The sequence below is a fragment of the Ureibacillus sp. GCM10028918 genome, assembly GCF_042666115.1.
Lineage (GTDB): Bacteria > Bacillota > Bacilli > Bacillales_A > Planococcaceae > Ureibacillus.
Window position 1 is genome coordinate 230687 of record NZ_JBHTFK010000007.1, and the last position, 56827, is coordinate 287513.

The 56827-nt window shown below is 36.6% G+C and carries 67 protein-coding genes and 1 pseudogene (1 of these 68 only partly in view); 48 read left to right on the forward strand and 20 right to left on the reverse strand.

Annotation, left to right across the window (positions count from 1 at the left end):
* Window positions 1-8 carry the beginning of a spore germination protein gene (locus ACFQU5_RS10290; RefSeq protein WP_390287422.1) on the reverse strand. 1597 nt of this gene lie to the left of the window's left edge, so only the first 8 of its 1605 coding nucleotides appear in the window; its start codon is at window positions 6-8; the stop codon falls past the left edge of the window.
* Between the two features lie 519 nt (window positions 9-527).
* On the opposite strand from ACFQU5_RS10290, the gene ACFQU5_RS10295 reads away from it, so the two are divergent.
* Complete coding sequence (locus ACFQU5_RS10295) at window positions 528-1262, forward strand: SDR family NAD(P)-dependent oxidoreductase (RefSeq protein WP_390287424.1); 735 nt, start codon at window positions 528-530, stop codon at window positions 1260-1262.
* Window positions 1263-1418: 156 nt separating this feature from the next.
* Window positions 1419-2144: a metallophosphoesterase family protein gene (locus ACFQU5_RS10300; protein WP_390287426.1), complete on the forward strand. Its 726-nt coding sequence runs from the start codon at window positions 1419-1421 to the stop codon at window positions 2142-2144.
* A gap of 204 nt (window positions 2145-2348) precedes the next feature.
* Here the strand turns inward: ACFQU5_RS10300 and ACFQU5_RS10305 are convergent, their stop codons facing one another.
* On the reverse strand, window positions 2349-2735 hold the full coding sequence (locus ACFQU5_RS10305) for a DMT family transporter (RefSeq protein WP_390287428.1): 387 nt from the start codon (window positions 2733-2735) through the stop codon (window positions 2349-2351).
* A gap of 3 nt (window positions 2736-2738) precedes the next feature.
* Window positions 2739-3290 carry a TetR/AcrR family transcriptional regulator gene (locus tag ACFQU5_RS10310; protein ID WP_390287430.1) on the reverse strand — a complete coding sequence of 184 codons (552 nt, stop codon included), beginning with the start codon at window positions 3288-3290 and terminating at the stop codon, window positions 2739-2741.
* Between the two features lie 304 nt (window positions 3291-3594).
* On the opposite strand from ACFQU5_RS10310, the gene ACFQU5_RS10315 reads away from it, so the two are divergent.
* Window positions 3595-4179, forward strand: a complete 585-nt coding sequence (locus ACFQU5_RS10315) for a hypothetical protein (RefSeq protein ID WP_390287432.1) — start codon at window positions 3595-3597, stop codon at window positions 4177-4179.
* A gap of 176 nt (window positions 4180-4355) precedes the next feature.
* Complete coding sequence (locus ACFQU5_RS10320; protein WP_390287434.1) at window positions 4356-5159, forward strand: class I SAM-dependent methyltransferase; 804 nt, start codon at window positions 4356-4358, stop codon at window positions 5157-5159.
* 244 nt (window positions 5160-5403) lie between these two features.
* Here the strand turns inward: ACFQU5_RS10320 and ACFQU5_RS10325 are convergent, their stop codons facing one another.
* Window positions 5404-6045, reverse strand: coding sequence for a glycosyltransferase (locus ACFQU5_RS10325; RefSeq protein WP_390287436.1), 642 nt, complete (start codon window positions 6043-6045; stop codon window positions 5404-5406).
* 294 nt (window positions 6046-6339) lie between these two features.
* Here ACFQU5_RS10325 and ACFQU5_RS10330 point away from each other — a divergent pair, with 294 nt between their 5' ends.
* From ACFQU5_RS10330 to fosM, 11 genes and pseudogenes are all read left to right on the forward strand, one after another.
* Window positions 6340-7188 (forward strand): copper amine oxidase N-terminal domain-containing protein, encoded by an 849-nt coding sequence (locus ACFQU5_RS10330; RefSeq protein ID WP_390287438.1) that lies wholly within the window; start codon window positions 6340-6342, stop codon window positions 7186-7188.
* A 250-nt stretch (window positions 7189-7438) separates the two neighbouring features.
* Window positions 7439-7669: pseudogene (locus ACFQU5_RS10335) on the forward strand (carbon starvation CstA family protein); the annotation flags it as partial.
* Window positions 7651-7944 (forward strand): hypothetical protein, encoded by a 294-nt coding sequence (locus ACFQU5_RS10340; protein ID WP_390287440.1) that lies wholly within the window; start codon window positions 7651-7653, stop codon window positions 7942-7944. The pseudogene ACFQU5_RS10335 and the gene ACFQU5_RS10340, both read left to right, overlap by 19 nt.
* 213 nt (window positions 7945-8157) lie before the next feature.
* Window positions 8158-8631, forward strand: coding sequence for a DinB family protein (locus ACFQU5_RS10345; protein WP_390287442.1), 474 nt, complete (start codon window positions 8158-8160; stop codon window positions 8629-8631).
* A gap of 153 nt (window positions 8632-8784) precedes the next feature.
* The gene (locus tag ACFQU5_RS10350) at window positions 8785-9168 is read left to right on the forward strand and encodes a DUF5412 family protein (RefSeq protein ID WP_390287444.1); all 384 of its coding nucleotides are present in this window, start codon (window positions 8785-8787) and stop codon (window positions 9166-9168) included.
* Between the two features lie 125 nt (window positions 9169-9293).
* Window positions 9294-9839: an SF0329 family protein gene (locus ACFQU5_RS10355; protein ID WP_390287446.1), complete on the forward strand. Its 546-nt coding sequence runs from the start codon at window positions 9294-9296 to the stop codon at window positions 9837-9839.
* 455 nt (window positions 9840-10294) lie between these two features.
* Complete coding sequence (locus ACFQU5_RS10360; protein WP_390287448.1) at window positions 10295-11893, forward strand: ATP-binding protein; 1599 nt, start codon at window positions 10295-10297, stop codon at window positions 11891-11893.
* A gap of 25 nt (window positions 11894-11918) precedes the next feature.
* A complete protein-coding gene (locus tag ACFQU5_RS10365) occupies window positions 11919-12638 on the forward strand; it encodes a response regulator (RefSeq protein ID WP_390287450.1) in 720 nt (239 codons plus the stop codon).
* A 183-nt stretch (window positions 12639-12821) separates the two neighbouring features.
* Complete coding sequence (locus tag ACFQU5_RS10370; RefSeq protein WP_390287452.1) at window positions 12822-14111, forward strand: CitMHS family transporter; 1290 nt, start codon at window positions 12822-12824, stop codon at window positions 14109-14111.
* Window positions 14112-14288: 177 nt separating this feature from the next.
* A complete protein-coding gene (locus ACFQU5_RS10375; RefSeq protein WP_390287454.1) occupies window positions 14289-15392 on the forward strand; it encodes a 5-methyltetrahydropteroyltriglutamate--homocysteine S-methyltransferase in 1104 nt (367 codons plus the stop codon).
* A gap of 112 nt (window positions 15393-15504) precedes the next feature.
* Window positions 15505-15927 carry a FosM family fosfomycin resistance protein gene (gene fosM / locus ACFQU5_RS10380; protein WP_390287456.1) on the forward strand — a complete coding sequence of 141 codons (423 nt, stop codon included), beginning with the start codon at window positions 15505-15507 and terminating at the stop codon, window positions 15925-15927.
* A gap of 69 nt (window positions 15928-15996) precedes the next feature.
* Here fosM and ACFQU5_RS10385 read toward each other — a convergent pair whose 3' ends face one another.
* Window positions 15997-16890 carry a DUF1259 domain-containing protein gene (locus ACFQU5_RS10385; protein ID WP_486395190.1) on the reverse strand — a complete coding sequence of 298 codons (894 nt, stop codon included), beginning with the start codon at window positions 16888-16890 and terminating at the stop codon, window positions 15997-15999.
* A gap of 197 nt (window positions 16891-17087) precedes the next feature.
* Between ACFQU5_RS10385 and ACFQU5_RS10390 the strand changes: the two genes are divergently transcribed.
* A complete protein-coding gene (locus tag ACFQU5_RS10390) occupies window positions 17088-17708 on the forward strand; it encodes an NAD(P)-dependent oxidoreductase (protein ID WP_390287460.1) in 621 nt (206 codons plus the stop codon).
* 52 nt (window positions 17709-17760) lie between these two features.
* Window positions 17761-17934: a hypothetical protein gene (locus ACFQU5_RS10395; protein WP_390287462.1), complete on the forward strand. Its 174-nt coding sequence runs from the start codon at window positions 17761-17763 to the stop codon at window positions 17932-17934.
* A gap of 263 nt (window positions 17935-18197) precedes the next feature.
* Here ACFQU5_RS10395 and ACFQU5_RS10400 read toward each other — a convergent pair whose 3' ends face one another.
* The 5 genes from ACFQU5_RS10400 to ACFQU5_RS10420 all read right to left on the reverse strand — a co-directional run bounded on the left by ACFQU5_RS10400 (window position 18198) and on the right by ACFQU5_RS10420 (window position 22041).
* Window positions 18198-18491, reverse strand: coding sequence for a hypothetical protein (locus ACFQU5_RS10400; RefSeq protein ID WP_390287464.1), 294 nt, complete (start codon window positions 18489-18491; stop codon window positions 18198-18200).
* Entirely contained in the window at window positions 18473-19456 is a 984-nt protein-coding gene (locus ACFQU5_RS10405; protein WP_390287466.1) for an anti-sigma factor, read from the reverse strand. Before ACFQU5_RS10405 ends, ACFQU5_RS10400 begins: the two co-directional genes overlap by 19 nt.
* On the reverse strand, window positions 19456-19935 hold the full coding sequence (locus tag ACFQU5_RS10410) for a sigma-70 family RNA polymerase sigma factor (protein ID WP_390287468.1): 480 nt from the start codon (window positions 19933-19935) through the stop codon (window positions 19456-19458). The genes ACFQU5_RS10405 and ACFQU5_RS10410 overlap by 1 nt, the downstream gene beginning before the upstream one ends.
* A 776-nt stretch (window positions 19936-20711) precedes the next feature.
* A complete protein-coding gene (locus tag ACFQU5_RS10415; RefSeq protein WP_390287470.1) occupies window positions 20712-20882 on the reverse strand; it encodes a hypothetical protein in 171 nt (56 codons plus the stop codon).
* Between the two features lie 289 nt (window positions 20883-21171).
* The gene (locus ACFQU5_RS10420) at window positions 21172-22041 is read right to left on the reverse strand and encodes a helix-turn-helix domain-containing protein (RefSeq protein WP_390287472.1); all 870 of its coding nucleotides are present in this window, start codon (window positions 22039-22041) and stop codon (window positions 21172-21174) included.
* 97 nt (window positions 22042-22138) lie between these two features.
* Here ACFQU5_RS10420 and ACFQU5_RS10425 point away from each other — a divergent pair, with 97 nt between their 5' ends.
* Window positions 22139-22807, forward strand: a complete 669-nt coding sequence (locus tag ACFQU5_RS10425; protein ID WP_390287474.1) for a hypothetical protein — start codon at window positions 22139-22141, stop codon at window positions 22805-22807.
* 183 nt (window positions 22808-22990) lie between these two features.
* On the opposite strand, the gene ACFQU5_RS10430 is transcribed toward ACFQU5_RS10425, so the two are convergent.
* On the reverse strand, window positions 22991-23482 hold the full coding sequence (locus ACFQU5_RS10430) for a PaaI family thioesterase (protein WP_390287476.1): 492 nt from the start codon (window positions 23480-23482) through the stop codon (window positions 22991-22993).
* 163 nt (window positions 23483-23645) lie between these two features.
* The gene (locus tag ACFQU5_RS10435; RefSeq protein ID WP_390287478.1) at window positions 23646-24284 is read right to left on the reverse strand and encodes a sulfite exporter TauE/SafE family protein; all 639 of its coding nucleotides are present in this window, start codon (window positions 24282-24284) and stop codon (window positions 23646-23648) included.
* 341 nt (window positions 24285-24625) lie between these two features.
* Between ACFQU5_RS10435 and ACFQU5_RS10440 the strand changes: the two genes are divergently transcribed.
* Complete coding sequence (locus tag ACFQU5_RS10440) at window positions 24626-25609, forward strand: DUF3231 family protein (protein ID WP_390287480.1); 984 nt, start codon at window positions 24626-24628, stop codon at window positions 25607-25609.
* A 297-nt stretch (window positions 25610-25906) separates the two neighbouring features.
* Here ACFQU5_RS10440 and ACFQU5_RS10445 read toward each other — a convergent pair whose 3' ends face one another.
* Both ACFQU5_RS10445 and ACFQU5_RS10450 read right to left on the reverse strand, forming a co-directional pair.
* A complete protein-coding gene (locus ACFQU5_RS10445; RefSeq protein ID WP_390287482.1) occupies window positions 25907-26857 on the reverse strand; it encodes a cation diffusion facilitator family transporter in 951 nt (316 codons plus the stop codon).
* Between the two features lie 17 nt (window positions 26858-26874).
* On the reverse strand, window positions 26875-27210 hold the full coding sequence (locus ACFQU5_RS10450; RefSeq protein ID WP_390287484.1) for an ArsR/SmtB family transcription factor: 336 nt from the start codon (window positions 27208-27210) through the stop codon (window positions 26875-26877).
* Window positions 27211-27474: 264 nt separating this feature from the next.
* On the opposite strand from ACFQU5_RS10450, the gene ACFQU5_RS10455 reads away from it, so the two are divergent.
* The 11 genes from ACFQU5_RS10455 (at window position 27475) to ACFQU5_RS10505 (ending at window position 36765) form a co-directional block, all read left to right on the forward strand.
* The gene (locus ACFQU5_RS10455) at window positions 27475-27711 is read left to right on the forward strand and encodes an NAD(P)-binding domain-containing protein (RefSeq protein ID WP_390287486.1); all 237 of its coding nucleotides are present in this window, start codon (window positions 27475-27477) and stop codon (window positions 27709-27711) included.
* Between the two features lie 558 nt (window positions 27712-28269).
* Window positions 28270-28590: a zinc ribbon domain-containing protein gene (locus ACFQU5_RS10460; protein ID WP_390287488.1), complete on the forward strand. Its 321-nt coding sequence runs from the start codon at window positions 28270-28272 to the stop codon at window positions 28588-28590.
* 270 nt (window positions 28591-28860) lie between these two features.
* Window positions 28861-29265 (forward strand): YbaN family protein, encoded by a 405-nt coding sequence (locus ACFQU5_RS10465; RefSeq protein WP_390287490.1) that lies wholly within the window; start codon window positions 28861-28863, stop codon window positions 29263-29265.
* 485 nt (window positions 29266-29750) lie between these two features.
* Window positions 29751-30893 (forward strand): acyl-CoA dehydrogenase family protein, encoded by a 1143-nt coding sequence (locus tag ACFQU5_RS10470; RefSeq protein ID WP_390287492.1) that lies wholly within the window; start codon window positions 29751-29753, stop codon window positions 30891-30893.
* Window positions 30890-31942 carry an acyl-CoA dehydrogenase family protein gene (locus ACFQU5_RS10475; protein ID WP_390287494.1) on the forward strand — a complete coding sequence of 351 codons (1053 nt, stop codon included), beginning with the start codon at window positions 30890-30892 and terminating at the stop codon, window positions 31940-31942. Before ACFQU5_RS10470 ends, ACFQU5_RS10475 begins: the two co-directional genes overlap by 4 nt.
* 13 nt (window positions 31943-31955) lie before the next feature.
* Window positions 31956-32762, forward strand: coding sequence for an enoyl-CoA hydratase/isomerase family protein (locus ACFQU5_RS10480; protein WP_390287496.1), 807 nt, complete (start codon window positions 31956-31958; stop codon window positions 32760-32762).
* Between the two features lie 100 nt (window positions 32763-32862).
* Entirely contained in the window at window positions 32863-34002 is a 1140-nt protein-coding gene (locus ACFQU5_RS10485) for a CaiB/BaiF CoA transferase family protein (RefSeq protein ID WP_390287498.1), read from the forward strand.
* A 63-nt stretch (window positions 34003-34065) separates the two neighbouring features.
* Window positions 34066-34842 (forward strand): IclR family transcriptional regulator, encoded by a 777-nt coding sequence (locus tag ACFQU5_RS10490; RefSeq protein WP_390287500.1) that lies wholly within the window; start codon window positions 34066-34068, stop codon window positions 34840-34842.
* A 123-nt stretch (window positions 34843-34965) separates the two neighbouring features.
* A complete protein-coding gene (locus ACFQU5_RS10495) occupies window positions 34966-35397 on the forward strand; it encodes a hypothetical protein (RefSeq protein ID WP_390287502.1) in 432 nt (143 codons plus the stop codon).
* 338 nt (window positions 35398-35735) lie between these two features.
* Window positions 35736-36152 (forward strand): general stress protein, encoded by a 417-nt coding sequence (locus ACFQU5_RS10500; protein ID WP_390287504.1) that lies wholly within the window; start codon window positions 35736-35738, stop codon window positions 36150-36152.
* Between the two features lie 184 nt (window positions 36153-36336).
* On the forward strand, window positions 36337-36765 hold the full coding sequence (locus ACFQU5_RS10505; protein ID WP_390287506.1) for a general stress protein: 429 nt from the start codon (window positions 36337-36339) through the stop codon (window positions 36763-36765).
* 864 nt (window positions 36766-37629) lie between these two features.
* Here ACFQU5_RS10505 and ACFQU5_RS10510 read toward each other — a convergent pair.
* The gene (locus tag ACFQU5_RS10510) at window positions 37630-38904 is read right to left on the reverse strand and encodes a vWA domain-containing protein (RefSeq protein ID WP_390287508.1); all 1275 of its coding nucleotides are present in this window, start codon (window positions 38902-38904) and stop codon (window positions 37630-37632) included.
* Window positions 38905-39156: 252 nt separating this feature from the next.
* Between ACFQU5_RS10510 and ACFQU5_RS10515 the strand changes: the two genes are divergently transcribed.
* The 7 genes from ACFQU5_RS10515 to ACFQU5_RS10545 all read left to right on the forward strand — a co-directional run bounded on the left by ACFQU5_RS10515 (window position 39157) and on the right by ACFQU5_RS10545 (window position 43097).
* Complete coding sequence (locus tag ACFQU5_RS10515; RefSeq protein ID WP_390287510.1) at window positions 39157-39501, forward strand: DUF6176 family protein; 345 nt, start codon at window positions 39157-39159, stop codon at window positions 39499-39501.
* 81 nt (window positions 39502-39582) lie between these two features.
* Window positions 39583-40185: an AAA family ATPase gene (locus ACFQU5_RS10520; RefSeq protein WP_390287512.1), complete on the forward strand. Its 603-nt coding sequence runs from the start codon at window positions 39583-39585 to the stop codon at window positions 40183-40185.
* A 48-nt stretch (window positions 40186-40233) separates the two neighbouring features.
* Window positions 40234-41010 carry an SDR family oxidoreductase gene (locus ACFQU5_RS10525; protein ID WP_390287514.1) on the forward strand — a complete coding sequence of 259 codons (777 nt, stop codon included), beginning with the start codon at window positions 40234-40236 and terminating at the stop codon, window positions 41008-41010.
* Window positions 41011-41117: 107 nt separating this feature from the next.
* Window positions 41118-41873, forward strand: a complete 756-nt coding sequence (locus tag ACFQU5_RS10530) for a DUF4184 family protein (protein WP_390287516.1) — start codon at window positions 41118-41120, stop codon at window positions 41871-41873.
* 260 nt (window positions 41874-42133) lie between these two features.
* A complete protein-coding gene (locus tag ACFQU5_RS10535) occupies window positions 42134-42337 on the forward strand; it encodes a spore coat protein (RefSeq protein ID WP_390287518.1) in 204 nt (67 codons plus the stop codon).
* 22 nt (window positions 42338-42359) lie between these two features.
* Window positions 42360-42674, forward strand: coding sequence for a spore coat protein (locus ACFQU5_RS10540; protein WP_390287520.1), 315 nt, complete (start codon window positions 42360-42362; stop codon window positions 42672-42674).
* Between the two features lie 309 nt (window positions 42675-42983).
* Window positions 42984-43097, forward strand: coding sequence for a hypothetical protein (locus ACFQU5_RS10545; RefSeq protein WP_390287944.1), 114 nt, complete (start codon window positions 42984-42986; stop codon window positions 43095-43097).
* Here the strand turns inward: ACFQU5_RS10545 and ACFQU5_RS10550 are convergent.
* A complete protein-coding gene (locus ACFQU5_RS10550) occupies window positions 43058-43885 on the reverse strand; it encodes a MerR family transcriptional regulator (protein WP_390287522.1) in 828 nt (275 codons plus the stop codon). The genes ACFQU5_RS10545 and ACFQU5_RS10550 overlap by 40 nt on opposite strands.
* Before the next feature lie 120 nt (window positions 43886-44005).
* Between ACFQU5_RS10550 and norA the strand changes: the two genes are divergently transcribed.
* Window positions 44006-45205: a multidrug efflux MFS transporter NorA gene (gene norA, locus ACFQU5_RS10555; protein WP_390287524.1), complete on the forward strand. Its 1200-nt coding sequence runs from the start codon at window positions 44006-44008 to the stop codon at window positions 45203-45205.
* 212 nt (window positions 45206-45417) lie between these two features.
* Window positions 45418-46749, forward strand: a complete 1332-nt coding sequence (locus tag ACFQU5_RS10560; RefSeq protein WP_390287526.1) for a methyl-accepting chemotaxis protein — start codon at window positions 45418-45420, stop codon at window positions 46747-46749.
* Between the two features lie 98 nt (window positions 46750-46847).
* Here ACFQU5_RS10560 and ACFQU5_RS10565 read toward each other — a convergent pair whose 3' ends face one another.
* Window positions 46848-47000 carry a hypothetical protein gene (locus ACFQU5_RS10565; protein WP_390287528.1) on the reverse strand — a complete coding sequence of 51 codons (153 nt, stop codon included), beginning with the start codon at window positions 46998-47000 and terminating at the stop codon, window positions 46848-46850.
* A gap of 179 nt (window positions 47001-47179) precedes the next feature.
* On the opposite strand from ACFQU5_RS10565, the gene ACFQU5_RS10570 reads away from it, so the two are divergent.
* Entirely contained in the window at window positions 47180-47617 is a 438-nt protein-coding gene (locus tag ACFQU5_RS10570) for a hypothetical protein (protein ID WP_390287530.1), read from the forward strand.
* Between the two features lie 48 nt (window positions 47618-47665).
* Window positions 47666-48085, forward strand: coding sequence for a hypothetical protein (locus ACFQU5_RS10575; protein ID WP_390287532.1), 420 nt, complete (start codon window positions 47666-47668; stop codon window positions 48083-48085).
* 162 nt (window positions 48086-48247) lie between these two features.
* Here ACFQU5_RS10575 and ACFQU5_RS10580 read toward each other — a convergent pair whose 3' ends face one another.
* Both ACFQU5_RS10580 and ACFQU5_RS10585 read right to left on the reverse strand, forming a co-directional pair.
* Entirely contained in the window at window positions 48248-48886 is a 639-nt protein-coding gene (locus ACFQU5_RS10580; protein WP_390287534.1) for a YczE/YyaS/YitT family protein, read from the reverse strand.
* A gap of 11 nt (window positions 48887-48897) precedes the next feature.
* Entirely contained in the window at window positions 48898-49338 is a 441-nt protein-coding gene (locus tag ACFQU5_RS10585) for a GNAT family N-acetyltransferase (protein ID WP_390287536.1), read from the reverse strand.
* 122 nt (window positions 49339-49460) lie between these two features.
* Here ACFQU5_RS10585 and ACFQU5_RS10590 point away from each other — a divergent pair, with 122 nt between their 5' ends.
* The 4 genes from ACFQU5_RS10590 (at window position 49461) to ACFQU5_RS10605 (ending at window position 52601) form a co-directional block, all read left to right on the forward strand.
* Window positions 49461-49913, forward strand: a complete 453-nt coding sequence (locus ACFQU5_RS10590) for a MarR family winged helix-turn-helix transcriptional regulator (protein WP_390287538.1) — start codon at window positions 49461-49463, stop codon at window positions 49911-49913.
* 20 nt (window positions 49914-49933) lie between these two features.
* Entirely contained in the window at window positions 49934-50452 is a 519-nt protein-coding gene (paiA, locus tag ACFQU5_RS10595) for a spermidine/spermine N(1)-acetyltransferase (RefSeq protein ID WP_390287540.1), read from the forward strand.
* A 189-nt stretch (window positions 50453-50641) separates the two neighbouring features.
* The gene (locus ACFQU5_RS10600) at window positions 50642-51070 is read left to right on the forward strand and encodes a stage III sporulation protein AH (RefSeq protein ID WP_390287946.1); all 429 of its coding nucleotides are present in this window, start codon (window positions 50642-50644) and stop codon (window positions 51068-51070) included.
* Window positions 51071-51137: 67 nt separating this feature from the next.
* The gene (locus tag ACFQU5_RS10605; protein WP_390287542.1) at window positions 51138-52601 is read left to right on the forward strand and encodes a hypothetical protein; all 1464 of its coding nucleotides are present in this window, start codon (window positions 51138-51140) and stop codon (window positions 52599-52601) included.
* Between the two features lie 353 nt (window positions 52602-52954).
* On the opposite strand, the gene ACFQU5_RS10610 is transcribed toward ACFQU5_RS10605, so the two are convergent.
* Window positions 52955-53230, reverse strand: a complete 276-nt coding sequence (locus tag ACFQU5_RS10610) for a transporter (protein ID WP_390287544.1) — start codon at window positions 53228-53230, stop codon at window positions 52955-52957.
* Window positions 53231-53411: 181 nt separating this feature from the next.
* On the opposite strand from ACFQU5_RS10610, the gene ACFQU5_RS10615 reads away from it, so the two are divergent.
* The 3 genes from ACFQU5_RS10615 to ACFQU5_RS10625 all read left to right on the forward strand — a co-directional run bounded on the left by ACFQU5_RS10615 (window position 53412) and on the right by ACFQU5_RS10625 (window position 56719).
* The gene (locus tag ACFQU5_RS10615; protein WP_390287546.1) at window positions 53412-54368 is read left to right on the forward strand and encodes a GrpB family protein; all 957 of its coding nucleotides are present in this window, start codon (window positions 53412-53414) and stop codon (window positions 54366-54368) included.
* A 169-nt stretch (window positions 54369-54537) separates the two neighbouring features.
* Window positions 54538-55071 carry an RNA polymerase sigma factor gene (locus ACFQU5_RS10620; protein WP_390287548.1) on the forward strand — a complete coding sequence of 178 codons (534 nt, stop codon included), beginning with the start codon at window positions 54538-54540 and terminating at the stop codon, window positions 55069-55071.
* Window positions 55058-56719 (forward strand): DUF4179 domain-containing protein, encoded by a 1662-nt coding sequence (locus ACFQU5_RS10625; protein ID WP_390287550.1) that lies wholly within the window; start codon window positions 55058-55060, stop codon window positions 56717-56719. Before ACFQU5_RS10620 ends, ACFQU5_RS10625 begins: the two co-directional genes overlap by 14 nt.
* Window positions 56720-56827: the final 108 nt, after the last annotated feature.

A 56827-nucleotide genomic window follows, 5' to 3' on the forward strand; every position in this document is an offset into this window, starting at 1 on the left:
CCTACCATTAAGTAATATCACTTCTTCCGTCGCAATTTAATCGGTGGATTTTTAAAATTAATTAAATATTTTTTTTTTGATTAATAGGTGGTTAAGCAGTTTCGATTGTTTTAAGCAGGCTTAAATTCATTTGTTAGCCAAACTAGCATTCTTACATGTAATATCTATTTTTCGGGATCTTTTAGCATTTCCTTGGGTTAGTTGCTAATATTTATATTTTGTGTTTTAAAATGTGTTTTATTCTTATAAGTGGCTTTTTGTTCAGGATTTTGAGGGGCAAATACGCAAAGAGAAAATTAATTGAAGCATTCATTGTCTATCAATATTAATCAGAACTTGAAAATTATGGATTTTTTTATTGGAGTTCCGTATCATGGAATGAAAGAGGGTGGAAAATAGAGGTTTGGCATAAATATTCTGCACCTCCTGCTTTCATACCGGGTTGCGGGATGAATAGAAGGGCGGGGGAATGCTCAAAAAATATATAGTAACTAGAGAAATAAAGAAAATGAGAAAGGAGTATAGAAGTGCTTAAAAATAGAAAAGTCATAATAACAGGTGCAGCTTCTGGAATTGGCAAAGAAATTGTTAAACAATGTTTACATGAAGGGGCTTCGGTAATTGCATGTGATATTAATGAAAACGCCTTGAATGAGTTAAAACGGTCTATGGATGACCATCAAGTTTTGCATACATATCAGTTAGATGTCTGTAAGTATGAAGAAGTGGTCAAATTTTTTGGATATGTTGAAACAGCGCATTCGGATGTAGATAGTTTAGTTAATAATGCAGGGATTTATTTGGCGAAGAATATCCTGGATTATGAAGCAGAGGAAATTGATAGAGTCTTAGATATAAATGTTAAAGGATTTATTTATTTCTCACAAATGTTCGGGAAGAAGCTACTTCAGAGCCAACGTAAGGGAGTAATCGTGAATATGTCTTCTGTGTCGGGTATTGAAGGCAGTTCAGATGCAATATATGGGAGTTCAAAAGCTGCCATACTGGGTTTAACTAAAAGCAGTGCCATGAATTTTTCACCTTACATCAGAGTTAATGCTGTTGCTCCTACGATGGTTAACACTCCGATGATGAATGCAATACCAGATTGGAGAAAAGAGGAATACTTGAATCATCAACTCATCGATACACCTGTAATGCCTGAGGATGTTGCTGATACGGTTATCTTCTTACTATCTGATAAATCAAAGCATTACACAGGGGCGACTTTCGATATAAATAATGGGGGGTATTTAAGATAGTTTGAGTATTTTTTCAACGGCTAACATTAGCTGGATATTAACTCAATATTTAAGTTGTGATATAGCTCATTCAAAAAGCCAGTTAATAGTAGTTAATAGGTATTCATTTCTCAAAATAAAAAGAAATCCCAATCGATATAAGGAGGGCTATTATTCGTGAAGATTGCTGTGATTTCTGACATTCATGGAAACATAGATGCTTTACAAGCAGTACTATTAGATATTAGAAGTCGAGGAATAAAGGAAATCTATAATCTAGGTGATAGCCTCTATGGACCACTATTTCCTATAGAAACTTATAAATTATTAGTACATGACAACATTCGAAATATTAGAGGCAATTGCGATAGAATTTTATTAGATCTCAATACAGATAATCCAACAGTACAATATGTTCAAGATTTACTGGAAGGAGAGCATAAGGAATGGATTTCGAAGTTGCCCTTTTCTTTGGAAACGGAAGATTTCTATTTTTGTCACGGTACGCCCATTAGTGATGATGGGTATTTTTTAGAGGAAATGAGCCCGAATGGTTCTATGCTTAAGAAGACTGAAGATATTATGGAATTAGTTAAGGGAGTTTCGCAGAATATTATTTTTTGCGCACATACTCACATCCCTAGAGTTGTATATTTACCTAATCATAAAATTGTTATTAATCCCGGTAGTGTTGGACTGCCAGCTTATGAAGATGAACTTCCGATTTATCATAAAATGGAGTCTGGTTCTCCTTATGCAAATTATACAATTGTAACAAAGAAGGAAAATGAATGGTTCATAGAACAAATACTTATTCCTTATAATCGAGATGCAGCTATCAAACAAAGCGAAAAAAACGGTAGAATCGATTGGGTAAACGCACTGCAAACAGGTAGAATATAAAACGCTCTCGATACTCCACTAAGATTATTAAAATTCCTATTTATAAGTAAAAAAACTATCTTGATCAAGTGCATTCGTGTGCTTTCCTTTAAAAGGGGAGGCTTTTTTTAGTAATCTCATTCCTTCAAAAAACATTCTTCTAATTGAGAAAAATGTTATTCTTGAATTTTGCCCCCCATTGTAAAAACTTTGGTCAATCATCGTTTATTCGGTTTCGTTACTTAGTGCAGTTGAGGATTCACTTGTTTTCTCATTACTGCTTGCTTCGCCATGACCTGGTCCGTAAAGGTTTAATATCACAACGCCTATAAGAATTAATGAAATGCCTATAACACTGGCAATGTTAATTTTTTCTTTCCAAATTAGAACGGAAATAATTGTTGTGGCAACAAGGCCTATTCCCGACCAAAGGGCATAGGCTGTATTTAATGGAATTGACTTTATCGCCAAAGATAAAAAGAAAAATGAACCCACAAAAGCCATTACTAAACCAATGGTCGGGTAGAGCTTTGAAAACCCTTCGGATGCTTTGAGAAGGGAAGTTCCAATAAGTTCTCCTATTATTGCCAGTGCTAAATATAGATACGCCATAAGCTATTCTTCCTCCTTAATCATCCGATTTAATTCATGAATAACATCATGTTTAAGGGTTGCATCTAGTGGTGCCAAATCAAATATTTCCGAGAACCACAAACCATCAATCGCTAATCGTACAATCGTAATTTTGATAGGATCGATTCCATCATTCATGAATTTCTCAAGTAATATGCCATATTCATTCTTGTATTCCTCTAATAAACTCGGATTCGTATACATTGCCGCCATTAGGGCAGAAGTTAATTGCTTATCGTTATTTAAATCAAGAAGGGTAGCGTTAATATAGGCATTACTCCACTTTCCAATAGAATTGGTTTCACTTTTAACAAAAGTCTCGATGCTCTTAAAGTAATTAGAGCTCCACTCTTGAACCATTGCTTTAATTAACACTTCTTTGCTTGAGTAGTGATACAATAAACCTCCTTTACTAACGCCCGCTTTTTTGGCAACTGCTTCTAAAGTAAGGTTCGAAACGCCTTCTTCCTTAACAATGATGGAAGCAGCAGATAATAGTCTTCTTTTCTTTTCTTCAGGGTTAGAAACTGACATATAATTCCTCCGAAACTTAGCTATACAATAACTGTACCGTCTGGACGGTTTTATTGTCAATGGAGGAACTTTATCATTCGAAGAGTCTAGCTTTCTAATATTTACAGCTATTTAATTAAACAATAGTGGCAGTATTCTGTATAAAACCGAATGGGAAAGGTGAGAAGTTACTGCATTTGCGGAAGTGCTATATGACTTTTTAGGTACTTCATTATATATAATATAATAGAGAAAGTGAACGATTACACGTTTACGAACACTTAGTTAATTAAAAGATTAAATGTTGTAAAAGGAGAGTGAGTAAATGAAAAATCCATTAATAATGCGAACAGATACACCCTATACACTAAATTTTTTAATTTATTTGCAGAATATTTATCTTAATCAAAAACAAGGGGAAGAACCATTTAAATTCCCATATTTATCGGAATTGGTCATGTTCACTGAGAACTTTGAATTAAATTTCAAAGAATTATGGGAAGAGGTATCAATTAGAATATCTAAAGACGGCAGTAATGTTATGGATTTAATAATATTCAATGATGAAACTAATCTATTTTACGAGAAGCTATTCATCCCAAGTTCAGATAGCTTAAAAACGTATAAGGAAATTTACATAGGTTTCCGAGTGTGGTGGAGTAGTTATGCAGGAAGTTTTTCTGTGGAAAGGTCGATTGATGATCCAGGGCATAATATCTATATTGAATTAACTAATTCGTTAAAGACAAATCAAATAGAACCTAAGAAACAGTTGAAGATTAGCTTAATTTACGATGAATGCCTATTAGCCAATACAGAGTTCAATTCTTATTCTACAGTGCTTTCTATTATAGATATTCACACCAATCACAAAGATTTGGTTCCCAAATTACAGAGTTGTATAAGTTAAACTTATAGGAGCTTCAATTGAATAACAACTTTAATATTTGGGCGCGATTCTTGAAAAAGAATAGGCGCTCATTTTTCATTTAAGAGACAAAACTAATAGTTTTTTTTAGGTAAAAAAAGGTAATTGCGTGTTTACAATCGAATTAGATATAAATTTAGATTCAAGGGGAGGAAATTATGAATGAAATAATCAGCTATTATAATCAATTCGATGAATGGGGAAGACTCGATAGAGAACCAATTGAATATAAAGTGAATTGGCACTATATAAAAAAATATCTACCTCCATCTGGAAAAGTTTTAGATAATGGAGCAGGTCCAGGAAAATACTCGATGGAGCTAGCAAAAGAAGGCTACAATGTAACATTGGCTGATTTGACACCAAGATTGGTTGATATAGCAAAAAGCAAAGCAAGCGAACTTAACTTAGATAAACAATTTAAAGATTTCTTGGTAGCCGACGCAAGAGAGCTTAATATGTTAGAGGCTGAACAATTTGATGCCTCCCTAATGCTTGGTCCAATGTACCATCTACAAGATGAAATTGATCGGGGAAAAGCTGTTAATGAATTAAAAAGAGTAACAAAAAAGGGGGGATTAATATTTGTGGCGTTCATGCCAAGAGTAAGGCATATTTTTACATCGCTTTTAAACCCCGAGAATTGGCGGCCTAACGATAATATGGATGCAATTAATCTATTCTCCGAGACTGGTTGTTTCAACCATTCAGATAGAGGGCGTTTCACGGGTGCTTACTATTTTAATATCGAAGACATCAAGCCTTTCATGGAATCACAAGGCTTTGAAAGTCTTGAATTATTAGGTTCGAATGTAGGTGCCATTTTAAATAAAGGCAGTTGGGATTACTGGAGAGATAAGGGGGAAGAGGATCAGCTGGTTAAACTTATAATCGACAAAGCAACAGATCCATATATTCTGGGAATCTCTAGTCATTTGCTATACATTGGTAAGAAAAAGTAGGCTTCCTGATGAAAGGAAAAGAACTCTCAATGGCAAGAGGAATATAATCAAATTATCAAAATGACACAAAATTAACATTGCAGAATTAATGAAAACGATATTTTACTTATAAGTGCATCCTTTATGAGTCCGATTGGAATCCTGCAACCTACGAGTGGTATTATCTTAAACCATTTGTATAACGTAAGCTAATGCCCCTAAAATTAAAGAAACTCCAACAGAATGCTGGAGTTTCTTAAGTCGATTATTTAAATTTATCCGGAAACTGCTTTACAACTCCCTCAGATATAGTATCTGCCATCAAGATGATATGTGTAACGCTTTCGTCAATTGAAGCAATTCTGGCTTCCCAATCTTTATCCAAGCTAGCAGATAAGTCATTTGCTACTAACTCCAGATGCAGATGGAGCAAATTCTTCAGATCTTCATTTTTAAAATTGGGGTTGGCGCCGCTAAGGAAAGCAGCTAATTGATCAGCATTTTCATACCATTCTTTGTTTAGCCGATTCACCAAGGCTTCATCTCCGTTTTTAGCTGCATCAACGATTTGTCCTGCTATGACAATATGTTCCTTCAGCAAATTGGTAAGATTGTTGCCGGCTTTCTTCCCGTATAAAGGCTTTATTGCATTCCCGATATCTTCCTGATTTTTAAGCAACCTATCCAGTACCTGTTTTTGATTTTCCGCTTCTGCTGTTGTGGCACTTGTAATATAATTACTTGTCCACAATACATGATCAATCCAAAGTCTTCTGAAGTCATTTTCGAACTTTACCTCAGCTTGATTAATAGACGGTATCTGCGGCGAAGCGTAGACACTAGATGTTTCAACCTTCATATTTATAGGGAAAAACAAAATAAGTCCCGTCAGCAATAATTTCTTCATTAAACTACTCCTTCCTAAGTTAGGAAATACACCTTTTTATTATTGAGATATTATTCTCTTTTATTCCTGAAATACGTAAAATTCTCATTAAATTGATTGGGTTATTAATGCAAATCGAATAACTATTCAAAGCGAAAAGGCGCTTTTCTATAATATTAATCTCTGCTTTTTGCATGGAACACTATTTAAAGGAGGAAGAATCTCTATAAAAATTAATAGTTATGGTAGAGTTAATATGGAGTCTTTAATATAAAAATGTAATTACGTTTTACTTAATAAAGGAGTTGTTAAAAGATGAAAAAGGTGTTCTCATTAGTTTTCTTCGTATCTATACTAATATTTACCTCTATCCCCACTTATGCAGCAAGTATTCAAATCAAGGTTGACGGTGTTGTGATTTCATCCGATGTGAATCCCGAAATTCGAAACAATCGAACGATGGTACCTTTGCGTGTTATCAGTGAAAATTTGGGAGCAAAAGTTCATTGGTCGAATTCAGAAGTTACTCTTACTAAAAACGATATGCAGGTAACATTAAAACAAAATAGCGATACAGTAATAAAAAATGGTAACACAGAGCTGCTTGATGTAAAACCGTATATAAAGAACGGAAGAACTTTTGTTCCAATTCGTTTTATTGCAGAAACATTCGACTGTTATGTGAATTACAAAGATTTAACGGTAACGGTTGATACAAAGCCATTAGTTATAGATGGTAAAGAAGTTAATAGCATCCAACATGAATACCGTATGACTATGGGCGGTATCGTACAACAAATCAAAGGGAATGCATACAATCAAGCAATCTATGACACTTTTATAGAAAATAGAGGCAAAAAGGTCGATGCTCCAGCTTATTATTCATGGCACTTTAACATCGACCAGCCAGGATCTTATACTAAAGTTGGACAATATGATTTTATGAATACAGAAGGCAAAAGCATGAAAAGTTACGATATTTATACTTTAGTTGAAGCTTTTCCTGTTGAAGCTTTGGCAGGATACCCAAAGGTTCTAATTCATGATGCTACTGTAAATCAATGGTATTTATTTACAGAGACTGGGTTGCAATCTATTAATGATTTAGTAAATACTGCGTCTAATAACGGGTTCATAAAAATTATCAGTAATACAGTTGTGTAGATTGGACTTAGTAACGTTCCGTTTAGAAGTTCAAGATAATTAATTAAATATTTTAAAAAGGCGAGTAGAGAGTTTGGACAATTCTACTTGCTTTATTTATTTGGAAGTATTTGGAAGATTAATAAATGAATGTATGTTATATAACAGTTTTCAGCTCAATTAATCTTATTGAGATGATAGAATATATTAATTTGGAATTTAATTATAAAAGTTAGTTTTCTTTACATATAAGAGATTAAGTTTACTTTGATTATTAATTGGGGCAGTAATCGGCGGTGCTGTCCATGATGCAGTTATATTATTTGCTTCGATGAAGAAAAAGGGGAAATCTTTATCAGAGGTTGCTAGAGAAGAGTTAGGACCTGTAGCAGGATTTTGTACGGGTTTAGCAATGCTTTTCATTATTACCATTACAATGGCTGGTTTATCGATGGTTGTGTTACACGCACTAGAGCACAATGCATGGGGAACTTTTGCTGTTCATTTGTATTGAAAGTTGCCGATAAACGCTGGTATGCATTAACATGTTTAGTTCCACTTAGTTATTTATATGTAACGGTGAACGTAGCTGCTTTCTGGATGATTAAAAACCAATACTGGAATTCAACTTCAGCATGCTTTAGTGTGCTAAACGGTGTACTTTCTGTCATTATGCTTGTATTAGGATTTATTGTTGTTATCTTTGCCATTAAAAACTGGATACATCTATGGAAAGATCCACGATTTGATCAACTTAAAACGATTAAGACAACTTAACATTATATGTAAAAAGTAAACCGACCCCAGATATGATTGTATCCGGGGTCGGTTTGTTTTCAATGTAAATATAGTTCTTTTTATAACTATTTGAATCAAGAGTACGTACGGACTTACGTGATCAGCAAGGAGGAGGGTTTGAGAAGGAGAACTACATATTTTTATTGAATAAGGTAATATCCTGCGAATATTGGTTAAAAGGGGAAATGAGATATGAACGTCTACTGCAAGGGTGTTATGAAACAGATGGATTTGGCTGTTGATTCTATTATTAAGTTAATAGATACACTTAGCGAAGAAAATCTGAGAAGTAAACCGACTGAGGAAAAATGGTCAATTGGTGAGCTCCTCTCACACATGGCAGTTCTATGTAAAGCTGATATTCTGATAGGAGCTGGCGCATCTGAGGAGGAACTTGATCTTTTTTATACAGATGCTGAACCTGAAATGAATAAAATGGCAATTACTGAGGCTCTTGTTCAAAACTACTCTTATTTAAAAGAAGGCATAGCATCATTGAAGGAAGAGGAAGTGTTAAGGGAAACCACTTCGTTTTTTGGGGTGGCTCATTCCCGATACGAATGGCTGTTGGATACGCAAGCTCATCTGTTTCATCACCGTGGGCAATTGCACTCAATGATCGTTCATGTGTTAAAACGGGAGCCAAACGTCCAATTGTTTGAGTAAGAGAGATAATAGCTGGATAAGATTTTGGAAGATAAAAAATGAAATCCTAGTATGGAAGAAGAATTCCATTTACTAAGGAAACATTCACCAATATCCTTCGTCAAATTACTAGTTACTGTAGAATAAGGGCTTGTGAAAGAAGGGAATCAGCGAGTGAAGAAATGGGCTATTATATTGGCTGTAATATTTATTACCGGGATCCCGATATATGCTATTTACGATTTTCTCGTTGTTGAGTTAGATGAATTATCTGTAGGTGAATTTTTATCAGAGCATCCGTCACCCAATAATGATTTTATTGCTAGAGCCTTTTTAATAGATGAAGGTGGGGCTACAGTAAGAGCTGCAATAAGGGTGGAAGTTGATTTTGGCAATGAAACAAAAACGATTTATTGGAATTATGATGAAAGTACAGTAAATATAAGATGGTTAGATAACGAAACAATTGAAATAATTGATCACAGATTAAATATTTTCAAGGATACTTATCATTGGAAAAGAGACCCCAGTTGGGAAGACAACAGGGGAAGATATTAAGATTTTTTGTTGAGTGCCAATTTAAAACAAAGTAGCAATAGTAACTATTCATTCTTTATAGAGAATCGACGCTAAAAATTTCCCATTACTAATTTGTCAGTTAATAAAAGTGAGGAGGCGGCTAGTTGTTGTATGAACCAAAATGGAGTAAGGCAAAGAAACGTTTAAAGAGCTTTATCTGTGCACCTTTGCAGACAAGGATTGATTTTCAAGTTATTAACTATCGAAACGCACATGATCAGTTAGGAAGAGCGGTAATTACCGTTGATAAAGTTGAAAAACTAAGTATGTGTACAATTACTGCTGAAAGAGAAGAGTATTATAGAGAAAGCGAGATAAGAAGAAGTCTCAATAATGTTGAATTCGACAATGTTGAATTCAATAGAGAGATACAAAAACAAGCTCACCAACAATTGGAAAAAGAAGGTATCTATGCGCAATATGATTTCTTTACGGCACTAGAACGATTTTTCAATTCACCTATTAAAGAATCCTTGGAGTCTTCAGATAGTCTTATTAAAATACTTAGTTTATTGGACCGTCGTGTAGGAAAGAGAACACTGCGAAATATGAAAGATTCCATTTTGGATGAACATGAATTAGTTCGATATTTTTATGAATTACGCTGTGAGGCAGAAAGTATACATATCCTTCATTTACATAATAAGTAAATTATACTGGAAAAAGATTACTGCAAATATAAGGATAGGTGAACAAAATAAGGAAAAATTTCTTGATACCAATCAAATACGCTCTTATTCTTTTGGCACTGTTCCAACTTTTCAGCATCTATGATCATTGGGGAGATGACGTTCCGAAAGTTGTTGTGTCGATTTTCATTTTTGTTGGATGCATAGGATTATTAATTGTAGAACGTTTATTCAACAAAGATGTGGATTCTAACAGATGAAATCACTTAGCTCTTTATGAGTTAAAGTGATTTTTTTATTATTGGATTGATTATTTTAATGCAATAGGGAATGTTATCCATATTATGTGGTGGAATTTCAATTCCAACAGTAGAAAACCCTTTTTAAGAAAGTTGGTCTTTATATATTTAAAATCAAGATGAAACTATATAATAAAAACTGTCTAACTTTATAAGGGTGTGAAGGAACTGATTAACATGAGAAAGTATTTTAAAATGAATTTATTAAAACAGATCACTCTACTGATTACTGTGGTGATTCTTATTAGCACCATGTTAGTGGGTGTGCTCTTTTCTTTTATGATCGATAATCTTGTTAAAAAGTATACGGGGGAGCAGGCCTTGATTGTAGCCGAGCTTGCTGCGCAAAATGAGGATATTATAAATGCTTTCGATGATGAAGATCCCTCTTTTGTCATTCAAGGGATTGCAGAGCAAATTCGTCAAACGACAAATGCCGATTATGTTACGATTGCCAATCTACAGAGTATTCGTTACTCCCATCCTAATCCTGAAAATATTGGAAAGCCAACAAAAACAAGTAATGAGCCTGTTTTCCAAAAGGGAGAACCTATTATCTATAGCGGAGATGGAATCTCAGGACCAGCCATTAAAGCAAAGACACCTATTTTTAATAAACAAGGGGATATCATTGGTGTCTCTTCGGTTGGATTCTTAATTAACAATGTTGAAAACCAAATAGAATATTACCAGCATAAACTATTTCTTTTAGCTATTATTCCATTGATAATCGGAGTAAGCGGCGCTATTTTGATTGCACGACGCGTAAAAAAACTGACATTTGGTTTAGAGCCAGAGGAAATCTCCTTTATGTTCACAGAAAGAGAGGCAACACTGGAGTCGATTCCTGAAGCAATCATTACAGTGAATACGAAGAAAAAAATTACATCGATTAATAAACGGGCAAGGGAATTATTTTACAGTGAGTCGTTAATGATTGATTCTGTCATTACGGAGGGGAGATTGAACGATTACGTGGATGAAGCCATTGAATCAAAACGGTCTCTAACGAACAAAAAGCTGTTAATTGGTAAAGATCTTTATGTGTTGGATGCATCATTGATTTCGGAGAATGATGAAATGAAAGGAATAGTTTTGACGATTCGTCCACTTTCAGAAATAAAGCAGCTGACAAATGAATTTTCGAAGATTAGTGAATTTACAGAGAATATGCGTGCTCAAAACCATGAGTTCTTAAATAAGTTGAATACAATTTACGGCTTATTAATGCTGAGGGAATATGATCGCGCCTTAAAAATTGTTTCGAGTGAAGTTAGCGAACGACAGGATATTATTACATTTTTAATTACATCCGTGAAAGATCCTTTAATTGCTGCTTGCTTACTAGGAAAAGTGAATCGCGCGAAGGAACTGCATGTACAGCTAACCATTGATACAGAAAGTAGACTGGATTGTGTATTCGATGAGGTGAAATCGAATCATTTTGTACCACTGATTGGAAATGTAATTGAAAATGCAATGGAAGCAGCAAGATTCCATAGTGGACAAAACTCTCAAGTAAAAGTATCATTTACAGATTTAGGGAAGGATATCGTTTTTGATATTGAAGATAATGGCGAAGGGATTCCTCCTGAATTAGAAGAACGCATCTTTCAAACAGGATTTACTTCAAAAAAAGGGGATAATCACGGTTTAGGTTTGGCAATTGTAAAGAATTCATTGGAAATCTTAAATGGACAAATTTATATTGATAAAAGTGAGCTTGGAGGAGCAAGGTTTACGATTGTGATTCCTCAAGAGAATTTAGTTCAATAAGAAGAGAAGAGGAGGCAAAACAAGAATGATAAATGATTCAACGATTAATGTAATCATTGTCGAGGATGATTTGGATGCTGTAAATATATACAAGCACTTTACGAGTCAATTAGAGGGATTCAATGTAATTGCTACTGCAAGTTCGGGCACTCAAACGTTGCAAATATTAGATATGATTCAACCGGATTTAATTTTATTGGATGTGTTTTTACCGGATATGCATGGAATCGAGCTGCTGCGGGAAATTCGCAAAAAACATCATGAGGTTGATGTTATTATGATTACAGCAGCTAATGATACCGAAACTGTAAGTGCGGCTATTCGTGGCGGAGCTTATGGATATCTAATCAAGCCAATTATTATTGATAAACTAATTGAGACTTTAAATAAATTTAAAATTGTTCGGGAGAAGTTGCACAAAAACGATGTGATGAATCAAGAGCATGTGGACCAATTGTTTCAATCCACTCAAAAGGTTGGCCACGAGCAAGTGAAACAAAAAGCTCTCTACCCAAAGGGTATTGATAAGCATACTTTAAAATTGGTAAGAGATCATATTCAAGTTTTGGAAACTAGTATAAGTGCGGATGAATTAAGCCGAAAAGTGGGCTTAAGTTATTCAACGATGCGACGTTATTTAGAATACCTCGTATCCTTGGATGATATGGAAGTAGAAAATGGCTATGGGAATGTAGGAAGACCTGAAAGAAAGTATAAGCCTATAAATCAAAACAGCAATAGATGAGTTAGTACTCATACTTGCTGTTTTTTGTTGTGAAAAATATGAAAAAAATGATGATAATAAAAAAAATGCATAATACAATCAATAATCCCTCAATTTGTTGAAAAAGTGATAATATTTCAAAAATAGGGTTTAAAGCGTTTTCAAAATGAACATCTTGGGATGTCAACAAATGGAGGGGTATGCATGTTATCATTTTTAGGGTTTGCTATGGTAGCCGTATTCATGTATTTAATAATGGCGAAACGTATGTCAGCATTAGTAGCCATCATGATTGTACCGATTATTTTCGCTATTATAGGAGGGTTTTTCACAGAATTAGGTCCTATGATGGAAGCTGGCGTAGAAAATGTGGCAATGACAGCCATTATGATTTTATTCGCAATTATCTACTTTGGAATTATGATTGATACCGGCTTATTTGATCCGTTAATTAAGAAAATTCTGCAGATCGTAAAGGGCGATCCACTTAAGATTGTTGTGGGTACAGCTGTGTTATCGATGATGGTTGCTCTTGATGGGGATGGAACAACTACATATATAATTACGGTATCTTCATTATTGCCGTTATATAAAAGATTAGGAATGAATCGCCTAGTGTTAGCTACAACGGCGATGCTTTCTATGGGGGTCATGAACATGACGCCTTGGGGTGGAGCTTCTGCGATGGCCATGGCTTCTCTCGGTTTAGATTCTTCTGAAGTATTTATTCCCATGATTCCAATTATGGGATTTGGGCTTGTCTGGGTGATTGTTGCGGCTTTCTTATTAGGTAAGATGGAACGTAAACGTATTGGTGTAATTAAGCTTGATGACTCTGAAAAAACAAAATTAGATGATAGTTTAACAGGTACATTAGATTACAAACGACCGAAATTAGTATGGTTTAACTTAGCTTTAACGGTTACCTTAATGGTCTGCTTAATCTTGGACTTTATGAACCTCGGTCTTTTATTTATGGTTGCATTGGGAATTGCATTACTAGTGAATTATCCAGATTTAAAACTGCAGCAAGAACGATTGCTTTCACATTCCAGAAATGCTTTAGCAGTAGTTTCGATAGTTGTTGCGGCTGGAATCTTCTCTGGTATAATGACTGGAACAGAAATGATTAATGCGATGGCAGAAACTCTAGTAGCAATTATTCCGCCTGTATTAGGGCCATATTTATCAATAATCGTTGCTTTCTTAAGTGCGCCATTTACGTTCTTTATGTCTAATAATGCTTTTTACTTTGGCGTACTTCCAATTCTGGCGCAAACCGCTGAAGCTTATGGGATTAGTGCAGCAGAAATAGGTCGAGCAGCTTTAGTAGGACAGCCTGTACACGTTTTTAGTCCACTAGTAGCGGCTGCACATTTAATGATCGGGTTGGTTGGCACTGAATTTGGTGAACTACAACGGTTTGCCATAAAATGGGCTTTCGGGACAGTAACTGTTATGACGATTGCTGCTTTAGTGTTAGGTGTAATCTAGTTTAGTTTTTAAAACGGGTCGTAAAAGATCCGTTTTTTTTTATCTAATTGTTCAGCTATAGTTAAAAGCTATAGCGAGAAATAGTTTTTATGTGTTACGTTATATTGATTTCCCTATGCTACACTAATCTTACATCAAGAACACAGGCTTTTAAAAAAGGAAAAGGGGAGAAAAATTATGACAAAAACACTTATTAAAGCACCATTTAGAGCGGATCATGTAGGAAGTTTATTACGACCAGAGAGCATTCATCAGGCAAGAAAGGCTTTTCAAGCAGGAGATATTACGAGACATGAACTATATGCAATTGAGACAGAAGAAATTAAAAAAGTTGTTGATAAGCAAATTGAAGTAGGACTTCAAGCTGTAACTGACGGAGAGTTTCGTCGTAGATTCTGGCATACAGATTTCCTTGAACACCTAAATGGGGTAGAGGGATACGTTCCAGAAAAAGGCTATGCATTTAAAGGGGAGGAAACGGAAAGATACAATGTACGAGTAATCGGCAAAGTATCGTTTAACCCAGAGCACCCACATATTAAAGAGTTTATCGAATTTAAAGAAATTGTCGGGGACCGTGCTGTAGCCAAACAAACAATTCCAAGTCCAAACCAATTATTTAACGCAGGTATTCGTAATCTAGAAATCTATCCGGACATTGAAGAATATACAAATGATGTCATCCAAACATACCGTGATGTGATCAAGGCATTCTATGATGCAGGTTGCCGTTATTTGCAGCTGGATGATGTTTATATTGCCGGTCTGAATGCACCAGATATTCCATTTAATGATAGCGGCTATTCTCGTGAACAATTAATAGACTTAGCTCTTCGTGTTGCCAATGGCGTACTGGAAGATAAACCGGAAGATTTAATTGTTACGACTCACCTTTGCCGTGGAAACTATCGCTCTAAATGGGCGTTTGAAGGCAGTTATGCTAAAATTGCCCCAACATTATTCGCAAAAGAAAAAGTGGACGGCTTCTTCTTGGAGTATGATGATGATCGTTCAGGTGACTTCGGACCACTGGAACATATCCCGAATGGTGGAGCGCAAGTGGTACTAGGAGTATTCACATCGAAGCATGGGGAACTAGAAGATAAAGAAAACATTAAAGCACGTATTGAAGAAGCAACAAAATATGTGCCATTAGAGCAATTATGCATCAGTCCGCAATGTGGATTTGCTTCTACTCATCACGGCAATATCTTGACTGAAGAAGAGCAATGGGCGAAGCTAAAGTATATTGTGGATATTTCGAAAGAGATTTGGGGATAAGCTTTAAGGAACTTGTCAATTTAACAAGAGACGCAATTTCAGAGATGAAATTGCGTTTTTTTAATGGTTTATGGAAAAGTGCATAGAACGGTAGCAAACCGGAGGCGGTAGTATGTCGATTAAAGGGATCAATCATTTTTTATTTTCAGTTTCAAATTTAGAAGTTTCGATAGAGTTTTATAAAAAAGTATTTGAAGCGAAATTGTTAGTGAAAGGAAGAACGACGGCCTATTTTGATTTAAGTGGCATGTGGCTTGCACTGAATGTAGAGGAAGATATACCGCGGAATGAAATCAAGCAATCTTATACACATATCGCTTTTTCGATTGAAGAAGAAGAGTTTGATGAAATGTATGAGAAGCTAGAAAAACTGAATGTAAACATCTTATCCGGACGTCCCAGAGTTGAAAGAGATAAAAAATCCATCTATTTTACAGATCCAGATGGCCATAAATTCGAATTTCATACTGGTACATTACAGGATCGGTTGAATTACTACAAACAAGAAAAAATACACATGGAATTTTTTGATTAACGAATAATGGCGCTTAATCGAGGCAAGATTAAGCGCTTTTATTTTTTATAGGAGATAAAGGAAAAAAAATTAAGGTCTTACCACTTTATTCGTCAATACTTTTAGAGCTTCTTTAACATCTTTTGCAAAACTTATTGGTTGATCAATTTTCACGAAATGAATGTACATCAATCTAGGGTCTTCAAACAACCAGTGATTATGGAACCCTGTTACCAATATGTTATTTTTGCGAAGTTGACTAATGAATGGATTGATTTCTCCTTGAAGAATGACAGTTTCTCCACTGCAAAGTGCCGTTCCGTCAGGTGCTAGTGATTCAAAGTTAAACATTTGAGGGAGGGTAAGGAAGGATCGGCTTCTTCGATTCATGATGGTTGTTTGGATATTTAGCCTGGAATCCATTACCATACAAACTCCATCTTCAAACGTTTCCATGCCGCCAAGGATTTGGTTGAATTCACCACATAGCTCCATCGCATTGCCATTATGATTTGTACTCGGGCGACTTGAACCTACTATGCTTTGATTTAGTACTTTATTTGCTTTTCGAACCTTTCGAGCAAATTCCAGCGGTTCATCAATTGATTGATAATGAATATACATAAGTCTAGGTTTCTCGAATATCCAGTGATTATGAAATGCCGTTACGATAATTCCCAGTTCTCTTAATCGTGAAATATACGGGTTAGCCTCTTCCTCAAGAACTACCGTCTCACCAAGACATAACGCTCTACCCTGAGAGTCCATACTTTCAAATGACCATGCTTGCGGCACAAACATAAACGATTCTGCTGGACGACCTAATACAGTTGGACGAATATTCGTGCGTGAACGTGTAGCAGTACAAACCCCATTTATCACAGCAGGAGTGGCGTCCAAAATTTTAGCAAACTTCTGGCAAAGTTCACTAGGTTGTTTTGCATCATGATGATTCATTGAATTCATATTCATATTCATATTCATATTGTGCATTCGACAACATTACCCCTTTGTTTTCTATCATTCACTCTATGATATTCAATAAATTATTTTGTGATGGGGCGAAGTGATTCTTTAAAGGAATTATGAAATGGTATAATTAAAGTAATAAAAGCGTCATCAAAAAATCAAAATATTATCTGTTACATTGTAATGTTAGAACGTAAAAGGAGTGTTCGTTCTTGAATATATTAATCTTAGGTGGAACTGGACGAGTTGGAAGTCATATCGTTACTTATGCCCTGCGTGACAGTCAACAGATTACGGCTTTGGTCCGTTCTCCAGAGAAAATCCAATACCATCACGAAAATTTAACGATTATTAGTGGAAATGTATTAAATAAAGAAGATATCGTACGAGCAATGCAAGGAATTGATGTTGTAATTAGTGCGCTGGGTACAGATGGGGCAAACACGCTAACTGAAAGTATGCCACTGATTATAGAGGCCATGGAAAATGAAGGGATACAACGAATTATTACAATCGGAACTGCAGGGATCCTACAAAGTAGAATTACGCCTGACCTATTGCGTTATCAGTCGAGTGAATCAAAGCGCAAGTTAACCCGTGCAGCCGAAGAGCATCACAAAGCCTACGAGATGCTAAAACAATCAAACCTCGAATGGACAATTGTCTGTCCTACTTATCTGCCGGATGGAGAAAGGTTAGCGAACTACCGAACAGAAGGCAATTTTTTGCCAGAGGGTGGCACTCAAATTTCAGTTCCAGATACGGCAGAATTTGCTTACAGCCAAATAAAAAGTGGCGATTACTTAAAAATGCGTGTAGGGATTGCTTACTAATAACTCACTTACTACAGTGAAAGAATGCAGTAGGGAAGAGGAGGTTTGCCTAATGAAGATAAATAAGGGTAAGTTCCTTATGATTTCTGTTTCCTTGTTTATAATACTTGTTGTAACGAATTATCAATCTCTTGAAAATGCGAAAAATAGTTGCGAAAAAGGCGACAAGACTCCTGAAGTTGAACAAGATATAATGGCAATCAATTGGACTGTTTCCTGTAAATAAACACGATATACTAATTCTAAGATTCGGAGCATTTCCTTAAAAGATATGCGTCTTCTTTTACTTTTGGCATGCTCCGTATTTAATGAAGTTTTATGCTTAATTGGATGGAAGAAATGAGGGGTTCTAATGATTGAAATATTTGGTATTCGTAATGGAATAAACGCAGAAGCTGTGTTTTATACCATCTTCTAAGATTGAGGTAGATGACATAAAAGAAGCATGAAAAACGAAGATGCACTTCATGTTTTTCATACTCCTGAATCTTAAGGAAAGGGTACAATCGTCCATCCTAAGACGAAGATAACTGCTACAAACAATCCTAAATAGATACTTAACCCCAATCCCCACAGACCGAGGGACCTGCTTTTTTTGTTTAAGGATGAGATAATTCCAAATACCACTGCAAGCAATATCCAGGAAGAGTATGAATTTGCTAAACCCCCATCATAGCCAGATAGCACAGAGAGATTAATGAGTGCTAAGGAAATAAGCCCCATCACGACACTTAGCCATCCGCAAGCTTGTAAAATCGTGTTTTTTATCGTGCCCAATTCCATAATTTCACCTCTCCTACTTTCATATAGCGAACCATATCCAATTCTCTAAGTGATACAACTTCACTTTTTGGCCCTGTCACCACGACACCATACGTTTCAAAACCATTTTTCTCGATATACTCTATACGTTCTTTCAATTCAAGATTTTTATGAGCTGAGACTTCTTCTGCAATCCTTTCATATGGTTGAAGTCCCTTTAGCATATCGAGGAAAGTTTCCTCATGTGAAGCAGACTCTCGGAAAGGGGACCAATAGGTTTCATCAGGTTGTACCGGATATCCGATGGGAGAAACGACATCACCATCCGCACTAAGCATCGTTTCCTCCATACCGGTATAGATTGCTGCCCAAGTGACATCCACGTTTTCCATTTCATTTTCTACTTCTTCCACTTGATAGAGATTGTCCAGAGAAATATATGCCTCGACAACCGTTTCCTCTGGCAATCCTGCTAATACACGCCATTCCTTCGCGTTATCGAATTCAATCATTTGTTTAGGATGGGCTATCCATTGATTCGTTTGGGTTGGGTAACTCGGATAAATCTTCTCTAATTTAGAGTCTTCCTCTCTTTTCACCAAATCATTAAGGACAAAATCTAGATCGTAATGTTTTGCTGGATAAAACTCATCACCAATTTGTTTATATTGTTGAAATGATAAGTTCATAGAAAAGAGGGAAAAGTCCATATCAAATTCCATCTCTTCCAGCGTCGTGTTTGGTTCAGTAATATAAAGCGTCATACTCGAGACATCCATTAATGTAGTCGATTTTGTTCCAAAAGCATAATACGCGAAGGTCAACATATAGCAAGTTGGAACAATTAGCAGAATGACCGTTATAGTTGAAAGAATGATCTTCCATTTGGATGTGTTGATGGCCCTTTTCACTTTTTTAGTTCCATCAGCTGGATGAGAAACACCTTCATTTCTCGCTTTATGTATTAATTTTTCATAAGAATCCATTAGTTATCCTCCTCTGCCAACATTTCTCTTAGTCTTTTTCTACCTCGCGCTAAGTGACTCTTCAAAGTATTTAGCTTGATATTCAGAATATTTGCGGCTTGCAAATTTGTACAATCATGCACATCACACAGTAAAATTGCCTGTTTTTCTATCGGTTTCAGCTTATCCAAATAGCTTAATAGTTCTATGTATGCATCGTTTTCAAGCGCGATATTCTCTGGTGTTTTTAAATCAATTTCAAAAAATTCATTGGTCATGACATATCGTTTATCTTTTCTAACGTGATCTATGAATGTATAATAGCCCACCTTAAAAAGCCACGGTTTTATTTCCTCGATGTCATTGGTCAGCAAGGCAATGTGTGCTTTTGTAAAGGTTTCCTGAAGTAGATCTTCGGTTTTTGTATGATTTCTGGAGAGAGAATATAGATAGTGATATAGGTCATTGAAGTATAGTGAATATACTTGTTCGAGATCCATTACTTCCCACCTTTCACTCTAACCACGGATATGGGGTAGAAAAAGTTGCGAAAAAATAAAATTATTTACAATTATTATGAAATGAATCACTAGGGAATGGTGATTCATTTCATAACTTTAGTAAAGTTTAACAGTCCTATTTCAAATATTATTGAGTTATTGTAAAATATTTCTAATTTTAAAAGCGCATGGGGAGATTTTCAAGTGTTCTTGGCATATTGGAAGCAGTTCTTATCATTATCTTGACGGCCGCGGTAGGGGTTTTGGGAGAGTTTTTGAGATTCGTTTCGTAAATACTATTCGTTCCTTTGCCTTTTTGGCATTGGGACAACTCTGAACTTAGTCGTTTTAAATAAAACTAAAAAAGGTCATTATGATTCAGAAAATGAAGGAGAAGAATCTTGTAACTAGATTTTCAATTATCGGCGCTTTCTGTAATTAGGGGGAGCATCTTTTCTCATGAATATAGCCTAGCCAATTTTGCACAACAGAGGCTTGCTGCTGTTTGGGTTGTTTTCACTATACTAACTATTTGGTGTTTCAAACTTACACAAATGACGTAAAGGGTTAATAGAATATAATAGCAGTGGGAAAACAAATATTCTCCCACTGTAAATAGTTTAAATTGTATGGTCCTGGTTGTTTTTTGACATTTCATGAGGGAACTAACTCGCAACTTTAGTTTAAATATAAATGCTTGTACAAAATAAAAATCTTTAACATAAAGAGGTTATTTCTAAATTAGAAGGAAATACTTTAAATAGAAACCCATATCTTTACTGTTGTTGATTTTGTCCTTGCGTGCCAGACCCCATTCCCATCATATTAGAGACAAGTGGCATCATATTCTTCGATTTTCCGCCGTTTCCAATTAACATCTGATAAGTTGCAATGCCTACTCCAACTGAAGCAAAAATCGGTAAAATTTTATTCATGTTTGCCTTCATCTACATCACCTTCTTTTTAAATTTTTTTCATTGCATTAATATTTTGGCTAAAAAGAACTTTAAAATTCAGGTACTTGTTACCATAAAAAAAATTAATAATTGCGAAAATAATTAGAATTATATGGTAATGAGAAAATGGCGTCTTCTTGCCTGGCAGAATACGCCTTTAAATTTGTAAAACAAATTACAGCAAGATTTGGAAAGTCTGTTTAGAACTCCGATGTTATTCTGTCTTTACCAGTAAAGAATATTACGTATGATTGGAGGTGGATAAAAGGCAAAAGGGATATTAACAATCTAAGTCAATGGGCTGTTTTTTGATAGGTACGTATATGTGATAAGCAGAATCAAGATTGTGAATATCCTCGAAAGCTTGAATAAGTTCAATATCAGAATTCTCCGATTCCTGTTTTGAAATTTTTAAAAACCTAGCAAAGTCAGTAATAAGGACATTTCCAATGTCGAGTAAATCACCAAAGTATTTGAATCTGGCACAAAAGATTTGTGGAACATCCACAGTAAAGTAATACGGTTTCTCAATCTGGATATCATATGGAATCCCAAATAAAACTTTAAACCGAGTGGAATTCGGCTGACAATTTGAATAGACGACATAGCAGGAGCCAGTGATGTCTTTATCTATATTGTTTAAAAGCTTTTTGGAATGAGAGCGAATTTTCGCCTTATAATCTTCAGTTGCTAGATCAACTTCAAATGCAATGCCGCATAATCGAACAGTTTCGAATTCTTTAAGCGTAAAATCGGCAACAATATCACCATTAATGTTCTTTATCGATCTTTTTACTACTGACGGAATTGGCGTTAGAGGTATCACCTCATTTTTTTCCCTGAGCATGCTTGGTGAAATGCCGTATTGACGTTTAAATGCGCGGGTAAAGGACGATGGAGTTCCGAAGTTAAGTTGATACGCAATATCCGTCAAGGATAGGTTTTCGTTTTGAATTAATTTTAAGGACGCATTTAATCTTCTGGATAGTATGTATTGGTTTAATGAACAACTCATCATTGCTGAAAAAAGTCTATGAAAATAGTATTTAGAAAGATTGAATCTACTTGCAACAGAATCCAATGTCAGCGATTCCTCTAAATTATTATCAATGTAAAGTAAAGCCTTTTCTATGACTTCATAATGTTCCATCTTATCACCTTATATCAGTTATTTTCCTTAAATTTCCTAATTATTTTAACATATGCAAGCTGGAAAGTTTTGATTAACTTTTGAAGGAGGTTAACATATGGACAAAAAAGTAGAAAATAATTGGAATGTAACGGGAAAGGGACTTATCCGGTACTTGGGTTTATTTGCAATAATGGCAGGGATTCTCTACATCCTCATTCAGTTCATTCATCCTGCAGACAATATAACATCGGTCAACTCAAGCAAATGGGTAATGGTTGCGTGCTTGACCATGGTAATGTCCCTTTTCAGTCTGATGGGCATTATCGGAATATATACGAAACAAGTGAAAGAAACCGGTTGGCTTGGTCTAATTGGATTTGTAATCTTTAGTCTGTTTTGGTTAACTTCAATCACTTTTAGTTTCATAGAAGCATTTGTTTTGCCGCTACTCACAAATGATGCTCCTAAATTCGTTGAGGGTATTTTGGGACTCTTTGGTGGATTTAAAAGCGAGGTGAATCTTGGGATTTTCACAGTATTAGCGCCGGTAGCGGGGGTGCTCTATATGTTTGGTGGTCTCTTGCTAGGTATTTCAATATTTCGTGCAAGAGTCATGCCACGCTCGGCAGGTGCATTGCTTTCCTTCGGTGCGGTAGTGACGCTCGCGGCTGCAATCATTCCACATCCGCTTGACCGGATACTAGCGGTACCGATGGGATTAGCTTTAATTTGGTTAGGATATGTAGTTTGGTCGGACACAAGAGAAGGGTCGAAAAGAACCTAAATTAGCCATTAGTGGGTTAGGCCTGAGTCTAATGCTATGAAGTACGAACAAAATGTTGGCGCATTTCTTTAACAAGAAATGTGTCTGTTTTCATTTTTCTTGAGGAATGCCACTATGTAAAAAAGCTCAAAACAAGTTAACCCATATTAGGCTAACTTGTTACGTATAGAAGTGTGTTAAGAGTTAATCATTCTTTTTTTGAAAAGTACTAGGCATAACGACTAGATCAACTGTACCTCGAGCACAAAGAATATCCTCGGCATAAACTTCGGTCTCAACCTTCCATCTTTTTGGATGAATTTCTTCCACAGTTCCCACAGCTTTTAAGGTAACTTCTTGTGGAGTTGGTTTCAGGAATTCTACATTGAGGCTTGCGGTTACGAAGCGTGGTGGTACTGACCCAGCACCAATTTCGTTCCCATTTTTGCGATGCAAAGCAAGTGAGGCAGATCCGGTTCCATGGCAATCCATTAAAGAGGCAATGGCGCCGCCATACAAAAATCCTGGAATCCCCATGTATTTTGATTGGGGTTTAAAGAAGGTTACAGTCTTGTCGCCTTGCCAACCAGTTCGAAGGTGATGACCATCTTTATTCAATCGTCCACATCCAAAACACCAAGCAAAATCATCCGGATAAACATCTTGAATTGCCTTTTCCACTACAAACTCTTCCATTTTCTTTCCTCCTCAATATTCTACTTAATAGATGTATATTATATTTTCTATGCTAGCATTCTCACATTTAATTGATTTAAGTATAATTTACTATTTTCTTCCTATCAAATAGATACTGAATCTACTTTCAATGGAAGAATCCTTATTGGCTTGTGGTTGGTTATTAAGAAAATAATAGATCAGTAGTGACAACTTGAACAATTAATAGTAAAAAGATAATCGGAAGTAAAACCTGAAGCCATTTTCCTTTTAAATAAGGGACGAGTTTTAGTCCAATATGAGAACCAATGATTGAGCCAACTGTTACTGGAATGGCAATGCCCCAATCCACAATTCCATATAAGAAGTAAAATAAAAACGCACTCATACAACTTCCAAACATCATAAATCGAGTCATTTCGGCAGCATTTACATAACTGAATTGTTTTTTCAAAAAGTAAGTAAAATTCAAAAGTGCGGATCCTGGCCCAAAGCCACCATCATAAATTTCGATAAAAAATGGGGCTAAAAAAGTAGATCGTTGTTCTTTGTCACGTTGTTCCGTGTCATGCTGTTCACTAACTAATCCAGTCTTCTTGCTTATTAACATAACAATAAACATGGCGATTAGCACAATACATGCAACGATATTCATCGTCAGTTCCGACAATCTTGTTGCGAGAAATGCACCACTTATTCCACCGAGGCTAGCAAGGAGCATGAGTGGGAGCATTTGTTTAAGTTGCATTTTCTTTTTTAATACAAGTACAAGGACTGTGGATAATAAAGATACGCCCGTTCCATGTATTATTTGTACTAGCATTTTGATACTAGTAATGGTGGCTCCAACGATTTTACTAGAGATGAGTTGGACGTTTATTAGAGTATGGGTATCAGCTTCAATTTCGGTTTTTTATTTTAGTGGATTAACCACAATCATTATTTATTTCCTTTCTGTATTATGGTTAATTATTACAAAAAGGGTGATTCCTTTGAATAGTGTAAAGAAGAGATAATAGCTTTTATCTAGTTGATTTCTATCGATGCAGTATAGTTGAATAACCCTCCGAATTACTAGTATTTGCGGTTAAATGTATAACCTTCATGCAAATACAGATACTATTTTGAGTGAAAAGCACACGGAATATAGGAGGGTATAATCTTATGATTGAAAAACCTAAAATGAGTTCCTCTGAACTTGGAGCACTATGGACGACATATCAAAAAAAATCAATGATTTTGCGGATAGTGGAATATTTTATTGAAAAATCGGATGATCAAAGAGCGAAGGATCTCATGTCTGAGCTATGGAACCAACTTCACCCACTAATTATTGAAATGAAAATCACCCTTGAAAATGAGGGGGCGGCAGTTCCAGATGGTTTTACTGAAAAGGATGTTAATTTAGAAGCACCAAAGTTATGGGAGAATGGTTTTGACATTATGTTTTGTCGAGTACTAAAGGAAATAAGTATGGGGATGTACGTACTCCACTTGACGATGTCTTACCGTCAAGACATTATAAAACTTTACAGGGATATGACTGAAGTAACAGAAACCTTTTATGGTCATTTCACACAGTACTTGCTTGAAAAAAATCTTTATACACGCCCGACTTATGTATCCATGCCAACATCAACCAATTATATATCGGATAATGATTATTCAAAAGGATCCAATATTTTTGGAAACAAGCGTACATTAAATACTGTTGAGTTTGGCTATTTATATCGTACAATTGAAACGAATATTACTGGTATGCAACTGTTAAATGGTTTCATTCAAACGACTAAGGACGAAGATGTAAAAAAGTATTTTATACAAGGGAAAGAGCTTTCCAAGGAAATTATAAGGGAGACTTCTAACATTCTTCTTGAGAATAATATCCAACCACCTGCAACACCCGGGGGAACCGTTACAAATTCAACAATAGCTCCGTTTTCAGAAAAGTTAATGATGTACTGTAATTACCTTTTAAGTGCATTTTCCCTCGGGGGAGGTGGCTTCAGTGCAGGCTTTAGTTTACGTAAAGATCTGCAGACCAAAAATGTGATATTTGCTAAAGATATATATCAATATCAACTGAATGGGGTTAACCTCATGATGTCTAAAGGATGGCTTGAAGAACCACCAAAAATGGAAGTATAAATTTTTATCGTGGGTTTTACCTATCGAAGAAAATGTATTTAAGCAATAAAAAAGGGATGTTAGAAAATCACTGCAATCTACTTAGCATTTTCCGTTAAGAGGTTGTCCAAATTCTTAGCAAGCAAAAAGGCAGTAATCACTGACTTGTTATTCCAAATTCCATAATCGGGTGCTATTCAAAAAAAAGAATTGCGCTCTTTTTTTATGTACGACGAATAAACTCTATAATGTCTAGTAAAATAATGAACGAACCCAGCTATGTGAAGGTAACTGGGTTAGTTTGTTTACAAATTCCCATCAATGATGATGGTGGTGATGTCCAGGTGAATCAGCTTTCGCTTTACATAAAATCGTATTGTCATGCTGGTGGGCAGACGTTTCTAATTGAATCGTCATATGGTGAATATTTTGGTGTGCAAGATCATGTTCTATTTTGTGGAGCATCTGTTCACTTTCCGCAATAGACATTCCATCACTAACAACTGCATGACAGGAGAGTGCATTTAAACCGCTAGTAATCGACCAAACGTGCAAGTCGTGAACGCTTTGTATGCCTTTTGTATTTTTGAGTGTTTGAATCACTTCATCTACATTTACATTTTGTGGAGTTCCTTCCATCAGTATATGGAGTCCGGATTTTGAAACAAAGTAGCCGCTGCGTAATACGAGTGCGGCTACAATGACACTCGCAAGGGGATCTGCCCAGCCCCAGCCAAAGAATATGATAAGAAGTGAAGCAATAATGGCACCGATTGAACCAAGCATATCGCTAATTACATGTAAATATGCACCTCGCATATTTAAATTCTCTTCTAAGTCCCCGCCACGCATCATAATCCAAGCAACAATAATATTGACTATTAAACCAATCGAAGCAATGATTAACATCCCAGTCGAAGCAACTTCAGGCGGATTTTGAAAACGCTGAATAGCTTCATAAAAAATATAAATCGCAATTAAGACGAGTGTTACTCCGTTTAGCACAGCTGCCAATATCTCAAATCGTTTATATCCATAGGTTTTACTATAGTTAGCCGCTTTTTCCCCAAGTGTCAAAGCCAATAGTGCAATCCCAAGCGATATGGCGTCACTTAACATATGTCCCGCATCCGATAATAACGCAAGACTGTTGGTCATGAAACCGCCGATTGCTTCAATAATCATATAGGCTGTAATAATCATAAAGCTTATCTTCAACGTTTTTTTATTGGCGCCATGGGTATGGTTATGTCCGTGATCGTGTCCCATCTTTACATCCCCCTAAATTAATGATGTGTCGCATGTTCAATAGCCTGTTTCAATAAATTCATGATGTGATCGTCATCTTCCGAATAAAATAAAGTTGTTCCGGCTCTTCTATATTTGACTAATCTTAAGTTTTTCAAAAAACGTAATTGGTGGGAGACACTTGATTGGCTTAAATTTAGCGTCTCGGCAATATCATTCACGGAATGCTCACCTGTACATAATAAATTCAAGATTCGAATTCTAGTCGGGTCGCTGAGCGCCTTGAACGTTTGCGAAACGACAAACAACGTTTCTTCATCCAAATGCTGTGTCTTATCATTAAAAGTCACTTCCATTTTTTGTTCGTCACTCATTAATATTACCCCCTATATTATATTATGTTAATACATGAGCATATGTTCATATATAGACTATTATAATTCTCTGACAATTGTCAATCAGATAAGCGGCTTTATTTCAATTTTGACGTTCACTACTCAGACCATACATATGGCCACACTTGGATGATGAGTTATTCATCATCTAAAAAAGGGTTCAAAAATAAATGCGCAAAGAGTATGCCCACCAATGATAAGGAAATAGTTGCCGCAATTGAAGAGCTTCCAATTATATGAATAGTGGCAACAGGAGCATTTCAATCACCCAGAATTCCATCCTTTTCAAGGAACATTTCTGAAGATGTTTTTCAGATTCACTCCACACAATATAAAAATCCTAGTCAGTTAAAAGAAGGAAATGTACTGGTAGTAGGGGGTGGGAACAGTGGCGCTCAAATTGCCGTTGAACTATCGAGGGAAAAAGAAACACATTTAGCCATCAGTAAAAAGATAACGTATTTGCCTTTAGTCATATAGAAGAAAAGCATCTTTTAGTGGTTCGATATACTTGGAAAACTTAAAGTAAGTACACATTCTTTTTTAGGAAAAGCAATTCGAAAAAAGGGCGATTCCATCTTTGGTTATGAATTGAAACATGCACTTAAGAGAAAAGAGTTCACATTAAAACCTAAGGTAACAAAAGCAATCCATAAAGAAGTCACCTTTGATGATCAAACTACTATAAAGGTCCAGCAATATTATATGGGCAACAGGTTTCCATTCAATAGATCCTTGGATAAAAATTGACAAGTTGCTTAATGGAGATGGAAAAATCATTCATCATGGGGGAGTTACGAATGTTAAAGGATTATATTTTATCGGGTTACCTTGGCAGCATCGCCGCGGTTCAGCCCTCCTGCAAGGGGTAGGGTTTGATGTTAAATATATAATCGACTATCTAAATAACCTAATTATCCAAGATAAGTGAATTGAAAGATTAGACAAAAGAGCAACAGCAATTTCATTAATCGGAATAAATACAGCCAAAAAACAGCATCCTAAGAAAAAAATGCCGATAAGGATGACGAATTTATAATGGATATACTCGATATATTAATATTGGTTTTTTTTGTTGTTATCATTATTTGGACTTTTAAAACTGATAAAACAAAGAAAACAGCTGAAGATGATACAAGTGAAGCAAGTGTTCCAACCGGAGTAGCTGTAGAAGAGAAACAAAATAAAAAATCCACACAAGCCGCTGCAACATCAAGCGAGGATAGCGAAGAAAACATCGACTATATTCGTTTAAGTAGTGATGACTATAAGCGGTGTAATCAATGCAAGAAAGTAATTTCTATCAAAGATAACTTTTGTAGTTATTGTGGACAACCCAACCCCAATCAGAACTCTTAGCAGTTTTACTAATTATTTTCTTTGTCCCCAAACGGGTGGATTTCTTTCATAAGCAATGCGTCTCTTTTCCATTAAGGATTCAAATTCCTAATGAAAAGCAGGTATATTCATCGAGTCGTTGAAATATATAACTAGGGAGATAATATAAAAGATACTAGAAGACTCGTTCCACACTTTAAAAATATGTTTTCTTTTCTCTATTGCTCAATTATATTTGAATGAGAACTGAAAATTGTAAAGGAACTATTTTAATATAGAGGTAATCTACAGATGTTAACAATGAAAAAATTAAAGAGTATTGTATTTTTCATACTAGGTATACTATCCCTTGCTATTGGAATAATTGGGACGGTGCTACCTATCTTGCCTGGAGGTCCGTTTTATTTATTTGCTGCTTTTTGCTTTGCCAAAAGTTCTAAACGAATTGAAACGTGGTTTAAAAGTACAGTGATATATGAAAAATATGTGGAAGCATTTCTTCTAAAAAAAGGAATGACCAGAAAAGAGAAAATTAGAATAAACTTAATTGCTGACTTCTTTATTCTTTTTTCCGTTTTTTATGTGGATTTTCTTTTAGTTAAAGTTCTATTAATATTATTGGCACTCTACAAGCATTATTATTTCATCAAAAAGATCAAGACCATACAACCAAAAGCTCTAACCAAGACTGTATAGAACGTTGTGCTTGTGAACATTGGGACAGACTTTCATTAATAAATAGTTTACTAGGGAAGAATCCATTTTTATCAAAATGAATTCTTTTTTTATTAAATTAAGAGGGAGTATATTTTAAAATAAACTTTATCTTCCTGTATGTTATCTCTAGATTAAACCGACCTTCAGTCCACACGCACGAAAAGACACCATCTATTTTTCTTAGACCTTCAAAATCCCCTCCATTTACTTCAGACTCTTCCTTAAAAGAATTTGAATTGGCTCATTCGCCTCGCTGACAAATAAATACTATTAACAACCAATAACAATATCCTCCAAAAGAACTGCCGAGGGACACCCCTTCAACTCATATTCTCTCTTCTATACCGCATTCTTCTTGATATTGTAAAATATTTGCTCTAAAACCATTGACATACAATATTCTGAAAATATACACTATTTATATAAGGTAATGATTACCGCAAATGCGTAAAGGGGTGGCTAGATTGAATTTACCTACTGTTCAATTTACAAAGGAGCAAGAATTATTCAGGGAAAAGGTACGAACTTTCCTGCAGGGAGAGGTTCAAAAGGGTACGTTCCTCACAAAATGTGATTCCTGGTTAAGTGGCAGTGACCCTGGATTTTCTAAGATAATTGCTGAACAAGGCTGGATTGGTATGACTTGGCCGAAGGAATACGGAGGAGCTGAGCGAAGTTCCATTGACCGATATATTCTAACCGAGGAATTTTTGGCCATTGGAGCACCGGTTGCAGCACATTGGTTTGCCGATCGACAAACAGGACCGTTGCTACTGAGATTCGGGACTGAATTTCAAAAGAATTTCTTCTTACCCAAAATCGCAAAAGGGGAATGCTTCTTTGCCATTGGACTAAGTGAACCTAATAGTGGTTCCGATCTTGCTTCAGTTCGGACGAAAGCTGAAAAAGTTGAGGGTGGCTGGATTGTAAATGGTGCAAAGACGTGGACGAGTAACGCGCAAGATGCTCATTATATGGTCACACTCGTTCGGACAGAACCCGTATCGGAAAAGAAACACCAAGGCTTGAGCCAATTAATTATCAATTTGGAGTCAGAAGGTGTAACCATTACGCCGATTCGCTATTTGACTGGGGAACATCATTTTAACGATGTGTTTTTTGATAATGTTTTCGTGCCAGACGAAATGGTCGTTGGCACATTAGGAAATGGGTGGACTCAAGGGTTAGCTGAATTGGCCTTTGAACGCAGTGGTCCGGAGCGTATTCTAAGCACCTTCCCGTTATTAAATGAAGCGATGGAAGAATTAAAACGCCAACAGGATATCGAAGGTTTGGCGGAAGTCTCAAAGCTGGTAGCAGAGCTATGGAGTTTACGAAATCTATCAATTGGTGTTGCCAAAGTGCTAGAAGAAGGTGGAGAAGTAAGTGTACCAGCAGCCTTGGTTAAAAGTGTGGGTACCCAATTTGAACAGAAAGTTCCTGAAATCGTTCGATTATTGCTGGATGTGTTTCCGCAGCTAAAAGCAGAACGTGCTTTGGACCGCTACTTGGCGGAATCTACACTTCATGCACCTGGTTTTACGATCCGCGGAGGAACATCGGAAGTATTATACGGCATTATCGCGAAGGGAGTGCTTGCAGGATGAGTGAAATGAAAGACATGATTGTCGATGTCGTAGAAAGAATTTTCAAGGAAAAGGTTGAAAAAGAAACGGTTGATTTGCTGGAATCAGGTGCATGGTCGGAAGATGTTTGGCAATTAATACTAGAAAATGAGATTGAGAAAGTCGCGGTAAAAGAAGAGCATGGCGGTGCCGGTGGAGATTATGAGGATTTGCTCCATCTTTATCGATTAGTCGGAAAATACGCTGTGCCGATTCCATTTGTCGAACATACATTAGCCAACCTTGTTATAGACTTCGCCAACCTACATCCTTTAACAGAGTTATCAACAGTGCATCTTGCCACAAAGCCGTTGGAACTGGCAGAAGGAAAGGTTTTCGGTAAACTTCAGCAAGTTCCATGGGCGAGATACGCAGAAAAACTTGTGACACTGGCAACGGAACAAGGGAAACAATACTTAATTTTAATGGATTTGAAGGATGCAACGATTGAAAAACAAACGAACCTAGCAGCAGAGCCAAGAGATACCCTCCAATTTACAGATGTAAAAATTCTGGCAAGTCACCCCCTCCCAGACGAACAGCATGAGTTCCTTACAAAATTACAGACGGCAGCCACAGTTAGTAAGATGGTTGGAGCAATAGACCGTGCTTTTGAGCTGGCGGTTCAATTCAGTAAAGAGCGCGAACAATTTGGTCGTCCAATTCACCGTTTCCAATTAGTACAACAGCATCTTGCTATTTTAGCAGGGGAGCAAGCTCTTTCCATAGCTGCATTAGACAATATCATTGCATTGCTTCAAGAAGGAGAAGTGACTGATGAGGTTGCCTTTGCAAGATTAAAACTGGATGATGCCAGTCGCATAGTGGCAACGAGCTCACACCAAGTCCATGCAGCCATTGGTGTAACCCATGAGCACCGACTACACCACTATACACGTAGATTGTGGGCATGGAGAGATGAAGACTTCCACGCGAAGTACTGGAAAAAGGAACTAGCTCAAAAAATGCTCCATTCTTCAAACACGCTTTGGGAAGCAATAACTAAGAAAAAACAAGTTGAACATATTTAAGGGGGATGAATCAATGGCGGATTTATTATTCGAAGTGAACAATGGGAAAGCAACGATTACATTAAATCGACCGGAAAGCTTTAATGCCTTCAGCGAGGAAATGATTCTACTTTGGATTCAGGCATTAGAAGAAGTGCGAGATGATGATTCCATCAGGGTCCTTCTTGTAAAAGGCAACGGCAAATCATTTTGTGCAGGTGGCGATGTCAAGGCGATGGTAGCTGGAAAAGGCTTCTTTGAAAGTCAGGAAGATATCACGTCAACAGCACTTGCCAGAAAAAATTCCCTATGGAAGAAAGTTCAGCGGATTCCGCTGCTATTGGAGGAAATTGATAAACCTGTCGTATGTCAAATGCAGGGCTTTGCGATGGGCGCAGGATTAGATATGGCCCTAATGTGCGATATTCGAATTGCGGCAGCTTCAGCTAAAGTCTCCGAGAGCTATATTAATGTAGGCATTGTACCTGGAGATGGAGGCGCATACTTTTTACCGAAACTAGCAGGGATTGATCAGGCACTGGATATGTTGTGGACAGCCAGAGTTCTAACAGCGGAGGAAGCGAAAGAAAAGGGGCTGGTTACCTTTGTTGTACCGGATGAAGAGCTGGATGCTTTTGTTGAAGCTTATATTGAGAAGTTAAGTAATGGTCCACAAGAGGCTATGAGAATTATAAAGCGGGCAGTTTATCAAAGCCAGACAATGAGTCTGCGTTCTTCGCTAGACTATATTTCTTCCAAAATGGGGATTGTTACAGAATTACAAGATTATAAAGAAGGTGTATCGGCGGTGTTGGAAAAGAGGAAAGCGAAATTTAACTAACAGTTGCTAGGGGGAGGAGTCTTTGCTTAGCGCTATCATAAGAGGAAAAGAGGATATCGAAAAGGCAACGACATAAGTAAAAGACTAAGGAGGGTGTACGATGCGGCCATTAGATGGGATTCGAGTATTGGATTTATCAAGAGTATATGCGGCACCAGCTGGCTCGATGATGATGGCTGATTTAGGAGCCGAGGTTATTCGGATCGAGCATCCGAATGGGTCAGATAGTATGCGTGATTGGGGTCCATTTGTGAATGAGCAAAGTACCTATTATCTATGTGCCAACCGAAACAAAAAATCCATTTTACTGGATTTGAAAAAGGATGAGGATAAAAAGAAATTCCTTTCCTTGCTTGAGGATGCAGATGTGGTGCTGGAAAATTTTAAAACGGGTGATATGGCAAAAATGGGATTAGGTTATGAGGTCCTAAAAAAAGTAAACCCACGAATTATTTATTGTGCTGTCACTGGCTTTGGGCAAACCGGACCACTTGCACATGAACCGGGGTTTGACCCTGTGATTCAAGCAATGAGTGGGTTAATGGATGTTACGGGAGATGCAGACGGTGAAGCAACTAAAGTGGGGGTACCTATTGCAGATATTCTAACTTCCAATTATGTGGTCATAGGAATTCTAGCTGCGTTACGCCAACGTGATCAGACGAATGAAGGGCAATTCATCGACCTTGCTCTTCTTGATGTACAGCTAGGCTCACTGGCAAATGTATCAAGCGCTTATTTAAATGCCAATTTCGCCTCAAAACGTTTAGGCAATAAACATAATAATGTCGCTCCTTATCAAGTGTTTCCTTGTGCAGATGGGCCATTAATGTTCTGTGTCGGTACGGATGCTCAATTTGAAAAGTTTTGCAAAATGATAAACAGAGAACAATGGGCTACAGATGAGCGTTTTAAAAAAAATACAGCAAGAAAGCAAAACGAACAGGTACTAACAGAACTTCTTCAGGAAATTACCGTAACGAAAACTCGGGATGAATGGCTGGCTCTTTTGCAACAATATAAAATTCCAGGTGGTCGGGTAAATACCATCGAGGAAGCTCTGGAACAGCCACAGGTGAAGGCGAGAGATTTAATTGGTGAAATCGAACATCCGAGTTACGGTAAAGTAAAGTTTGTCAAAAATCCATTACAGCATTCCGGGTTGAATATTTCGTATGAGCAGGCACCACCCTTATTAGGTGAACACACAGCCGACTATTTAAATCCTTTAAAGATTTAATCTTTAATTGTACTTAACGAAAAATAGTAGGGTTTGCTATTATGGTTGTAAGGGGGATGCTTCATGGATCAAACGACATTTGAAAAAAATTATCTCATGAATACGGTTCAAAAAACGATTTTAATATTAAGGGCGTTTACAAGGGAAGAACCTAAATTAACGCTAACCGATCTTCATAAAATAACAGGCATCGGTATCTCTAGTTTGCAACGATTTGTAGCAACCCTGGTATATGAAGGATTTCTGATCAAAGATGAAAAATCCAAACAGTATCAATTAGGTTTATCCTTATTTTATCTAGGAAAATTGGTGGAGCAAGAGTCGACGATATTAGCCGTAGCCGAGCCGGTTTTAAAATCTTTGAGCGAAAAAATCGGAGAAAGTGTGTCGATGAGCATATTTGACGGCGACCAGCGAAGATGTATCCTGAATTACGAAAGTGTACATTCACTAACGGCCAGAAATCAAGTCGGAGACACGTCTCCTTTATATGCCGGGGCATCTGCGAAGGCGTTGCTTGCTTATCTTCCTCAAGGAGAAATAAATGATTATTTAGATCGGGTAAAACGGGTGCCCATTACAAAATCAACAGTCGTCGATCGAGATAAGCTTTTAGCTGAATTAGAAACGATTCGTCATCAGGGGTATGTGGCAACAAAGAGTGAACGAATCATCGGCGCTTGTTCGATAAGCACACCAATCCTTTCATTAGGAAGACCAATTGCCTCCATCGCAATCATTATTCCGGATGTCCGTTATCTGGATGAGCAAACAGAAATGTACGCGGAGTATATTCTGGAGGCAAAAGGAGAAATTGAAAAACAACTCTCGAAGAGATGAAAAACTGCTTGTCTTCCCAAGCAGTTTTTTTATTTGAACAATTTCTTTCCCAGATTCACATTTAGGTTTATTTAATATCTGGAGGGGTACAAATTATACTAATTTAGAATAGGAGGAGTCGATATGTACCCATCAGGTAATGAACACCTAGGAAGATCTAATATAGTAGTAGCTAACGATAAACAAGAGGCACTCGCAATTATCGAAAGATTAAAAGCAGATGGTATGCAAACGGGCGATATTCATGTAGTTGGTAAAGATTTAATTGAATTTGCCAATTTGAAATGGGATGCCGAAATCAATCTCCACCGAATTGGGAATACCGGAGACAAAATCAAATCTTTCTTGACAGGAGAAGATTCGGAAATAGAAGGTTTAAAGCATGCAAAGCTACCAGCAGACAATCTCCATCTCTATAAGAAAATAATAGATGGTGGTGGGGTGCTGATCTATACGGACGAATATTTGGACACGACAAAAATTGCAAATCAGATGGAAAGAGACCCTAATATTATTGACGATACGTCGACGTATGATGATGGTACACGATACTAAGATAGATGAAATTTAAAGTTAATAGTTTAAGTGAAAAGCATTCATCCTATCAATATAGATGAATGCTTCTTTTGATATTTTTGAGTAGGAGTTAGAAAAACCACCTGGCATTCGATTTTTGCAAAAGATGGTCTTCATTAGGGTTATGAAAACCCCTTCGCATTAGATTCTCACAATTTATCTCCTTCATTCCATTAGCAGCCCAGTCCCTTCTCTTTCTCATATCTCAGTTTGAATCAGCGGAAAGCTAATTTGTCAAGTGGAAAATTTAAAATAATGTTTGCAACTTCCCCTCCAGGGTAAAAAACTAATAACCTATTAAAAGGAGGAATTCAAGAATGTATTCAAACAATATGAACGGAAGTAGTTACAACATTGAGGTAGCACACACTACACAAGAGGCTTGGGCGATTATTGACAGATTGAAGAATGATGGAATTCCAAAAGGTCAGATTAATATTGTAGGGAAAGATTTAGTCGAATTTACGAATTTAAAATGGGATGCTGATGTAGATGTACACAATGCCGGTAATTTTGCGGATAAATTTAAAGCGTTCTTTTCAGGTGAAGATGCCGTGATGGAAGGTTTGAGAGACGCAGATTTACCAGAAAGCCAGTTGCTCCACTATAAACAAGTAGTGGAAAATGGCGGAGTCCTCATCTATACAGATGAGTATATAGACACGACGGTGGTAGAACGCGATTTAAATACAGGGCTAGATTCGTATTCAATTGATCGCAATCCATTAATTTAAATTGAGACAACAAGAGCAGGACATGGCTCGACTGATATTCATACAGTTAATGAAGGCTGAAGCTTTTATTAACAAAAGAGGCGTTAATCCTAGATGGGATTAATGCCTCTTTTTCAATCTAATGTTTTAATAAATTACGTACTGGGTAGTAGTATAATAGACTATTAAAAGGAGGAATTCAGACTTGTATTCATCATCAAACTTTAATAATCCAGGCGATCTTCATATTGAGGTGGCACACACAAGAAATGAGGCAATGGAAATTATTGATCGATTGAAAACTAGTGGAACTCCAATGGGTCAAATTCATCTGGTAGGAAAAAATCTAGATGCGTTTGCGGACCTGAAATGGGATGCTGATGTTGATATGCACCACACAGGGAACGCTGTCGATAAATTTAAGTCGTTATTTACTGGTGAAAATGCCGTTATAGAAGGTCTAAAGGGAACAGACGTACCTGAGTCACAGCTCGAGCATTATAAACAAGTTGTAGAAAACGGTGGCGTCCTCATCTATTTGAACGATGAGATGGATGAATATATAGACAGAACCCCCGTAGAACGAGATCTTCATATAGACCACACGTATTTAGATCGTCGTAACTACTTCTAAATTTACTAAAGAAATATACAGCTCTAAACGAGTGGCATGAATCCAAGGTGGGTTGATGCTGCTTTTTTGTTGATTGGAAATGATGGGATTTTGTTGTACTGAAATGTAAAATATATACATTTTAATTACTTTGAGATTTATTATAGGTTCATCTCGTTTTACTCAGTGAAATGGCAAGGAGGGGTGACATGGAAGAAGACAATCCAGAAGAAATGACATTACATGTTATTGCTGACATAGAAGTAGTCAAGTTAGAAAATGAATGGCGTGTGCCTTTATTTGAGGAATAAATGAAACTTATCCAGTTACCATTCGTATATAAATAAGAATCACAAAATGGTGAATTTTCACCGAGTTTATGTGCAAGAAGGGGAGAAAAGATTTACTTTGAATCATTGACTGAAAAAGCTATTATTTTTAGTCTATTTTGTTACTATTGCGGATGCATATTATTCATCTATATATAGAGAGACCAAGTTGCCTCCGCGTATGCAAACTCCAAATGTGGTAGTTGTTGAACCAGATATATCAATGGTTTATATGCGGTAGCAAAGATTAAGAAAAGGCCTCCAGTTTTGGAGGCTTTCAGACTGTTGACAAACGCTCGCATACTGCGTTGGTTGCCTCGTTCGTCCCCTCATGAACCTTTTGTTCTATTCGGGTCTTCACTTGGCTTCCCGCCTTGTCTGGCAAGCGTTTTCAAGTCAGTCTGAGGTATCTTTAATTTTCAAGTATTTCTATAAAAATGAGTGTAGACAAAGTCGATCATCGACTTTGTCTACACTCAGAGGCCTCCAGTTTTGGAGGCTTTTATGTTTGAATATGTTCGTCGACACAGGGCTAAGCAGGGCGCTTGCGCTTTGCTTAATTTGTAATTCCTAAACGTCTCGCTGCTCTTAGCCATTGCGGGAATTCATTAAATAAACGATTGTATAGCTCATCATCACTAATTTTATCTAAGTCGTCGAGAGCAAAGAAGTTCGCATTGTCTACTACACGCCCTGATAAGGTGTCGAGCCTTTCTAGGACGCCATAATTCGCATTGCCGATTCCGACAAACTGCCAAAAAATATTCTCCTTCGAGCTTTCGACCAATAGCTCGGAAATTTTCTTCTCTGCATAAACCCCGCCATCACTGAAGAAGATGATATACGTAGGAAGGTCCTTAGTCGGCTCTTCCACAGTGAATTTTTGAATGACATCTGCCATGACACGCGGTTCATTATTGCCAGCGCCAACTCCTCCAAAGATACGCGGTTTTGGATAGATCCGTTTCACATAATCCTCGTAGTCACTTTCTCTTACACTTGGTGCCCGCATGAATTTATCTCCGAAAAACCAAACATCTAATACACCATCATCATCCATGCACGCAGCGATTGCGAGTACTTTTTCAAAAGCACGCTGGACCGTTCCTTTACTATACAGCATCGACATAGACCCTGAAGCATCAATCACTGCGGCAACTCGAGCCTTCTCTGTAGTTAATTTGTGTTTTTCAAGGGAGACGGCTACTTTTTTCTTTAATAGATCGATTTTCGTCAAATTTACTTTTGAGGAAGAGGGAGGAGGAGTTTCGATTACTACAGAAGGCACCTCTACAGAATCCTCAGCTTCATCCTCTACGACAACCCCATGTGCTTCAGCTAAGGGTTTGAGTCCTCCGTTAAACCCTTGGCCAATTCCTCTAAACTTAAACCAATCCTTGTAACGATAGATTTCAGCTAGAACAAGAGAAGTTTCTTCACTTAGTTGCTGGATATTAAATAAGATTTCGCCATTCAACGATTTAACTGTAATTTTTAAGTTTTGCACATCTTTTAAAGTCCCTGACCCATCTAGCGTTACCGCGAAGACACACTTTTGAATATTAGATGGTTGGAGTGAAGGTAATGATAATGAAAATGTTTTAGCTGTTGGTGCTGTATCTTGGAGTTTTATCATGCTAGTAGGATCAGTTGGTTGGTTATAAAAAATCATATAATCATCGGATGGAACCTTTCCATCAGCTTGGACCAAAAAGCAGCTTACATCTATGTCGGCAGGGGAGTAGCTCCACTCAATGACGATCTCAAGAGCAGAATCCTTAGCAATGGGTGTATTGGCCCCTTGTACTAGGGTAACTGTATTATTTGTCATCAAAACCCTCCAAGTCAATTATGATAATACTAGTCTACTGAACCATTAGATAATTATCAAACAGGAAGATTTTACCTAAATAGATTCGTATTATTATATAATTGAGGTACTTATTTTATTAAACCAATACCATGCATCCTATTAGTGTTAGCTACTTTTAGTCTGAATGTTTACATTAATATAACCCGTTATGTTTTAGTTAGGTGGAGGGAGCATGGTTTAAAAAGTACTAATCTGAAAGGAAGGATCAACATGAATATTGAATGTACACGATTTCGCGTAAAGCAAGGAAAAACGGAGAAAGTTAATGAGTGGTTAGCATTCTTAAATGAGCACATGGAAGATGTATTGGTCACTCTAGAAGGTGAGAAAATGTTCGTCGAGACCATCTTTCGGGAAGTGTTAAATGGAGAAGAATATTTATATTGGTATTCCGTTCAAGGTACAGTTGGCGTTGCCGTAGAAGAATCTGAATATTGGATCGATAAAAGGCACCTAGAGTATTGGGATGAATGTATTGATGAAACCTATCGCCCGGTTGACTTACAAACTGAAGTGGTAATGATACCGAAAAATGTCAAAGATGCAATGAGATAGGAATACATAACGTGTAGTTTTATTAAGATGGCGGTGGCTCTGCTAGTGGATTATGTCATGAAATGTATAGGAGTGGAAGAAATGAAAAGGCTGGTTGTAATAACAGTAGGGAAAACCCATAGTGGAAAAACCACATTTGCAAGGGCATTAGAAAAAGAGTTAAGCCATTCCCTTGTGATAGACCAGGATAACCACGCCGAATTTATCAATACATACTATAAGAACCTCCTCCCTATACAAGGCTCAAACACTCTTAAACATGAGATTTCAAGGCTGATTATTCAGTATGGAAAAAACCATACGAACCTTCAGTTTATTATCTGCAATGCCAATCGAAGTCGAAAAGATCGACGATATTTGTTGGAAGAGTTATTTAATCAAAATCAATTCATCCGTATACTTGTCCATTTCGATATCCCAGATAAAGTACTACAAAATCGCGTAACTCAAAGCAGGAGAAGTACCAATATCTTTAGAGGAGCAACTAGTTTTGAGGAAGTTCTTATCCGGCAACAAGCGGAATCTTTAAAAGAAGATGTATCTAATCCAATTGAAGGGGAAGCGAATCGTTTATTTGTCATTAAAGACAATAAAGAAGTAGAAGCGGTTATAAACCATAGAGAATTCACTATTAAAGTAAAGATGGGTACTCCCGTTGTAATTGTATTTAGGGAACAATTATAGAATAAAGTAAAACATGTAACTAATATAATACTAAGTGAATCCAAAAGAATGGAAGTGTTGTATTTGAGAATCTTGGTAACTGGTTCAACAGGACAGCTTGGTTCAGCTTTGCTAAGTCAATTAAAAGATTGTAATTACCAAGTTAAAATAACTTCAAGAAGTAAGCCTGAAGGAATAGGAGATTTTAAGTGGGTTTATAGCGATTTACTGTCAGGGGAAGGTTTGGATGAAGCAGTTAAGGATGTAGATGTAATTATTTACGCTGCAACAAGTCCAACAAAAAAATCTAAAACAATTGAGGTTACAGGTTTCGAGAATTTTCTAAGTAAAGTAGAACACATACAACATTTTATTTATCCATCAATCGTAGGTATCGAGGAAATCCCGTTCAAATATTATAGACTTAAGTGCGAAGCTGAAAGATTGCTAAAGAATAGTAACATTCCCTATACCATCGCACGTGCTACTCAATTTCATAGCTTTGTTGAAAACTTGCTTTTATCAAAACCATTTTTTAATAGATATGTTATCCCTGGAAAAATCAACTTTCAAAGCGTGGATGTTAGCGAATTTGCCGGATATTTAATCGATTTAGTCAATAAAGGTCCTCAAGGAAAAGTAGAAGATTTTTGCGGCCCGGAAAAACTGACATTAAAAGAAATGGCAGAGCTGAAAATTAAGATTAACAATGAAACGAATCATGTATTAAGTATCCCATTGGCAGGTAAGCTATACAAATCTTTAATCGAAGGGAAAAATACAAACTCAATGAATAAAATAGGAGAAATTACATTTGAAGAATATCTGAGAAATAAGTTGGTTTAAAGTCGAGAGTGTGTCTTGAATGTGCAGAAGCTTGCGGAAGTATGGCATAATTACTTTGGGAATCTTCATCATTGAGAGATTTAAGACATTTCTAGGAGTGACCATAGATGCCGTTGACTTTTGCACATCCAGCAGCTGTTTTACCCTTTTCAAGGAATAGTAAATATGTTAATTTTTTAGCGATGGTTTTAGGTAGTATGTCACCAGATTTTGAGTACTTTCTTCGTGGAATGCCTTCTGGCGAGATTGGTCATACATTTACTGGTTTTGTAGCTTTTAATCTACCTCTTATAGTCATCATATATTTAATTTATAAGAGATATATACATAGAACATTATTTCAACATCTTCCTTCATTTTTGCAAGAGCCTTATTCCCCAAAGCCAAACTCAACGGTGCTGTTGAAGGTTTTGGTCTTCTTATACTCGGCTATATTTGGAATGCTAACCCATGTAGTTTGGGATTCATTTACTCATTTAGATGGATATATGGTGAGGAATCTAGCAATTCTAACTTTTCCTGTTCATATTCTTGATTATCAAATTCTAGTCTTTAAGTTTCTTCAACATGGGAGTACGTTGGTTGGGATTACCGTGATTTTAGGGTATATGTACATTCGAGCAAAAAGAAATCGAAGTAACCGTGACGAGACCACAAGCCCAAAACAAAAATTCATGTATTGGGGTCACATTGCATTTTCTACTATCCTAGTATTTTGCTTATGGTATTTCATCGATGAAGTACCAGTTCAAGCGTATGGCGTTATTGTTGTTCGAATAATCGACTCGGCTTTAATAAGCTTATTATTGATTTCAATCTATTTTAATTACATCAATAGAGTCAAGGTAGGAAACTATTCATAAAAGGAACGAGGGCATTAATCCGACGTGGGTTAGTGTCCTTTTTCTTAGAGGATCCAACAAAAGAATACTACAGATTTTCATGATGGAGGTAAAGCACTGTTGTAAGCAGATTCCATTAGATGAAACGTAAAATATTCCAAATAAGTGGGTTAGCCTTATAACGAACAAACAAAATGGGTGTGTAATATTTACAGAAAAAGATGATTGAAAGAAATATGACCGGGTAAACAAAAAATATAACAGAACTAGGAGGTAATGGAATGGCAACCAAGGAACTTGCACTGCACGAAAAATTGGAGTTGCATGAAGTGCTGATCTTTAAAACAGCATGTGTAACGAAAAGTAAGTTATTTGTAGATCTTGTTCAAGATGAGAAGCTAAAAGAAATTATCCAGGAAGACCTAGAACTATCCACAAAGGCAATCAAAGATTTAAGAAAAGTACTGGCGGATGCAAGTGAATAACAAGAATGGAGGAAAATCGATAATGGCTACAAAAAAGACAGATGAAACAAATAATGAACAGCTTGAAATGCCAATGATTGATGATCTTGCAATTGCTACCGATTTACTTGTCTCGGCGAAAGCGGGTGTGAGAAATCTTGCAACAGCCATTACAGAAACGGCTACTCCTTCTGTGAAAAAGCTGTTGCGCCGTGAATTGGATACTGCGATTGACACGCATGATAAGATTGCTCAATATATGATTAAAAATGAAATGTATCATGCTTATGATTTAGAAGAACAGATGAAGTCTGATTTAGAAAAAGCCGATTTTGTTTTAGATTCGGTTAAAAAATAAAGGTGAAAAAGTCTTGGATTCAGTTTCCGAGCTCTCAGACTGTTGCAAACTCAAATCACGAATTTGCAACAGTCTTTTTCAATTTAAGTTAATTAATCGTATCCTGTAACCTTGAATTCAACCATCAACTCTTTTCGTAAGGACAGTTACTTTTTGTAAATATGGGGAAGTAATTACTTTTTAGGGTATTATATTATTGAGAGTTGTTGGTTAACGGGTAGCTTACTTTTCATACTGACGGGGGTGGCGTTGGTATTGTCAAAATTAAATGCTGGACAAAGTGTGTTTAATACACAAAGGACTTGTGGCATGTGGTTAATCTACATAGGTCTTGTCATTATAATTTCAGCTCTTGCAGGCTTAAGTGTAAGTGTACATATAAGCTATTTTTGTTCGACTTGTATCATGATTTTGGTCACATAATGTTCCGCCTGATTCTTTACGACGGAATCATACACATACTCTTCAAAAACATAATCTCCTAAGGTTAAATTTAAGCGTTCCATTTCTGAAAAAAGACGCGAATAGGTAGTGCCGATTGTTTTTTCATCCCCGAGATGATAACCGATGAGAAAATCGCCCTTTACAGCTTTAAAATAGGGGTGACCTTCCTTTGGAGTTGGTTGCTCGATATATAAATAACTATAATTCGAGAATTCGCCCTTCAGTACTTGCTCCCGTTCGGTTATGCTCCCAATCGGATATCCGGAATCCAGATGCGATACGCTCAATTCCTCGATGAAATCCGATATGACTTCCACAAATTCTTCATCCGTGATATTTTCAATTTTCCTGCTCAAATACAGTGTGGCTTCTGGTAATTGTTCAAGGGTAATCCCATTAAAAGCAAGGTCTGAAGCCTCTTCCATTAACGCAATTTTAGCCTCGATCATTTTTTCTTTCGCTTCAATCTCCTGGCGCTTTTTCACAATTTCTTCTTTCTTTTGATACATTAACGACAGAAATCTTTCGGGTGATTTATTTTGCATGTACTGTTGGATATCGCTGAGCGACATGCCAAGATCCTTTAATAAATCAATAACAAAAAATAATTCTAATTGGTGAACAGAATAGTAACGGTACCCATTTTTATTTTTCATAACCGGTGTTAGAAGCCCAATCTGATCATAATAAAAAAGAGTCTGTTTGTTTACTTTGCAAAGCTTCGCAAATTCACCAGTTGTTAAATATTTGCCATCTTTTTTACTCAATTTTTACAACACCACCCTTGACTATATAGTTACTATATACACTAGGATAGGAGTTGTAAATATTTAATAAACGGAGCAAATTAGTTTGTAGTACTTAGGTTTTTAAGGAGAATGAAAAAGATGAAAACGCATAAGGTCACCCTGGGATTGCTATTGATGAATTTATTTATAGCCTTTTTGGGGATTGGTTTAGTAATTCCGGTTTTGCCGACACTGATGAATGATTTAGGGATAAACGGAACGACAGTTGGTTATTTAACAGCAGCTTTTGCTGTTGCGCAACTAATTGTTTCACCGTTTGCAGGTAAAGCGGTTGATAAATTTGGCAGAAAAATTATGATTGTTATTGGTTTATTTATTTTCGGTGTTTCAGAATTATTATTTGGACTCGGTAAAGAAATCGAAGTGTTATTTATTTCTCGTATTTTAGGGGGAATTAGTGCAGGTTTCATTATGCCTGCTGTTACTGCTTTTATTGCGGATATTACCAATCTAGGTAACCGCGCCAAAGCACTCGGATATATGTCAGCCGCAATTAGTACAGGATTTATTATTGGTCCAGGTATTGGAGGGTTTCTAGCCGAATTTGGAACACGTATACCATTCTTCTTTGCAGGTGGTCTAGGTATAACTGCGGGTATACTTTCCATTCTTTTATTAAGAGAGCCAGAACGTAAAGAAGAAACTTATGAACAAGATGAAGATGGCGAGGTTGGCATCAAGCGTATTACTGCGCCAAAATATCTGATTGCATTTATATTAATCTTTATTGCTTCGTTTGGTTTAGCCGCTTTTGAGTCGTTCTTTAGTCTATTTACCGATCATAAATTTGGATTTAAACCATCTGATATAGCGATAGTCATCACGGGTGGGGCTATATTTGGTGCAGTTGCTCAAGTACTCCTTTTTGATAGACTAACTCGTATTTGGGGAGAAATCAAACTCATCCGATACAGCTTGATATTATCAGCCATACTGGTCTTTTTAATGACAGTAGTTCATTCCTATTTTTCTATTTTACTTGTAACATTTATCGTCTTTGTTGGATTTGATTTATTCCGACCAGCTGTGACATCCTATCTTTCAACTATTGCCGGGAATGAACAAGGTTTTGTTGGTGGTATGAACTCTATGTTTACAAGCCTGGCGAACATTAGTGGACCAATTCTCGGGGGAATGTTATTTGATGTAGATATCAACTACCCTTACTATTTCTCGGCGGTTCTACTAGTATTGGGTATTATTTTAACAATGTTCTGGAAGAAGCCAGTGAATAATATCTCTGCTACTAAAGTGGAAGCGAGAACAGCAGAACTGTAATAACAAATAGGGCGTTAATCCAAAGAAATGGGATTAGCGCCTTTTTATGTGTAAACGCAAGAGGAATTGATCTTTTAACTTTTAAGGTTTTTTTAAGGTTCATCATTGATAATTGAAAGTAAGTTAAGGTTGTTTAGTCAATATTTCCGTAAGAAGATCTAATTGTTGAAAGTGAAAATAAACTAAAAATTGTTATGGGTGGCCAGAATCAAATGAAAAAAATATCTACAAAAATTATTCTCTTATCATTGCTAAACTCAGTACTGGTAGCAGTTATTAACGTAGCTGCATCATTAGTTATGCGAAATGGTGGCAGTGATACGTCAGCCACTACTTCTAATCAAGAAACCGTGCAACAGATGCAAACAGGATTTATAATTCCGACACCAGTATTATGCGGATTGATTATTTCTTTAGTCATTGGAGTGGTCTTATCATACTTTTTAGGAAAATCAATAGAAAAGCCCATTGTCAAAGTAACCGAGTTTGCGGAAAAAACAGCGGATTTAAATCTGGCTGATACTGATGAGGAATTAGAACAATTGATTCATATAAAGGATCAAACAGGGGATATGGCAAGAGCATTATACGAAACAAGAAAAAAATTAAAGATCATCGCTTCTGAATTACAAACGGTGTCTTTAACTGTTACGGATCAATCGGAAAACCTCACTGAAAATACAGGGGAGAATGTGAGCTCCATTACACAAGTAGTAACGACAATTGATCAAATGGCAGCGGTTAACTCTGAGCAAGCCAAGACAATGAGTGGAATTAGTGGGACGTTATCAGATGTGGTTTTGCTAATAGACGAGATCGCCACAAAAACTTCTGAAAGTGCTGAACAGGCTTATCAATCGTTAGCATCTATTAATGAAGGACAAACAAGTGTTGATAAGCAGACGAGGAAAATGGATCAGACGCTGCAAGTATCCAGTGAAGTCAATCGTTCCATTAACGAACTAAAAGGGATGATTGATCAAGTAACTGGATTCGTAGGAATGATTACATCTATTGCTGGCCAAACGAATCTCCTTGCTTTGAATGCCTCTATTGAAGCGGCTAGAGCAGGTGAGGCCGGTAAAGGATTTGCCGTGGTGGCAGATGAAATTAGGAAGCTGGCGGAAGAGACTTCCAGTTCGGCAAGTAAAATTACATCTATTATTGAAAAGACTTCAGCCAAAACAGATTTAGCCGTCGCAAATATTGAACATTCCAATCAATTAATAGATGAACAACGAGATGGATTGAAGATTACAGAACAGGCGTTTAATAAAATAAAGAGTATGTATGAAGGAATTGTAGACGGATTAAAAAATACGGCAGCAGCTATGGGATCGGTAAATGAGAATTCTAAAACGGTATCGGGTCAAATTCAAGAATTGACATCACAGGCAGCAGACTTTGCTGCAAGCACAGAAGAAATTTCGGCAACAGGTCAAGAACAGTTAGCTTCTACTGAAATCATTGCAAGTTCTGCGAAAGAGTTGGATAAGTTGGCAATCAAGTTGAACGAACAGATTAAGAAATTCAAAATAAAATAGGCAATTCGGTAAAATCCTGCAATCATTGTCGTACATTAATCTAGGAGTCGGTTCAATTATGTTGAATCGACTCCTTTCTTGTTTTTGTGTTAGCTAACTTAAAAATCACATTCCATTTCAGTTCTTCTGTAGGCAAAATCGTACGTAGCTTCTAACAAGGAATCGCTAATGTCTACCAGCTGGTTTGGATCAACACCAAAGTATCTTACTAAAAACTGCATCATGTTTTGTCGCTCTTTTTCCGTAATCATTTTACCACTCCTTATATATGATATATAACAGTATATTTATATTTATCCTGATATATAACAGATATAAGCCTAATTTTTAAAATAATTTTATCATTATTGTATAAAAATGTCATAGCTGAAACTTTTAGGAAGTTATTGCGTAAATAAATTATAAACCAAATCAAGAGGGGAGATTTAGCATGAAGAAAGTTCTGTTAGCGGTAGCAGGAATTTTGGTTATGGCAGGTGCAATTATTTTCTATTCCGAATTTAGAACAGTAAATTTTGTAGATGCATTTCTCGCAAATCCTGAAGAATTAGCAGATAAAGTACATGGTGTTACGATTTGGGGTGAGGGGGATGATGATGTATCTTTTGAGGCTTTAGCAACTTTCAACCCAACTAATGAGAATTATGATGAAATACTTGCTGCTTTAAGTGAATGGGAAGTGAAAAGGACTCTATTCCAAGAAATAGATTACACAAACTTGTACAAATTGGATATTGCGAATAATGCCCAACCAATGAACCCATTTGACATAAAGGTTACATCTGATGGGATGATGAATATTCATGGTAAGGAATACAAGCTTGTAAGTGGCAGTTCAATAGAAGAATTAATTGACATGGCGAAATGAAGTTATAGCGATCATTATGCTATTGTGGTGGCTAAGGGGGAAATTAGAATGAAAAAACTGATTTTACCATTACTGGGGTTTTGGATTTTGGCAGCTATCTTTATTTTTTATCCCGAAGTTAAAACAAGGAATTTTATAGATGCCTTTATAACAAGCTCGGATAACTTAGAAGAAGTCGTGCAAGGGATTGAGATTAGGAAGGATGGGGCAATTGTAGCCATTCTAGAGCCAACTGATGAGCAGTATGAAGAAGTACTTGCAGCTTTAAAAGAGTGGGAAGTTAAAAGAGCCTTGTTTAAAGATATGGACCCTAATCAAGAAAAGTACCAATTGAATATGAATGATGCCACAACAATGGCTTCTTTTCACATGGTAATCACCAATGATGGAATGATCGACATCCGCGGCAAAGAATATGAACTAGTAAATGGCAGTTCAATAGATGAAATAATTGAAGCAGCGAAATAAATGCATCTCGATATAGGGGGCTATGCAGCATTCTTAGTTAAAAAGGGGTTAAAGCAAGGGGAGAGATCTTAGTGATTGTATGAAAACAAGCCTTTAACAAAACGTGGGGAAAGATTTATGGAAAATTAAAAACGCTGTTGATTTAAGGATCAACAGCGTAAATTATCTTACTGATTTTTCATCAATATTTTGTGAGGAACTGGAATAGGCTAGTGATTTGTCTATGAATTTTTTAGTAAGAGGCATAAAGTAATGAAGGAGTACTCCTCCGAAACAAACAGTTAATACGGTTCCGATGCCAATGGGTCCTCCAAACAACATTGCCATAATCAAGAATACGATGTATATAATTGTTCTCGACCAGAAGATACTAGTTCTCGTTAATTCTTGTAGGATTAATGTTAACCGGTCAACTGGGATCGGGGCAAAATTAGTCTGCAAATAGATTGCAGTTCCGAGTCCTATAACAACCAAGCCGATTACGAAACAAACGATTCTACTGTACCATAGTTCAGGAACTATCAAGTTGTGCAATAAAAAAAGCCACACATCAATACCAACCCCCGTTATTACAGCTGTGACCAACCCTGAAACTTCAGGTCTTTGTCTCTTTAAAATTGCATTGCAGACGATCAATAATGCAGCGATTATTACTTCCCAACTTCCCACAGTAAGCCCCACATTATTGGACAGACCTACTAAAAGAGCATCAAAAGGGGAAGTACCAAGGTTTGATTGTATAGTGAAGCTGATGCCAAGAGTTAATATCAAAATTCCAAATATATAAAAACCATATTTCACTCTTCTCGCCTCTAATTGCTAGACAGTTCTTTGCCCATTAGAACATGCGGGATACCATCTTCCATAAAGACATCGGATTTAGTCTGATAACCAAGATTTTTATAAAAACCTTCTGCATGTGTTTGTCCATGTAATTTCACCTGAGAGGCCCCACGTTCTACAGCGATTTCTTCCAACGCCTTAATAATGATTTTGCCAAGTCCAAATTTGCGGTAAGGAATGAGGATGCAGATTCTTTCCAATTTTCCTATGCCCTCAACAAACCTGATTCTTCCAGTGCCGACTGGTTGTTCATTGTAATGGACTAATATGTGTTCGCAAAGACCATCTAGATTATCAAATTGGTCAAACTCATCTTCTAATGGAACGCCTTGTTCCTTAACAAATACTTCTTTCCTTATAGCAAATGCCATATTTAATTCTTCATCATTCGTTATTCTTTTTACATTCATGCTTATCAGTCCTTTTTTAATTAACATCGTTTTTGTTGCATTTGCATCAAAATTGATTTAAGTTTACTATATACTACTTATTGTTGCATTTGCAACAATAATAAAAAACTAAGGAGTACATGATGAAGGAAATTCTTCGTGAAATTGGCATGATTGCAAGGGCCCTCGATTCGATAAGTAATATAGAATTCAAAGAATTGGACCTTACAAAAGGGCAGTATTTGTACCTTGTACGAATATGCGAACATCCTGGAATCATTCAGGAAAAGCTAGCTGAAATGATTAAAGTAGATCGAACAACGGCAGCTCGGGCTATAAAAAAATTGGAGAGTAATGGCTTTATTGAAAAGAAAGATGATGAAAATAACAAAAAAATAAAAAAGCTGTTTCCAACAGAAAAAGGGGAAAGTGTATACCCGTTTATTAAAAGAGAAAATGATTATTCCAATCTTGTTGCACTAAAAGGGTTTTCAGAAGAAGAAGCAGAGTCCATTTTCAACCTTCTTCAAAGAGTAAGAAACAATGTAGAAAAAGATTGGGAATTTGTAAAAAAGGGGAACAAGCGAGAGTACTGATTAGAGGGGGACTATGTGATATGACGATAAAAATAAAAAAGTGTACACTTGAAGACTTACAAACGCTTCAAAAAATAAGTACCGAAACATTCAACGATACATTTAAAGATCAAAATTCACCTGAAAATATGCAAGCTTATTTGGAAAGAGCATTCAACTTAAAACAATTAGAAGAAGAGTTATCAAATCAATTTTCACAATTCTTATTTGTGTATTTTAATAATGAGGTTGCAGGATATTTGAAGGTCAATACTAGTGATGCCCAAACTGAAAAAATGGGAGACCAATCACTTGAAATCGAAAGGATTTACATTAAGAGCGAATTTCAAAAACATGGGCTAGGTAAATATCTGCTAAATCAAGCAATTGAAGTGGCAACAACACTTCATAAAGAGAAAATCTGGCTCGGTGTATGGGAGAAAAATGAAAATGCCATCGCTTTTTATAGGAGAATGGGATTTGAACAAACGGGAGTTCACTCATTTTATATGGGTGATGAAGAACAAATAGATTATTTAATGACAAAAACACTCCTATAACTTCTGCGAATTGCTAACAGTGCACTTCTAAAATGTGGTAAAATATGGTTAAATATATTTCTGGCATTGGAAAAGCTTGTATAGAAATAATTATTTATATGGAGCAATACGTTTTGTACAAAAATGTATTGCTTTCTTTTGTAATTGCTGTCACACCGAAGGCATGGCAAGGAGGAAACTATAGTGCTGATGATTACTGAAAATGTGAAAGGAAAACAGTATAAACAGCTTATTGAATTACTTGCAAGAAGCTGTAATCGGGTTGCTTTTGTTGAGAACAGACAACTAATGGAGAATGAAGAATCCAGGCTAGCCTATGTTGATCAATTGATAACAGATATTAATGACCAGCTCATCGAAAGGAAAATTCAACGAAAGTGGGAAACAACAGCTCTTGGCCATGGTACAGCGTATGTTTATTATTTTCGATTAAATAACGCAACAACCCAATTTCTAAAAGAATGCTCTGACTCGCTTTTTGGCTGGATGCCCCCTGAATTGCCGGAGGATTTGATGTTTTATCAAGACGATCAATGCTTGCTCGCTGCTTGCTCACACGAAGGTTTCTTTCTGGTGGATGAATCAATATGGAATACATTACACCAAATAAGAAATTAAAAACAGAATAGAATGGGTTTCGGATTATGAAGCTTATCTATACTAAACGGTTAAAAGGAGATACATCATGGGGTTTAAAGAAGAATTTAAACGAGAGATGCGTAATGTGAAGAATGATGCAGCAAAAGAGGTCGACAAATATTGGGCGATTGATTTTGAAGGGCATAAAATAGAGATACATAATAAGATGCTAGAAGAAAGTTTACTAGTGGATGGTCGTATGATTGCTAACAACAAACGGAAATCCATTTGGTCGCACATATTCCCGTATTCAACTTTGTCGGGTACATTTCAAACAAAAGATGGTAAGCAACATAAAGTGCATGTAAAAATAGGTGGATTTGTCCGTTTGAATATTTCGGTGAAAGTCGATGGACAGGTTCTATTAAAGGAAGCAATGACACTTGAGTTTTTACCATGGGCAAACAAAGAAATGATTGTCCCGTATCTTGAACAGCAAATAAAAGAACATAAGAAAATTGTTACTACAGATTTACCTGATGATGCCTACTTAGTGGATGAAAACCATCCAAAGCTAGCTCCTGGCTTATCCGATCAACTAGTTTCCGAAGGAGTGACACCATTCTATACGAAAAAGCTCCTCAAAGTATTTATGGAGCAAGTAGAAAATCCAACGAATGAAACACGAAAAGCAACTTATGAGAAAATTAAAGAGGAGAAAGTAATTAGCTATTTCCAAGAGCTGATCGAGCTATTCTCGCAGGAGGAAAAGGACGAGCAGCGGGTACAGCAAGAAGCAATTTGGTTGCTTGAAAACGCAGCTCATCGAGAAGTCGTGAAATTCGCCATCATTATTCTAGGATGCACTAATTGTGAAAGCATCAAAGAACGTTTACAAATACTTGCTTTACACGAAGAATTTACAGGTGTTGCTCTGTTTGCACTGAAAAATGGGACAAGTAATGCGAATGAGACAATCTGGCAAATTGCCAAGTCCGTGAATGGTTGGGGGAAAATTGAAGCGATTAACTTTTTAGAAGCGAATACGGAAGAGATTCAATTTTGGCTTTTAACAGAAGGCACAAGAAATAATATAATGAACAGTTATTCTTCTCTTATTTGTGCTGAAAAAGGAAAGCTCGATATATTGTTGCATGAATCGGATACCTCTAAGGAGTTATTTATCGGTGCTGGAGAAATTATCCTAGGTTTACTAGGTGATGAGACATATCAACCACTTGATGATTATGAATATGCGGGCCAGGTACTTATGCGTTATACCTATCATGCGAAAACACATTGTAGTGAAATAACGCAATTTTATATACTGACACGCATAACTGAATATATGAACGAAAGTGAGGAGACATGGGAGGAACGCTATGCTGCCAATTGGAAAACTCACGAACGGCAAGCGGTACATGACACGATTGAAGAAATCGCGAAAAAACCAAATTGGGTACAACAAACTTTGACGATACTCCAATCAGAAAATGCATACCATACAGAGGCAATAGCTGTTGCGCAGTATCTTGAAATGGACATTACCGGGATTTCGATGAAAAGTTAAAAAGCGTGGCAAAGGTATTTTGACTGTCCTTGTGGTTTGATAGGTAGGCTGGTACATTAGCAAAGTTAAATTACATAATTATTACGAGGGACAATTCTTGAAGAAGCAGGAATTGTCTCTTTTTTAATACATACTAGATGAAGAGAGTACCAAAGAACACTAAGATATACATTTTGCTCAAGTTAAGATGCACATAAGAGTATCGATTTAAAGCAATACACCTGAGACATTTAATGTGAAAATCATCTGCGAAGTGTTCTTAAACAAACCGGGAGACCGCATCAAAAAAATGGCCTTCATGAGAGGTATGAAAGCCAAAATCTATAGATTCCAACAAAAAAGTAATCTTCATTTTAATATAATGTAGGGGTAGGAGGGCAGGCAACAGCATCTATGAATCTTGGATCAATCCCATAGAATTGCCAGAAGGCACCATTCCATCGATATCCAGATACTTCACCATATTCAACACGAGTGGGGTAAAACCAGAATTGGTCCCCATTTCTAAGCCATACATAAGTGTTTTGATACACACAGTCAATCATATACGATACAGAAGGTTTTGACGGTACGTAAGGTGGAGGAGGAAATTGTGGAGCCATAGTTCCCTCAGGTTGGAAAAATCCCAAATATTTTCACTCCTTTGATATTGATTTTAAACATTATATGTAAAATAAAAGTAAATGGATTCTTGAACGAGACTGTACACAATTGATGTACCTAAACTTTAGAGGGATATAAGTACTCTCTTTAACTATTAAGCAGAATCATGATTAAAGCTATGTTAGATATGTTGTTAGGAGGTTAAATATGAGGAAAGCAAAAGTATACCTATATGATAAAAATTGGATAATCGCTTTTAGCCAGGAATCTGAACTCATTAAAGGAATATTTGGTGGAGAGTTATTGAATATTTACCACATCGGGAGCACGTCCATTCCTGGTATGGCTGCCAAACCAATTATAGATATTTTGATTGAGGTACAAGAAATTAATACTGTGGATTCTTTTAATAGGGAAATGAAAAAGTTGGGGTACATCCCCAGAGGAGAAAATGGAATTAAAAATAGACGCTATTTTGTAAAAGAGAAGGATGACAAAAGAACTCATCATATACATATCTATCAAACCGGGGCAAAAGAAATCATAAAACATTTAGCATTTAGAGATTATTTAATTGAAAATCAAACCGAAGCCGAACAATATAAGGTTATCAAACAAGAAATCTCTCAAATCTACCCACATAACGTCAAATTATATCAGGAACAGAAATCTTTAGTTGTTAATAATTTAACGGAAAAAGCATTGCTTTGGGCTGGCAGGAACAAAAAAACATCTGTTACGGGCTTTATTTTGCGTGAAAAAGAAACAAACAACTTTGAGCTTTTATCGCTGTCCTTTCAATCGATCCCAAACGCATCATGGCGTGTACCGGGAGGGGGCGTAGAGAAAAACGAAAACTTAGTTGATGCACTGTATAGAGAAATTAAGGAAGAAACAGGATTAATTGACCTAACCCTAATTCGAGAGATGGGTGTGCTTCATTACTACAAACCTTATATTAAACGAATTGTAGAAAGACACGACTTTCTTCTCCTAGCACCCCCGAACACAGCAGACTCCTGGAACCACATCGTTACGGGAAAGGATAAAGATCAAGGAATGGTATTTGAATATAAATGGTTAAGAGAAAATGACTTCCTGAATATAGATGGGGAATTAAGAAGCTTCCTTATACCTAAATATATTCCTGAGTTATTCGATTAAAAAGACTAATAGTTACAAAGATAAATTTTGGTATTGTGTTTTCTATTCGGTAAACTCACCATTAAAAAAATTCTCTCTTCATTGTGTTTCGTTTCCACAATAAAAAAATGAACCTTTCCCAAAAGTCATTTGTTTATAGAGTATAACGGAAAGAAAGGAGTGGCCTGGATTGACGGAAAGAGAGCTATTTGATTCGTATAACAAGGATGTATACCGAACGTGTTATTACATGCTGCGTAACGCACAAGATGCGGAAGATCTCTGTCATGATGTATTTGTCACCGTTTTTCGCCAAGATTGGCGAAGGGTAGAACATATACGCGCCTGGATTCTGCGCATCACAATGAATCACTGCTTAAATCTTCTAAAAAAGAATCAGACAAAGCAGAAAAAGCAAAATCAAGTCCAATTATTCCATGAGCAGACTACTGGATCGGTTAAATCCGTAGATACCATCGTCATGGAAAAAGCAGTTACGGAAGAATGGGAAGAATTGCTAAATCAGCTTCCAGATAAGCTGATGGCCGTCATTACGCTACGTTATATAGGAGAGCTATCTATTAAGGAAATTGCCGAAATTCTAAAGATTCCTGTGGGCACCGTGAAGTCAAGAAGTAACAAAGCCTTGAAAATCCTACGCAAAAAACTTGAACACAATCACAACTATTGGTTGAAGGGAGAGAGCCGATATGGAACGCATTGAGAAAGAGCTTAAAAATGCGCTAAAATCTTCAAATAATGTACCATATCCAGACTTTGATGGAATGTGGAGCAGTATCCAGCGGGACGAATTAAGGGATGCAAGCGTAGAACCAATTGCGTTACGCTCGCGGAAAAGAAAGCGATTTGTTATGGTGGCAGGACTGTCGATAGCGTTGTTGGCTACACCGGTTTATGCAGCTCTTACTTATGATTGGTCTAACATTCTTACCTATAGACAGGGTATTGAGTCTGCCCTAGAACAAGGCCTTGGACAAACCATAGAACAGTCCGTTACAAAGGATGGTATAACGTTAACCGTACATACCGCATTTAGCGATGATAACAGAACTTTCCTGCTTTACACTTTGAAACCTGACTCATCATGGGATGGAAAGAATATAAGCTTTGATCGAATCGGATTGAAGGATGAGAAAGGGAACTTCATTGAGGGTTATTATTCTGTACAGGACTGGGATGAGGAGCGTGGTCTATTTCAAGGTTACTTCGAGACCGATTGGATTGTGGACGGACAGTCGGCCAATGTTGCATTTTCCGTGGAGAATATGCAATTCATGGATGAGGGGAAACAGTCCATCAACTATGACCCCAACAATTCTAATACGCAAGAGTTCCCAATTCAAAAGGATGGGATTGGCAGCGTGACCTTGAAATCTTTTGAACAAGCCGAAGATCGTGTATTACTTCAATCATCCATTACGTTTACAAATCCTGAAATGAAGAACAAAAGCTGGGTGCGCATTCAAGCAAACAATGAACGAAATGAGCCGATTCGGGAAGCTGAAACTTCAAGGTTCGGATTTCCGGGAGCATCCGGAGAATACCTAAGAAGCCAGCAAATTTTTAAAACTGATACTTTACGTGCTGAAGGAACCAAATTCCAGCTTGCTTATAATCATATACTAGAAACCGTTGAGGGAACTTGGAGCTTGGATCTAGCTCTATCTAAAAGTAAATTGGAAAATGGATCGTTTAGAGAGGTGTTGAATATCCCTCTGGATGATATGTCTGCTGGAACGGTAGTGCAGGAAATGACAGTTACCCCAACCCAAATCCGCCTGATTCTTGCTCATAAACAAAAATACACTCGTGTTCCTTACATGGATTATCAACTAGATGTAGGTGGGACTCTATTAAGTGGAAGTATGTGGAATCTAAATGTACCTGGACAACCCGACAAAACGGAAATACGCTTTGAAATGGACGGACTTGATTGGGCTTCTCTGGCTGAACAACCTGTGAGCCTAATAGCTAAACACCGTGTTGATGAATTTAAAGGCGATGAAAAACCAATCAGGTTGACAGACATATCAAGTGAACAACAAAGCATAACTACCCATATAGCAGGATACCCGGTGACATGGACTTATTATTTGAAAGACAAAAATCTATATATAGAATCATTTAGTTCAGACAAAAAGTTTGGTGGAGTCAATCAAACCTATTATCTGCATGGTAAAGATAAAAACTATGGAATGCCCGAGATACTGGGGTTAATGGGCGATGGAAGTAATAAAAATATGGATGTTTATGAAAACTTCGACAGGACAGAGCTCGATATTTACATTTCGAATTATACTACCAATAAACCAAATGATGAGATGCGCGTTCAGCTTAAGGCAGGAAAATAACCTTTTAAAAGTGATATGAGGAAAGTTTGTTATTGGCTAGAGATATTAATTAAAATTCAGAATAGATCCAAAAACATTTCATACCCATCTAATTTCATTAAGCTTTAC

Coding starts and splice junctions, on each gene's coding strand:
- ACFQU5_RS10400 (WP_390287464.1), bottom strand. CDS start 18,491: ATGGAATTGGGCACGATAAAAAACACGATTTTACAAGCTTGCGGATGG.
- ACFQU5_RS10465 (WP_390287490.1), top strand. CDS start 28,861: ATGTTAACAATGAAAAAATTAAAGAGTATTGTATTTTTCATACTAGGT.
- ACFQU5_RS10515 (WP_390287510.1), top strand. CDS start 39,157: ATGAATATTGAATGTACACGATTTCGCGTAAAGCAAGGAAAAACGGAG.
- ACFQU5_RS10345 (WP_390287442.1), top strand. CDS start 8,158: ATGAACGTCTACTGCAAGGGTGTTATGAAACAGATGGATTTGGCTGTT.
- ACFQU5_RS10340 (WP_390287440.1), top strand. CDS start 7,651: ATGGGGAACTTTTGCTGTTCATTTGTATTGAAAGTTGCCGATAAACGC.
- ACFQU5_RS10375 (WP_390287454.1), top strand. CDS start 14,289: ATGACAAAAACACTTATTAAAGCACCATTTAGAGCGGATCATGTAGGA.
- ACFQU5_RS10540 (WP_390287520.1), top strand. CDS start 42,360: ATGGCTACAAAAAAGACAGATGAAACAAATAATGAACAGCTTGAAATG.
- ACFQU5_RS10565 (WP_390287528.1), bottom strand. CDS start 47,000: ATGATTACGGAAAAAGAGCGACAAAACATGATGCAGTTTTTAGTAAGA.
- ACFQU5_RS10440 (WP_390287480.1), top strand. CDS start 24,626: ATGATTGAAAAACCTAAAATGAGTTCCTCTGAACTTGGAGCACTATGG.
- ACFQU5_RS10445 (WP_390287482.1), bottom strand. CDS start 26,857: ATGGGACACGATCACGGACATAACCATACCCATGGCGCCAATAAAAAA.
- ACFQU5_RS10520 (WP_390287512.1), top strand. CDS start 39,583: ATGAAAAGGCTGGTTGTAATAACAGTAGGGAAAACCCATAGTGGAAAA.
- ACFQU5_RS10305 (WP_390287428.1), bottom strand. CDS start 2,735: ATGGCGTATCTATATTTAGCACTGGCAATAATAGGAGAACTTATTGGA.
- ACFQU5_RS10575 (WP_390287532.1), top strand. CDS start 47,666: ATGAAAAAACTGATTTTACCATTACTGGGGTTTTGGATTTTGGCAGCT.
- ACFQU5_RS10460 (WP_390287488.1), top strand. CDS start 28,270: ATGGATATACTCGATATATTAATATTGGTTTTTTTTGTTGTTATCATT.
- ACFQU5_RS10475 (WP_390287494.1), top strand. CDS start 30,890: ATGAGTGAAATGAAAGACATGATTGTCGATGTCGTAGAAAGAATTTTC.
- ACFQU5_RS10395 (WP_390287462.1), top strand. CDS start 17,761: ATGAAGATAAATAAGGGTAAGTTCCTTATGATTTCTGTTTCCTTGTTT.
- ACFQU5_RS10600 (WP_390287946.1), top strand. CDS start 50,642: ATGATTACTGAAAATGTGAAAGGAAAACAGTATAAACAGCTTATTGAA.
- ACFQU5_RS10525 (WP_390287514.1), top strand. CDS start 40,234: ATGGAAGTGTTGTATTTGAGAATCTTGGTAACTGGTTCAACAGGACAG.
- ACFQU5_RS10330 (WP_390287438.1), top strand. CDS start 6,340: ATGAAAAAGGTGTTCTCATTAGTTTTCTTCGTATCTATACTAATATTT.
- ACFQU5_RS10365 (WP_390287450.1), top strand. CDS start 11,919: ATGATAAATGATTCAACGATTAATGTAATCATTGTCGAGGATGATTTG.
- ACFQU5_RS10530 (WP_390287516.1), top strand. CDS start 41,118: ATGCCGTTGACTTTTGCACATCCAGCAGCTGTTTTACCCTTTTCAAGG.
- ACFQU5_RS10410 (WP_390287468.1), bottom strand. CDS start 19,935: ATGGATCTCGAACAAGTATATTCACTATACTTCAATGACCTATATCAC.
- ACFQU5_RS10500 (WP_390287504.1), top strand. CDS start 35,736: ATGTATTCAAACAATATGAACGGAAGTAGTTACAACATTGAGGTAGCA.
- ACFQU5_RS10570 (WP_390287530.1), top strand. CDS start 47,180: ATGAAGAAAGTTCTGTTAGCGGTAGCAGGAATTTTGGTTATGGCAGGT.
- ACFQU5_RS10590 (WP_390287538.1), top strand. CDS start 49,461: ATGAAGGAAATTCTTCGTGAAATTGGCATGATTGCAAGGGCCCTCGAT.
- ACFQU5_RS10605 (WP_390287542.1), top strand. CDS start 51,138: ATGGGGTTTAAAGAAGAATTTAAACGAGAGATGCGTAATGTGAAGAAT.
- ACFQU5_RS10415 (WP_390287470.1), bottom strand. CDS start 20,882: ATGAAGGCAAACATGAATAAAATTTTACCGATTTTTGCTTCAGTTGGA.
- ACFQU5_RS10450 (WP_390287484.1), bottom strand. CDS start 27,210: ATGAGTGACGAACAAAAAATGGAAGTGACTTTTAATGATAAGACACAG.
- ACFQU5_RS10625 (WP_390287550.1), top strand. CDS start 55,058: ATGGAACGCATTGAGAAAGAGCTTAAAAATGCGCTAAAATCTTCAAAT.
- norA (WP_390287524.1), top strand. CDS start 44,006: ATGAAAACGCATAAGGTCACCCTGGGATTGCTATTGATGAATTTATTT.
- ACFQU5_RS10560 (WP_390287526.1), top strand. CDS start 45,418: ATGAAAAAAATATCTACAAAAATTATTCTCTTATCATTGCTAAACTCA.
- ACFQU5_RS10585 (WP_390287536.1), bottom strand. CDS start 49,338: ATGAATGTAAAAAGAATAACGAATGATGAAGAATTAAATATGGCATTT.
- ACFQU5_RS10320 (WP_390287434.1), top strand. CDS start 4,356: ATGAATGAAATAATCAGCTATTATAATCAATTCGATGAATGGGGAAGA.
- ACFQU5_RS10545 (WP_390287944.1), top strand. CDS start 42,984: ATGTGGTTAATCTACATAGGTCTTGTCATTATAATTTCAGCTCTTGCA.
- ACFQU5_RS10480 (WP_390287496.1), top strand. CDS start 31,956: ATGGCGGATTTATTATTCGAAGTGAACAATGGGAAAGCAACGATTACA.
- ACFQU5_RS10435 (WP_390287478.1), bottom strand. CDS start 24,284: ATGCTAGTACAAATAATACATGGAACGGGCGTATCTTTATTATCCACA.
- ACFQU5_RS10615 (WP_390287546.1), top strand. CDS start 53,412: ATGAGGAAAGCAAAAGTATACCTATATGATAAAAATTGGATAATCGCT.
- fosM (WP_390287456.1), top strand. CDS start 15,505: ATGTCGATTAAAGGGATCAATCATTTTTTATTTTCAGTTTCAAATTTA.
- ACFQU5_RS10535 (WP_390287518.1), top strand. CDS start 42,134: ATGGCAACCAAGGAACTTGCACTGCACGAAAAATTGGAGTTGCATGAA.
- ACFQU5_RS10510 (WP_390287508.1), bottom strand. CDS start 38,904: ATGACAAATAATACAGTTACCCTAGTACAAGGGGCCAATACACCCATT.
- ACFQU5_RS10405 (WP_390287466.1), bottom strand. CDS start 19,456: ATGGATTCTTATGAAAAATTAATACATAAAGCGAGAAATGAAGGTGTT.
- ACFQU5_RS10385 (WP_486395190.1), bottom strand. CDS start 16,890: ATGAATATGAATATGAATATGAATTCAATGAATCATCATGATGCAAAA.
- ACFQU5_RS10360 (WP_390287448.1), top strand. CDS start 10,295: ATGAGAAAGTATTTTAAAATGAATTTATTAAAACAGATCACTCTACTG.
- ACFQU5_RS10485 (WP_390287498.1), top strand. CDS start 32,863: ATGCGGCCATTAGATGGGATTCGAGTATTGGATTTATCAAGAGTATAT.
- ACFQU5_RS10425 (WP_390287474.1), top strand. CDS start 22,139: ATGGACAAAAAAGTAGAAAATAATTGGAATGTAACGGGAAAGGGACTT.
- ACFQU5_RS10325 (WP_390287436.1), bottom strand. CDS start 6,045: ATGAAGAAATTATTGCTGACGGGACTTATTTTGTTTTTCCCTATAAAT.
- paiA (WP_390287540.1), top strand. CDS start 49,934: ATGACGATAAAAATAAAAAAGTGTACACTTGAAGACTTACAAACGCTT.
- ACFQU5_RS10315 (WP_390287432.1), top strand. CDS start 3,595: ATGAAAAATCCATTAATAATGCGAACAGATACACCCTATACACTAAAT.
- ACFQU5_RS10490 (WP_390287500.1), top strand. CDS start 34,066: ATGGATCAAACGACATTTGAAAAAAATTATCTCATGAATACGGTTCAA.
- ACFQU5_RS10310 (WP_390287430.1), bottom strand. CDS start 3,290: ATGTCAGTTTCTAACCCTGAAGAAAAGAAAAGAAGACTATTATCTGCT.
- ACFQU5_RS10495 (WP_390287502.1), top strand. CDS start 34,966: ATGTACCCATCAGGTAATGAACACCTAGGAAGATCTAATATAGTAGTA.
- ACFQU5_RS10370 (WP_390287452.1), top strand. CDS start 12,822: ATGTTATCATTTTTAGGGTTTGCTATGGTAGCCGTATTCATGTATTTA.
- ACFQU5_RS10430 (WP_390287476.1), bottom strand. CDS start 23,482: ATGGAAGAGTTTGTAGTGGAAAAGGCAATTCAAGATGTTTATCCGGAT.
- ACFQU5_RS10420 (WP_390287472.1), bottom strand. CDS start 22,041: ATGGAACATTATGAAGTCATAGAAAAGGCTTTACTTTACATTGATAAT.